Consider the following 57,671-nt stretch of genomic DNA (forward strand, 5'->3'; position numbering starts at 1 on the left):
TCGAGCGGAGTCCGTACGGCTTCCCGGAGCAGGGCATGCACCTGGTCGTGCGTGCCGCCCAGGACATGGACCAGCCCGTACTCGATGACCAGTTCGGTGGCCTCGGCCGGCAGCGGATCGGGCAGGGGCCTGGGCAGCAGTCCGAGGGCGGAACCCGCGATGGCCGCCGCCTCCGCGTACCGGCCGAGCTGCCGCTCGACGGCGGCGCAGACGGCGTGCGCCTGGAGCAGCTGTCTCGTGCCGAGAGCCGCGTGCCGGCGTCCGAGCAGTTCGTGCGCGCGGGTGCGGGCCTCGGCGAACTGGCCGGAGGCGATCAGCGCGCGACAGCAGGCGAGTTCCGTCTCGACGCGCGCGGGGGAGTCCGTCCCCCCGTCGGGCAGGGCCTGCAGTGCCAGCCGGAGCCAGTGCGCCGCGGTCGCCGGGTCCCGCGCGAGGATCTCCGCGGCGCCGTCGGTGAGGGTGCGTGTGGCGAGAGCGGCGTCGGTGCCCAGCAGATGCTCGGCGTGCCGGGCCCGTTCACGCGCCCGGCCGCCACGGGCGTCGATCAGGTCGAGGGCACGGCGGTGGCCCCGCAGCCGGAAGGACACGCCCGCCCTCTCGTGCGCGACATGGCCGACCACGGCATGACGGAAGGCCAGGCTGCCTTTCCAGTCGGCCGGGCGGACCAGGTCGGCCAGCTCGAGTTCCGCGAGCGCGTCGAGAGTTCGGTCCAGCCCCAGCCCGGACACCCGGGCGGTGTCCTCGGGCCGGAACGGGCTGCCGATCACCGCCGCCGCCGACGCCGTGATCGACGCCTGCGGGGACAGCGCGTCGAACTCGGCGATCAGCGGCTTCGCCTCACGGAGCAGCCCGGCGGTGTCGGTGCCCGGGCGGTCGGGCCAGTGCTCGGGCTGCCAGTCCGCCGCGACGAGCAGACGCACGTACCGGGGGTTGCCCTCCGCCGCCGCGCAGACCAGGCGCGCGAAATCCTGGGAGGTGACAGTGGGGCGGTTGTGGGGGTCGCCCGGCGCGCCCCGGCCGGTGAGCAACTCGGCCACGGCTGCCGGATCGAGCGGGCCCGGCTCGATACGCGTCACCGTGCCCGCCTGGACTCCGTACTCCAGGGCTTCCAGCAGCTCGGGGGCCGTCTGTCCGGGGCGGTGGGCCAGGGCGAGCAGGAACGGGCCCGGCGGCTGGGCACGGACCAGCCGGACGATCTCCGCCGCCGAGTCCGCATCGCACCACTGGACGTCGTCCAGGACCAGGGCGCAGCCCGCCGCCCACTCCGCGGGCCGGCCGCCGCACTCCTCGAACGTCCTCGCGCCCGAGGTCGCCCGTGAATCGGCCTGCCGTGCCTCCCAGGCGTCGCGGAACACCTGCAAGGAGGTGGTGTTTCCCCGTACGGCGCGGGCGCGGACGACCGGGATTCCCCGCCGCGCGGCCATGTCCATGAGTGCCGTGGCCAGGCGGGTCTTCCCGATGCCCGGCTCACCGGTGATCTCCACTACGGAGCCCTGGCCGTGGCCCAGAGCGTTCACGATCCTTGTGAGTACGGCGAGTTCGGTCTCCCGCCCGACAGGGCGCTCTCCGTCAGCCGGTACGTCCACTGCGGTCATGAGCGCCGTTCTCTCTAGCCGGTGAGGTCGGGCGCGCATGCGGGGCGGCCTGGGCCTCGGGGCGCCGTCACAGCAACCATACAGAGGCAAACGATGTTGCTCGAACGACGGATACGTACGGTGATTACGTATTTCCCCCGACGTGATCCCATTTGAGTTCGACCATGCTTGGTCCCGCAGCTGACCACTGTTGTGAGGGGGAACACAGTTGGACACGCCCATGGACCAGGCACGGGCATTCGGCTCGCACGAGCCCCTGATCGGCCGCGAGCAGGAGGCCGGGCGGCTGCGGCGCATCATGACCGGACGGCCCTACGAGGGTCCGTGGTTGCTGGAGATCACCGGAGAACCCGGCATCGGCAAGACCCGTCTGCTGGCGGAATGGAACACGCTGGCCGAGCGGGCCGGGCTGACCGTGCTGGCGGGCAGAGTGTCCCGGGCGGATCGGAGGCGCCCCTTCGCGCTCTTCCGAAGTCCGGTCCTGCGGTCCCTCGAACTGCCCGCAGCGGCCACCTCACTCACGCGCGAGGACCAGGCCTTCCTGCTGCGGTACTTCGAGGAAGCTGACGCGGAGCCGCGAACCGGTGGGAACGAAACGGCAACCGGACCCGAGACCACGGACGGGGAACAGGGGCCCCGTCTGCGCCGCTGCGTCACGGGTCTGCTGTGGTCGGTGGCCGAGGACCAGCGAAGCGTGACCCTCTGCCTCGACGACCTCCAGTGGGCCGACCACGCGTCCATCGACCTGCTGGGCAACCTCCTGCGCCGTCCCCGGCCCCGGACACCGCTCATCCTCGTGTGTTCCGTACGCTCCGGACAGCGGCCGACGTCACTGACGGCGAGCCTCGCCGAACCGGACGACGTCTACCGGGTGGAACGGTTCCACCTCGGGCCGCTGCCGCGCGGCACGGTCGCCGAGTTCCTCGCCGGCGAACCGACGGCCGAACGGCAGCGGTTACTCCATGAAGCCGGCCACGGAAACCCCTTCTATCTGCGGGCGCTGGCACAGTCGCCGGGGACGTTCATGCCCCCCGACGGGACCAGCCCATGGGCGCTGTCGGCCGAGACGGTGATGACGGCGAGCGCCGCGCTGGCCCGTGAACTCGGTCCGCTGGACGCCGTGGAACTCGACGTCCTGAGGGCCGCCGCCGTACTCGGCGAGGAGTTCGACCCCACGTACCTCGCCGAACTCGCCGACCGGGACGCGCCGAGCGTCGCGCGGGCTGTCGACCGGCTGATCGCGGCGGACCTGGTCCGGACCGATCTCGCCCTGGGGCGGAACTGCCGCCTGCGCCATCCGGTGCTGCGCGCCGTCGTGTACCAGGCCGCCCCGCACGGCTGGCGCCGGGCCGCCCACGCGCGTGCCGACCGCGTTCTACGGGAGTGGGGTGCCTGCCCCGCGCTCCGGGCACCGCACGTGGCCCGCAGCGCGGAGCCGGGCGACCGGGACGCGGTCCGACTGCTGACGGAGGCTGCCGAACAGGTGCGGGAGACGAATCCGGCGGCTGCCGTGTCCTGGCTGCGCACGGCGCTGACCCTGGCTCCCGGGGGAGAGGGCGGGGACGGGCTGCGCGCGGGGCTGATGACACCCCTGGCCCGCTCGCTCGGGGCCATCGGGCACCTGCGCGAATCCCGGGAACTGCTGAGACGGCTCACCGCGCCGGCCGACGCGCCCCCCACCAGGTCGGACACGGAACTCGTGGCGCTGCACGCCATGGTCGAACGTCATCTCGGCAACTACGGTCAGGCGGAATCCCTGCTGACGGCGGCACTCGCCCAGCTGCCGGAGACCTCCCTCGACCCCGCCGACGCCGCCGAACTGAGCGCTCCGCTGCGGCTGGAGCTCGCGACGGTCAGTCTCCTGCGCCGGACGTACCCCCGCGCACAGGTTCTGGCCACGGAGGTGCTGCGACACGCGACGGGCAGCGGGAGCAGGCACCTCCGGATGGCCGCCACCGTGCGTCTCGCGCACAGCAGCGCGTTCGCGGGAGACGTCCCCGCTCTGCTGCGCCGGGCCCGGGAAGCCAGTGCGCTGGTGGACTCGACGGGAGACACCGAACTCGCCCCGCACCTGGACACCGTGTCCCAACTCGGCTGGGCCGAGGCACTCGCCGAGCGGCATCACGACGCGCTGCGTCACACGGCCCGCGGCATCAGACTCGCCCAGGACTCCGGGCAGTTGTTCGTCCTGCCGTACCTGCGGCTCGCCCATGCCTACGCCGGTGTCAGCGTCGGCCGGCTCGCGGACGCCCTGCGCTCGGCCGAGGACGCCGAGGAGGACGCCCGTCGGATGAAGCGGCCGGCGCTGCTCGGATTCGCCCTGGCACTGCGCGCCTGGGCGACCTCGACACTGGACGGCCCCGACGCCGCCGCGCCGATCGCGGAACGCGCGGTGCAGGAGGTCGGTGCGGGAGGCAGACTCTGGGCGGTCACCGCCGGAGTGCTTGCGACGGTCCGGCTCGAGCAGGAGCGGCCCGCCGAGTGCCTGGAGCTGGCGCGGTCGGCCATGGACCACGAACGGCACCCCGGTACCGCCCGGTCCATCAAACCGATCTGGTACGCGGTGGGGGCCCGGGCCGCGGCGGCGCTGGGTGAGCGCGAGGAGTCCGCCGAGTGGGCCCGGCGGGCGTCGCTGGAGGCGGATCTGCTGGGGCTGCCGGGCCAGTGTGGATACGCCGCCCTCGCACGGGCCCACTGCGCCCCGGATCCTGTCGGCTCGCTGGAGGAGGCGGTGTCCGGGTTCCGGACCGGCGGGCTGGTGCTGATGGAGTGCCAGGCGAGGCTGCTACTGGCCCGGGAGCTCATGCCGGCCGGCCCCCGGGACCGGACGCGGATGCTGGAACCAGCGCTGGAGCACTCCAACCGCGCGAAGTCGCTCGCGCAGGCCTCGGGCGCGCGCCATCTCTACCGGCAGGCGGTGGATCTGCAGCGCCGCCTGGGAGCACGCCGGCCCCGCCCGGTGCCGGACATGTCGGAGAGAGAACAGGAGATCGCCCGCATGGTCGCCCTCGGCATGTCCAACAACGACATCGCCCGCGCGCTGGTGATCTCACCCAAGACCGTCGAGGCTCACCTCACCCGCATTTTCCGCAAGGCCGGCGTACGCTCCCGGGTGGCCCTGGCCACCACGCTGCCGCACACCTGCCCGGAGCACGTCGCCTGACCCGGTGGGCGACAACAGCCACGGCCGTCCACCCTCGCCGCCCGAGGCGGCCGGAGAAGCCGCGCGGGGGCGGGTTTGCCCGGGACCACGACCACCTGGGACCACGACCGGCAGGCCAACGTGACCGCCCGGAACCGTGTCCCCCTGGTACCGCGACTGTCCGGGATCGCGATCGGCGGAGCAGCGAGGCCGCTCCGGATCGCGGTCGGCAGGGCAGCGAGGCCGCCCGGGATCGAGGCCGCGGGGCAGCGCGACTGTCCGGGCGTGACCGCCCGGGAAACCGCGACCTCCCGGGATAGTGACCGCCTGGTACCGCGACCGCCGGGGATCGCGGTCGGCACGGCGATGCGCCCGCGTTGCGTCGCGGCGGATTCGCGACCGCTGCCGGTCGCGTCCCGGGCGGTGCGCGAGACGCGCTCGGGTTCCGGCGTGCCCCACGGCCCCGATCGTGACTGTTGGCGTGCCCCACGGCCCCGATTGCGGCCGTTGGCGTGCCCCACGGTTGCGATCGCGGCGTCCCTCTCCGCCCGCGTGCGGGCGTCTTCTCGCACTCCGCGAGATGGTCGGGGCATTCGCCCGGGCCGGTGGAGGCCTCCGGCGGCAGCGGGGGGACCGCCCCCCTGTCATCCCACCGCGGCCGCTCCGGTGCCGAGCAGTCCGAGGGTGGTCGGGTCTTGAGATGTCTCCGTACGGGCCGTGTCTCCGGCGGCCCGTCGGTCGAGTTCGGCCATGAGTCTGGTCTCCTGGTCGCGGTCCACGTCGTCGACCACGTCCCAGGGGAGCGGCTCGTGGGGATCCAGCCGCCGCAGGTAGTGGCGGTGGTCCAGGCCGTGCGCGGCGAGGGCATCACGCAGTCGCGCGGGGGAGAGCGTCGTCGGATCGGCGCCCGCGTCATGCAGTGACTCCAGGACGTGTCCGACTCTCCGGTCCCCGCGCAGGCACACACTTTCGAGGAGGAGCCGGCTCACCTGGTCCCACACCACGCGGTAGTTGCGCTCGTAGGCCTCCGCGCCGACCAGCGCGCGAAGGTGCTCGCGGACCTCCTCCACATGGCCCTCCATGAGCGCGGGGTCGGCCATGGGCAGGCGTTGGCCGACGGTTCCCGGCTCGGGCATGAACTGCTGGAGTTTGAGGATGACCGTGCCGTTCGCACGATTGAAACGCCGGAAGACGTCGACTGCGTAATCGGCGATGGCACGGCGGTCGGCGGCCGTCTCACCGGGGGCGCCCACGATGAAGTACAGCATGACGTGCGCGAAGTGCTCGTTCTCCCGCAGCAGTTCGATCGACCGGTGGACCCGCTCGGGTGTCATCGTCTTGTTGAAGATACGGACGAGATCGGGTGCGGCGAACTCGGGGGCGAGGGTGACGATCCCGCGCGGCCCGCCCAGCTTCAGCTCGGTGAAGAAGTGGCCGGTGTCGCCGAGTTGGGAGACCGCGTCCAGATAGCGGGCGGACAACTCGTCGGCGCGGATCGAGCCGATGATGGTCGTCGCCCTCCCTTCCATGCGACCGGAGTGCTCGCGCAGCCGGTCCAGCAGGGCGTACCGCTTGCCGTACTGGGTGAAGGTCGCCGAACTGATCACGACCTGCGCGATGTCGTGCTTCTCCAGTTCCTCCAGGTAGGCGTCCAGGAGCTCGAAGGGGGCCTGGCGGAAGGGCGGTACGCCCAGGGTGCAGAAGTGGCAGGCCCAGCGGCAGCCGAGGGTCGGGACGACCACACCCCGCTTCCCGTTGGAGATGGGGGCCACGAAATGCGCGGCGTGCAGTTCGTCGAGGCCCAGGTACTGCGGCCGTACCTGCGCCGGTACGCGCGCGGTGCGGGGCCGCACCGAGGTGACACCGCCGCCGGGGCGCAGTTCACAGTCGTACATCGCGGGCACGTAGAGCCCGGGGACGCGCGACAGTTCCTCCAGCACGGATTCCCTGGCCCGTACGGGATCCCCGCCGGCGCCCGTTGCCCTGGCCCGGTGCACGACGCGGATCAGCTCGACCATGGATGCCTCGCCTTCCCCGAGGGCGACGACGTCCACGTAGTCGGCGAGGATCTCGGGGTTGGCGAAGCCGCCGTTGCCGCCGACGACCAGGGGGTGTCTGCCGAACTCCCGGTCCGCGCTGCGCCGCGGGATGCCGGCGAGGTCCAACAGCCGGAAGAACGACGGAAGTTCACCGGAGTTGGCGATGCTCACCCCGACGATGTCGGCCGTCGCCACCGGGGACGCGGACTCGATCGTGCGGTACACCTCGCCCTCGGGCGGCAGGAGCCGGTTGCCGCTCGCCCGCAGGCAGCCGTAGCGGATGGCGCGTTCCGCGACGGCGGGGATGTCCGGGCCCCGGTTGATGAGGTCGTGCAGCGCCAGCGGACCCATGCACATCAGGGACATCTCGTGCATGTAGGGGAGCAGGAAGACGACCCTGAGGGAGTCGGGGGCCTTGCCCTTCGTCCGGTACGGGCCGCAGAGCTGGATCTCGGACTTCCTGATGTCCTCGATCTCACGGAGAAGTCGCGACATGGGTGTGCCTCTCCGTCCGTCTCAGCCGCACATCTCGGGTGACGGGTCGGGGACCGGGTCCGCGGGCGGAGGGTCGACAACGGGGTCACCCGGGTCGCCCGGGTCGCCCGGCGGAGGCTGGTCGCCCGGGGGCGAGCTGATCGGCGGGTCGACCGTGGGCGGGGCGTCGACGGTGGGGAGCGGCTGCGGATCCGGTGCCGGCGGGCCGACGAGGCCCAGGTTGCCGAGGGCGTAAATGACGGCCTGGTTGACCGTCGGGGTCAGCGTGTTGGAGATGAGCGTCTGGCCGAGGTCGTTGGGGTGGTACGAACCCTGGAGGTTGAGGAAGTCGAGGCCGTTGAGCCCCTCCTGCTGGGTGAAGAGCTCGTGGCCGTTGAGCGCGTTGGTCACGTCGCCGTACAGGAAGTTGCGGCCGGTGCTCTGGGCGAGGGTCTCGATGGCCTGCTGGTTGAGACTGCTGATCGTCGAGCCGAACTGATTGGCGAGCTGGGCCTCACGAGTGCTGATCAGCAGCTCGCTCATCGGCGACGACGAACCGCTGGGCACCTGGTCCGGCATGACCTTGGGGTAACCGAGGGCGATCATGGTGCCGTTCGGGCTCATCCGGTCGGCGATGTCCTGGTAGACCGCGAGCTGCGCGTTGAGGTAACTCCCGTTCTGCAGCGGGGCCATGAAGTTCGCGAAGGCCGCCTCCGTCGTCGCCTCCTTGGAGGTCAGCATGGTCTGCGCGAGGTCGCCGAAGTGCGCGTCGTTCCCGCCGATGCCGACGATGACGATGTCGGCGCCGTTGACCGCGTCGATCTGCGGGGAGTGCTCGAACTCCGTTCCCGGCCGGGTCACGTTGTACAGGGAGTCACGGGTCGCGCCGGAGACGGGGACGAAGGTGATCTCGAAGGTGACGTTGGGATTCTGCTGCTGGATCCGGGAGAGGGCCTGCAGCGTCGGCGCCGACGCGGACTCGTGAGCAGGGTCGATGACGCTTTCCAGGTCGCCGGACGGGCCGGTCACCGTCACGGTGCGGTACGTCCCCGCCGACGCTCCTTCACCACTGGTGTAGGAGTCGCCGATGACGGTGACCTTGATGGTGCCGGTACCGCTGTTCCCGTCGGCGTGGGCGGTTCCTGCCAGCGATCCGAGCAGGGCCACCGTACTGACTGCCTGGCCGCCCGCGACCACCACCCGCCGGACGGTGACGGCCCGCCTCGACGGTCGGGCATGCCTCCCCTGACGCTTGCTCACGGAGCTCTCCTCGAAGCCGGTCGGACGCCAACAGTGCGTACGACACCGCTCACCGGGGGTGGGAGCGCGGCACCGTACGGCCGAAGTCGATCGTGCGTTCCGAACCGGATGCCAGCATTGGGGGAACCCCTACATGGCCGGTAAGAATTCGGTTAACCCGTGAGAAGGAGGACAAAGACGCGTCGATGCGTTCCGCACCGCCAAGGGGGTGTTCTACCTGCGCTCCGCCGGCCATGCCCCCCGGCCCACCAGCTCGAGGACGAGCGCGGCGATGTTCCACGCGTCGTCCTCGCCCCGGTGATGGCGTCCATCGAGCGGCAGTCCGGCGATCCGCAGAGCCTGGTCCATGCCGGGCTTCCTGCGCAGTCCGTGGGCCTCGGTGAACACGGCCTTGGCGTTGGTGTGGGTGCGCTCCGTCGGGTAGCCGAACGGGTAGGCCACCCCGTCGGCCTGACTCTGCCGGGCGAACTGCCGACGGTCGTACTCGCCCCAACTCGCCCAGGGGCGCTCCCCGGCCCCGTACTCCTCGACGAGGATCCGGCAGGCCTCGGCGAAGGTGACGCCCCGTTCCACCTCGGCCTGGGTCAGTCCGGTCAGTTCGGTGCAGAACTCGCTCACCGCCGACCGGGCAGGGCGGACCAGGACCCGGTGCCGGGATACCCGGCGCCGTGCCGTCAGATCCACGACGGTGAGGCCGATCTCGATAATCTCGTTCACCGAGCCGGGCGGCGGCTGGCCGTCCCAGCAGGTGGCTTCCACATCGATGACGTTCAGCAGGGCGGATTCGTGGAGCATGGGGCCGAGAGTAGGGATACGGGCCGGGGCCGGCACCCCAATTACTCCCGGCCGGCGGCCAGCCGGACAGCCCACTCGCGTTCGGCGACGGCGAGGCCGTGCTCCAGCGTTCCGACGAGCTCTGTCCGGCTCACCGAGGCCACCGTCGGCTCACGTGTGGCCTCGGTGCCCCAGGCGGCACCGCCGTCATCACGTACCCGGCACGCGAGGTGGACCCGGTCCCCATCAGGGAACGCGAACGCCGTCACCTCGTCGGTGCACTCCCCCCACTCCAGGAACCTGCACTGCGCGAGTGCCGCTTCTTTCCCGGGCGCGGTACCCGTACTGGCGTCGTCGTACATCCAACTCTCGGCAATGCGGAAGGACTCGGACGGCGTCGTGAACCCCGTCGGCCGCGAGGTCGGCGTACGGAAGCGACCGAGCTCGTCCTTGAGCTTCTTGACCAGGAGGGGCGGATAGAAGGCGTTGTCCCACGTGTTCACATGGAGCCCGCCGACGAAGATGTCCACACACAGCAGTTGCGGGTGGTGTTCGACGGGTTCGACGGGTTCGACGTGGAACTCCAAAGCGAATCCGGTCCGGGAACCGAACAACACGGCGACCTCCCCAGCACTGACGTCACGCCCATCACGACGAAACCCTACGGAACCCTACTGATCCCCGGTCAGCACGACCGACCGGCCGACCGTCAGCCCGTCGGCGACGCGCTGCACCGCGTCCGCCGCACCGTCCAGTGGCACGCGTTCACTGACCATCGGCCTGATCGCTCCCCGCGCGGCCAACTCGGTGAGCTGGTCGTGGCAGTGCCGGACCAGTTCGGGGTTCTCGGTCCGGTAGCGGCCGGTGTAGAGGCCGAGGATGGAGTAGTTCTTGACCAGGGCGTGGTTCAGGGCGGGGTGCGGAATGGTTCCGCCGGCGAAGCCCACGATCACGATGCGGCCTTCGAAGGCGACGACCTTGGCGGACTGCGCGTACGCATCGCCGCCGACCGGGTCGTAGATCACGTCCGCGCCCCGGCCGCCCGTGGCCTCCCGGACCGTGGCGACGACGTCCTCCGTCAGCCGGTCGATGACGACATCGCACCCCAGTTCCCGCGCGGCGGCGACCTTCCGTGCCCCGCCCGCGACGCCGATGACCCTGGCACCCGCGGCCTTGCCGAGCTGTACCGCGGCGCTGCCGACCCCTCCGGCGGCGACGTGGACCAGCAGGGTTTCCCCCTGCCGCTCGACGGGCCGTACGAGGACCGCGTCCAGGTCAGCGGTGACGGCCGCCCGGTGAAGCGGCTCCGGTTCCCCGTGACGGTCGAGGAGACCCCGCTGTTCTGGGAGCGGCCGTTCGAAGCGGCGGGCTCTTCCGCTCCCGTGTGGTGCACCACGGGTTGATCCCGGTTCGTTCGTGCTCGCCGGCGGCTGGACGAGCGTGAAAGCGGGCCACGGCGGGCCCGGCGCCGCCGCCTTCACGGCGCTTCGGGCCCGCCGCGGCTTCCGTGCGGAGCGTGGCACGTGCCTCCGGGCGGCCGTCGCCGCGTGCACGCTGTCGCGGAGGCTGTCACGGGCGCGGGTCGCCTCACCGCGTCACGCGGGGGAAGAGACGTTCGACGGCGGCGACCAGGGCGGCGCGGCGAGCGGCGAGGGACGGATCCGCCGCCTGTTCCGCCGCCACGGCGCCGATCTCGGTCTGGGCCGCCCACGTGGTGGCGATCTGGTTGACCAGGGCGAGGACGTCGACCGGGTCCCACTCCGGATCGAGCTGCCCCGCCCGCTGCGCCTCGCGCAACTGGTCGATCTTGCGGGCGACGGTCTCCCGGATGGTGTCGGCGCCGGACGGGGCGTCGGTGTCGGTGAGTTCGAGGCGCCCCCAGGTGACCAGACGGTGGTGGTCGGGGCGGGTGACGGTGAAGTGGTCGAACATGCGACCCGCGTAGCCCGGCAGATCGGCCGGGTCCATGCGGGTGGCCTCCGCGACCCGGATCAGTTCGCGCAGGGAGACATGGGCGTAGAGCGCCTCCTTGCCTCGGAAGTACGCGTAGACGCGTTCCTTGCTGGTATTGGCCTGCTTGGCGATGCGGTCCACCCGGGCACCGGCGATTCCGTGGCGGGCGAACTCGTCCGTGGCGGCGGCGACGATCCGCTCACGGGTGGAGTCGGCACTGTCTGGAGCGGCGGGCTCGGAGGTCGAGTCGGTCGAGGTCGAACGAGGCATACGCCCAGGATAAGGGGCCGAACTGTTTGGTTTGGAATTATGGCGACCGAGGTCTAGGCTCAAACCGAACAGTTCGGTTTGGATCCGCTGCCGGGCTGGCACTCATGTCTGGAGAAAACTCATGCAGCATCGCGACCTCGGCTCCCAGGGCCTGCGCGTCTCCGCGCTCGGCCTCGGCACCATGGGAATGACCGTCGCCTACGGCTCCTCGAACGACGACGAGAGCACCGCCACCATCCGCCGCGCCCGTGAACTCGGCATCGACTTCTTCGACACCGCCGAGCTGTACGGCCTCGGCACCGGCAGCAACGAGATCCTGCTCGGCAACGCCGTGAAGGGCTTCCGCGACGAGGTGGTCCTGGCCACCAAGTTCGGCTTCGACATGACCGCGCAGCAGATCGGCGCCGGCTTCGACAGCCGCCCGGAGAACATCCGCAAGGTCGCCGAGAACAGCCTGCGCTATCTCCGGACCGACTACATCGACCTCTTCTACCAGCACGCGGCCGACCCCGACGTGCCGGCCGACGAGGTCGCGGGCGTGGTCGGCGAGCTGATCGCCGAGGGCAAGGTGAAGTACTTCGGTCTGAGCAACGTCGGCCCGCAGTACATCCGCCGTGCCCACGCCGTCACCCCGGTCACGGCCCTGCAGTCCGAGTACTCGCTCTTCGAGCGGGGAGTGGAGGAGAAGATCCTGCCGGTCGTGCGGGAGCTGGGCATCGGCCTGGTGCCGTACTCCCCGCTGGGCCGCGGCTTCCTGACCGGCGTGGTCAAGCCCGCCGCCGAGTACTCGGCGGACGACATGCGCAGCTGGGACGAGCGCTGGCAGGGCGACAACTTCACGTACAACCTGAACGCCACCGAGCAGCTCCAGAAGTTCGCCGCGGCCAAGGGCATCACCGCCGCCCAGCTCGCGCTGGCCTGGCTGCTCGCCCAGGGCGACGACGTGGTCCCGATCCCCGGCACCCGCAACGCCGACCGCCTGGCGGAGAACGCCGCCGCGGCCGACGTCGAACTCACCGACGCCGACCTCGAGCAGATCAGGCAGATCCTTCCCCAGGGGTCGGCGGGAAGCCGGTACCCGGCCGCCATGCTGGCCACGATGTCGACCGACTGACTCCGAGTCGACCCTGCCGGAGGGGCGTTCGGTCGTCGGTGTTTCCGACGCCCCTCAGTGGATCCCGACACGGCCTCGTCACGGCGGGCAAATCCCGCGTGGACGAGACGATCCGACGGGGAGTCAGCGCACCGTCATGGCTACGGCCGCGGTGAGGCCGACGGTGAGGATGATGACGCGCAGCGCGGTCGGAGGCAGCCTGCGGCCCAGTCGGGCGCCGAGCAGTCCGCCCAGTGTCGAGCCGACGGCGATCAGACCGGCAACGGTCCAGTCGATGTCGGTCGCCGTCAGGAACACGAGGGCCGCGACGCTGTTGACGATCGCCGCGAGCGCGGTCTTGGTGGCGTTGATCCGCCGCAGGCTGTCGTGCAGGAAGCTGCCGAGCAGGCCTATCAGCAGGACACCTTGGGCGGCGCCGAAATAGCCTCCGTAGACGCCCGTCGCCGCCACGCCCAGCCATAGCGCCGGGCCGCCGTTCTCGCGGCCGGAGGGTTTCTCGCGCAGTCGGCGGTTGAGGCGGGGCTGGAGAAGGATCAGCACGCAGGCGGCCAGGATGAGCAGCGGCACCACCGACTCGAAGGCGTCGGCCGGCAGTTCGAGCAGCAACAGCGCCCCCAGCAGTCCGCCGGCGGCCGAGGCGAGACCGAGGCGGACCAGACGGCGCCGTTGGCCCTCGAGCTCACGGCGATAGCCGTAGGCGGCACTCAGGACGCCCGGGATGAGGCCGAGGTTGTTCGACACGTTGGCCAGAACGGGCGGGTATCCGAAGGCGAGCAGGGTGGGGAAGGTGATGAGAGTCCCCGAACCGACCACCGCGTTGAGGGCCCCGGCCGCGATGGCGGCCACCGTGATCGCCACGGCCTGCCAGATGTCCACGCCTCGTCCTTCCTTCCGTACGGCCTGAAGTATGCGCCCCCGGTCAGTCAAAGTGGCTCAACACCCGATGTATTGGGGAGATCCGCGCCCGCCTCTGCTGTCTACTCCGGGGAAATCCACGCGAGTTGGCGATGTAGCCCTATAGACATCCCATCTATGTCGCGGCAAAGATGACGTGTTCCTCGGAGGACCCGAAGAGGTTCCACTTCCCCCTGTGTCGACACCCATGGCTGGGAGATCTTGCCGTGCCCCATGCGTCCCACCCGCAGCGCAGAAGCGTCCTGAAGTTCGGTGGCGCCCTCGCCTTCGCGCCCCTGACCACTCAGCCGGCCGGCGGCACCCCTGCGGGGCCGGCCTTCGCCGCCACTTCGGCCGTGTCGGCGGCAGGCCGGTGGCCGACCCTCTCGCGCAAGGCGCTGAAGTACTCGGTCCCCGCCCTGGACTGGCAGTCCCAGGCCCTGCCGATCGGCAACGGCCGGCTCGGCGCCATGCTGTTCGCCGACCCCGACCAGGAGCGCATCCAGTTCAACGAGCAGAGTCTGTGGGGCGGGGTCAACAACTACGACAACGCACTCGCGGGCAAGCCCGACAGTGAGTTCGACACCGGTATGACCGGCTTCGGCTCCTACCTGAACTTCGGCGACGTCGTCGTCACGTTCGCCGACCGCGCGAAGGTCACGGCCCCCGGTGGGCCGTACCGCACCTCCGGGTCGGAGGGCGTGGAGATGTCGTACGACGGCAGCGCGAGCACCAAGTGGTGCATCGACGGGCCCGGTTCGAGGGTGCAATGGCAGGTCGAGCTTCCCGAGCCCGTCGCGGTCGCCTCCTACCGTCTGACGAGTGCCAACGATGTGCCGCAGCGCGACCCGCAGCAGTGGACCCTGTCCGGTTCCGCCGACGGCGCCGACTGGACCGAGCTGGACAGCCGCACCTTGGCGGCGCCCTTCGAGAGCCGTTTCCAGACGAAGGAGTTCACCTGCGCCATCAGCGGGGCGTACCGCTTCTACCGGTTCGACTTCGTCCCCAAGGCAGGGGTCAGCCACTTCCAGGTGAGCGAGATCGGTCTGACCGGCGTCGACCTCGGCGGCGGCGCGCTGTACCTGTCGTCGCCGAGCGGGCACTCCGAAGGGTCGCGTGCCGCGGACATCTCATCCTCGGTGGACGGCGATCCGGCCACGGTCTGGCGGGTCGCCGACGCCCAACCTGGGGTCGTCTGGCAGGCCGACGTGCCCCGCCCGGTCGCCGTCACCTCGTACACGCTGACGGCCGCCCCGGACCGTCCGCAGGACGACCCACGCCGATGGACGCTCGAGGCGTCGCAGGACGGGCAGGCCTGGGTGACGCTCGACGCCCAGAGCCCCGGCGCGCCCTTCGCCGGCCGTGGTGAGAGCCGGACGTTCCGGATCACCAACGGCACCGCCTACCGCGCCTACCGGATCACCTTCACTCCCGGCGAGGCGTCCACCGGTTTCCAGATCGCCGAAGTCGTATTGGAGGGAAGGGGGTTCGACACGCGCACGCAGCGCACGTTCGTCGACTACCAGCGTGCCCTGGACTTCCTGAACGGCGTCCATGTCACCCGCTTCGGGACGCCGGGGCGGCGCGTCCGGCGGGAGGCATTCGCCAGCCGGTCCGCAGACGTCATGGTCTTCCGGTACACGTCGGACACCGACAAGGGACTCTCCGGCGCCATCTCCCTGACATCCGCACAACAGGGGGCTGCGACCGCCGTCGACGCCGACGCCCGACGGATCGCCTTCAGCGGCGTCATGGGCAACGGTCTCAAGCACGCGTGCACCGTCCAGGTCGTGGACACCGACGGCGACTTCCGCGCCGACGGACCGGCCCTCCGGTTCAGCGGCTGCACAAGCCTGACCCTGCTGCTCGACGCCCGCACCGACTACAAGCTCGACGCCGCCGCCGGATGGCGCGGAACCGATCCCGAACCGGTCATCGCCAGGACACTCGACAAGGCGAGCGCCCAGTCCTATCGGAAACTGCGCGAGAAGCACACCGCCGCGACCCGTGCGCTCATGAATCGCGTCTCCGTCGACTGGGGCACATCCGACGACACCGTCATCGCCCTGCCCACCAACTCCCGGCTCGCGCGCTACGCGTCGGGCGCGGAGGACCCGACCCTCGAACAGACGATGTTCGACTACGGCCGCTACCTGCTGATCAGTTCCTCGCGCCCGGGCGGCCTGCCCGCCAACCTCCAGGGCCTGTGGAACGACACCAACTCACCGGCCTGGGCCTCCGACTACCACACCAACATCAACATCCAGATGAACTACTGGGGCGCCGAGACGACGAACCTGCCGGAGTCCCACGAAGCACTCATCGAGTTCATCAAGCAGGTGGCGGTGCCCAGCCGCGTGGCGACCCGCAACGCCTTCGGACAGGACACACGCGGCTGGACCGCCCGCACCAGCCAGAGCGTCTTCGGCGGCAATGCGTGGGAGTGGAACACCGTCGCGAGCGCCTGGTACGCACAACACCTCTACGAACACTGGGCGTTCACCCAGGACAGGAAATACCTCCGTACCGTCGCGTATCCGATGATCAAGGAGATCTGCGAGTTCTGGGAGGACCACCTCAAGGAGCGCGAGGACGGACTGCTCGTCGCGCCGAACGGCTGGTCCCCCGAGCACGGGCCGCGCGAGGACGGCGTCATGTACGACCAGCAGATCATCTGGGACCTGTTCCAGAACTACCTCGACTGCGAGGCGGTGCTCAAGACCGATCCCGCCTACCGCGCAAGGGTCGCGGACATGCAGGCACGACTCGCGCCGAACAAGATCGGCAAGTGGGGCCAGTTGCAGGAGTGGCAGGAGGACATCGACAGCCCGACCGACATCCACCGCCATACCTCACACCTCTTCGCGGTCTACCCGGGCCGTCAGATCACACCGAGGACACCCGACTTCGCGGCCGCCGCCCTCGTCTCGCTCAAGGCCCGGTGCGGCGAGAAGGAAGGTGTTCCGTTCACGGCCGCGACGGTGTCGGGCGACAGCCGCCGCTCATGGACCTGGCCCTGGCGGGCGGCCCTCTTCGCCCGCCTCGGCGACGGGCAACGCGCCCGGATCATGCTGCGCGGACTGCTGACGTACAACACGCTGCCCAACCTGTTCTGCAACCACCCGCCCTTCCAGATGGACGGCAACTTCGGCATCTCCGGCGCCGTGACCGAGATGCTCCTGCAGAGCCACGACGACGTCGTCCACCTGCTGCCGGCCCTGCCCGACGCCTGGAAGGCCAAGGGTTCCTTCACCGGGCTCCGCGCCCGCGGCGGCTACGAGGTCAGCTGTGCGTGGCGGGACGGGAAGGTCACGTCGTACAGGATTGTCGCCGACCGGGCCCGGAAGCGGGGGAACGTCACCGTGCGGGTGAACGGCGAGGACAGGAAGGTGAAGCCGATCAAGGCCTGAAGGCCGTTCCTGGTCCGCTCGTGGCCTCCGGAGCCGCGTCGAGGGCCCAGGACGGCCGGTCCGCGTCGGGTCTCCCGTCCGCGAGCCGCCGTCCGTCCCGTTCGGGGCGCAGCCGCCATACGGCCAGCAGTCCGGTGACCGCGAGCAGTACCGCCGACAGCAGGAACGCGGCCCGGTACCCGGCCTCCACGGTGGCGGCAGCGTCGACGACCCGGCCGACGGTCAGGGGCGACAGCACTCCGGCGAGGGCGTAGACGAAGGCCAGTGCGCCGAGCACGACGCCGCGCTGCGGTGCGGGCGTGATCCGGGCGCACGCGGTCTGGGCCACGGTGATGACGATGTTGGCCAGCGCCATGGGGCCGAGCATCAGCAGCACCTTCAGCCAGACGGCATCGGTGAGGGCGAACAGGGCCACCGCGCCGGCGGCCAGGCACATCAGCGCTCCGGTGCCCGCGCCGAGCGGTGGCCGGCTCCTGCGGTGGACCAGCAGTCCGTGGCCCACCAGGACGACGCCGTTGGCCAGTGCCGCGAAGGTCACCACGGTCCCGGCCTGGTGCAGGCTCAGGCCGGCGACCTCCTCCAGATAGTCCGGCATCCAGGTCAGGCCGGCGCTGAGCATCCAGTACGCGGCGAACGCGCCGAACGCCGCGCTGAGCCAGGTGCCCGACAGCAGGATGCGCCGATAGGGGACGAGGACCGTGCCCGCGTATTTGCTCTCCGGCGAGTCCGGCGAGTCGGGCGCGTACGGGCCCTCGGCCCCGCGCAGCGCCCAGTACCCGGCCCACACCAGGCCCGCCAGCCCGACCACCCCGAAGGCCCACCGCCAGCCGAAGCGGTCGATGACCAGGGTGAGCGTGGGCGCGGCGACGGCGACCCCGGCGGCCGCGCCGGTCAGCAGCACCGCGGTGGGCAGGGTGCGCTCGCGCTGCCCGAACCAGCCGTGCAGATGATGAGTGGCCAACGGCGTGGCCGGCCCCTCGGCGGCTCCGAGCAGTACGCGGGTGGCCACCAGCGTGCCGAATCCGGCCGCCGACCACAGCATCGGCAGCTGGGCGGCCGCCCACAGCAGCGCCAGGACCAGCAGCAGCACGGTCGTACGGACCTTGCGCGTCAGGTACGACACCGCCAGAGCCGACACGCTGAACAGGGCGAAGAAGGCCGCCGAAGCCGTGCCGAACTCCTCGCGGGTCAGCCCGAGATCGTCCATGATCGGCTGCGCGGCCAGGCCCATCACGGCCTTGTCGGCGAAGTTGACCAGCATGAAGCCGAGCAGGGCCCAGGTCGTGCGCCAGGCCGTGGTGTGCTGTGTCATAGGGGGACGAGGCTCCTTCACGCAGTCGTGTCACCGGCGTGGCGCCGATCCTGCAGGCCGCGGGACCGTGAGGACACCCCTGGGCATCACAGTCGTACGAGCCCGCTACTGTGACGGATCACAATCAGCGGTGAGGTGAGCCATGACGCATGACGAACACTCCGAACCGGCGTTCGGCGACCGTCCGCAGCAGCTGTCCCCCGCGGCGGCGGCGCTCGCCGCCCGCTGCGAGCCGCAGGTCAACGAGCTCGCCCGGCGCATGGCCCGAGGAGTGTTCGAGCAACTGAGCGGCTACGCGGAGCTGCCCGGTGACGTGAAGGACGTGGAGATCGCCGCGACGGCTCGGCACGCCATACGGCTGTTCCTGCGCGGCGCCGCCGACGGTTCCGGGTGGGACGCGCTGGAGTACTTCCAGGAACGCGCCGCCCAGCGCGCCGAGGAGGGCATGCCGCTCCACCTTCTGCTGCGCACCTACACCCTGGGCGCACGGGAACTGTGGCGGGCCCTGCGGGAGGTGGCAGGTCCCGGCGAGCGACAGGCCCTGGCCGAGCTGACCGAGGCGCTGTTCACGGCCGCGGACCGAGTCGTGGGCGCCGTGGCGGAGAGCTACCTCGACGAACAGGTGGCCCTCGCCGCCGAACGCCACGAGCAGCGCCGCACGCTCGCCCGGGCCCTGCTGGACGGCAGGCCGGTCATCGGCGCGCCCGTGCCGGACGGGCCGGTGCTGGTGCTGTGCCTGCGTTTCGGCACGTCGGCGGTCACCGGCGGGCTTTCCCCGGTCACCCTCCGGCGGCTGCTCCGGCGCGTTCAGGGGGCGTTGGACCGCGCCTTCGGCACGGAGGTGCTCGCCGTGCTCGACGGTGACGGCGGGCATGTCGTCGTACCGGGAGTGACCGAACCACCCGGTCGGCTGCGGGAGTTGCTGCGTGAGACGGCAGGACCCGAGCTACGGCTGGCAGCCGCTGCCGCGACGACGGCCGGTGACGTCCCGCGCGCCGCGCGACTGACCTCCGAGGTGGTCCGGGTCGCGGCCGCCTGTGGTGTGCGACCCGGAGTGCACCGGCTCGAGGACGTGCTGCTGGAGTACCACCTCTCCCGCCCGAGCGAGGGCAGCGCCCGCATCGTCGCGATGCTCGCCCCCCTCGCCGACCGCCCCGAGCTCGTCGACACCCTGCGCACCCACCTGGAACAGCGTCAGGACCGCCGGGCCACCGCTCGCCTGCTCAACCTGCACCCCAACTCCGTGGACAACCGGCTCGCCCGGATCCAGGACCTGACCGGGCTGGACCTCGCCGACCCCCGGGATGTGGCGCTGGCGCTCGCGGCCCTGCTGCTGCGCGACGCCGACGCCGGTGTCACGGAGTGACGATGGCGAAGTCCGGGTCGGGTGACTCCAGCAGGGAGCCGAACGCGACCAGGGTGTGGGCGTCGCCGTCGAGAGCCACGGCCCCGCCCATGATCTCCTCGGCGAAGGTCGTCGCCCCGCCGAGGACCGCGTTCAGGGTGGTGCGGGCCAACCGCAGCACCACCCCGGGCCGCTCGCCCTGCGGGGCGTCCCCGCGCATCGGGGTGAGCGCCCCGTTGGACAGCAGCAGCGTCCACACCTCGCCGGTGTCGGTGAACTCCCAGCGCAGCAGCAGGCGTCCGGCCTCGGCCGCGCGCGGGCCGTCGACGCGTACGGCCATGGACTGGAAGATCTGCTCGGCCGTCAGCGCGGCCAGCACATCCGGAGCGGAGGGCGTCGGCGTCCCGAGGATGCCGTCGCGCAGCTCGGCGGCGCCCATCAGGTAGAAGTTGCGCCACGGCCCGGACTCGGAGCCGTGCCCGAGCCGCTCGAAGGTGTCGGCCTGCAAGGCACGAGCCCGGGAATGCCCGGGCTCGGCGAACAGGACATGGGCGAGCACCTCCGCGACCCACCGCAGGTCCCCGGCCTCGTACGACGCGCGCGCCTTGGCCACCACCGCGTCGGCTCCGCCCATGAACTCCACGTACCGTACGGCCGCTTCGGTGGGCGGATGCTGCCACAGGTGGGCCGGGTTGCCGTCGAACCAGCCCATGTAGCGCTGGTAGACGGCCTTGGCGTTGTGGCTGAGCGTGCCGTAGTAACCGCGCGCGTGCCACGCACGGGCGAGCGCGGGCGGGAAGGACAGCTCCTCGGCGATCTCGGCCCCGGTGTACCCGGAGTTGATCAGCCGGACGGACTGGTCGTGCAGATAGGCGTAGGCGTCGCGCTGCTCCTCCAGGAAGCGGATCGCGCGCTCCTGGCCCCAGGTGGGCCAGTGGTGGGAGGCGAAGACGACGTCGGTGTCATCGGCGAACAGCCGTATCGTCTCGGTCAGATACCGCGCCCAGGCGCTGGGGTCGCGCACCAACGCCCCGCGCAGGGTGAGCACGTTGTGCAGCGTGTGGCAGGCGTTCTCCGCGACGCACAGCACCCCCAGCTCGGGGAAGTGGAAGTTCATCTCCGCCGGAGCCTCCGTGCCCGGCGTGAGCTGCAAGACCATCCGTACCCCGTCGACGGTTTCCACCTGCCCGGTACGGCTGATGTCGACGGTCGGTGCGATCAGGCCGACGCTGCCGGTCGACGTCGTCTGCCCGAGCCCGCAGCCGATCTGCCAGGCCGGCCCTTTCGGCAGCGCGGCCCCGTACATGTAGCCCGACCTGCGGGCCATGGCCGTACCCGTGAAGACGTTCTCGCTGGCGGCGTGCTCCAGGAACCCGGCCGGGGCGAGGACCGGCACCCGCCCGGCCGTGACCTCGGCCGGATCGACGACGCCGCGGACACCGCCGAAGTGGTCGACATGCGAGTGGGTGTAGATGACGCCCGTCACGGGCCGCTCGCCCCGGTGCTCCCGGTACAGGGCGAGGGCGGCGGCGGCCACCTCGGCGCTGATCAGCGGGTCGATGACGACGACACCGCGCTCGCCCTCCACGAAGGTCACGTTCGACAGGTCCAGGCCGCGCACCTGGTAGATCCCCGGCACCACCTCGTACAGCCCCTGCCGCGCAACGAGCCCGCTCTGCCGCCACAGCGAGGGGTTCGCGGTCGGCGGACACTCCCCGTCCAGGAAGCCGTACGCGTCCGCGTCCCACACGACCCGGCCGTCCGCGGCTCGCACCACGCCGGGCTCGAGCCGGGCGATGAACCCCCGGTCCGCATCGGCGAAGTCCTGATCGGTCATGGTCGTCTCGCTGCTCGTCATGGTCGTCGATCCTCACACTCCCGGGCCGACGGCGCCTGATGACGCGTCACAGGGGATTCGCTGACGCGTCACAACGAGCAGCGGCACGGCAGACGGCTAAGAGGTCCTATGTGTGAGGGTCCCAGGGGGAGCGAAGGTGATCTCCCGGCTTGGTGTGACTCTTGGAAATGCCCGCTTGTTGTGCTGTTTTGCTTGAATCTCGTCCCAGCTATAGACGTGGCCACCCTAGTGCTCCTATAAATCCATCCGATGTCTTCTTCGGGGCCCCTGTCACCCATCCCCTCGACACCCTCGACACCCTCGACACATGGAGCCGCACCATGTCCTCCGACTCCCTCAGCAGACGCACAGTGATGAAGGCCGCCGCCCTCGCCGGAGGAGTCGCGGCCTTCGGCCTGCCGCAGGTCCTGTGGCCCTCCACCGCCCAGGCGTACACCGTCCCCTCGAAGATGGACTGGTGGTACCAGGCGAGGTTCGGGATGTTCATCCACTTCGGGTCGTACTCCTACCTCGGCCAGGGCGAGTGGGCGTTCGACAACCAGCAGTGGAGCAAGGCGGACTACCAGACCCGGGTCACCCAGAACTTCGCCCCGACCCGGTTCAACGCCGCCACCATCGCCGAACTGGCCAAGAACGCCGGCATGAAGTACCTCGTGATCACCGCGAAGCACCACGAGGGCTTCGCGATGTGGGATTCCAACGTGCCCGGCTTCACCGACACCACGGGCACCAAGCCGTACAACCTGCACGACTACACCGGCGTCCAGAACGACCTGCTCATGGACCTCAAGACAGAGTGCGAGAGCCGTGGCATCAAGTTCTGCCTCTACTACTCGATCCTCGACTGGAACCACCCGTCCCAGACGGACCGTCACGAGGGCGGTCTCACCACGATGTCCTCGCAGACGGCCCGCACCGCCTACATCGCCGACCTGAAGGCACAACTGCAGGAACTGCTGGACCGCTACGACCCGGCACTGCTGTGGTTCGACGGCGACTGGTTCGACGAGCCGGCCGGCCCCACCCTCGAGGACTGGTGGCTTACGTCGGACGGCAAGGACCTCTACGACTGGCTGATCGCCCGCAAGCCCGGCCTCATCGTCAACGAGCGGGTCAAGCGGGACCACGGGCTGGGTGACTACGCGGTCGCGGAGTTCGGGGTGCCCAGCACGCCGATGGGCCGGCCGTGGGAGCGGTGCGCCACCATGAACGGCGCCTGGGGCTACGACGCGTCGAAGGAGAACTCCTACAGATCGGTCACGGACATCGTTCGGGAGCTCGTGACGGTCGTCTCCCGGGACGGCAACCACCTGCTGAACATCGGCCCCAAGGGCGACGGTTCGGTCAGCGCGGGCACCCAGACCGTCCTGACCGGCCTGGCCTCATGGATGTCGACGTACAGCGACAGCATTCACGGCACCAGCGGCAGCCCGTTCGCCGCGGACCCCGCCTGGGGGAGGGTCACCAAGAAGAACGGCAAGCTCTTCGCCCATGTCTTCACCTGGCCCACGAACGGGCAGTTGCGCATCCCGGCGATCGACAACACGGTCAGCCGCGTCTATCTGCTGGACAACCCCTCGGTCTCGCTCCCTTACACGGTCACCGACCAGATCAATGTCACCGTCCCCGCCACCGCGCCGAACGCCATCGATTCCGTGGTGTGCGTCGAGGTGCAGGGCATGCCCGTGCGGGTCTCGGCGACGGTGTTCCAGAACGTCAGCTACGACGGTGCCCGGGCCGTCCTGCAGCTGGGCGGCTACACCTCCTCCCAGCTGTCCGCCGCAGGCCTGGGACCCGCCATGATCTCCTCCCTCCTGGTGCCGGACGGCTACCAGGTGACGGGCTACTCCGGCGACAACTTCACCGGCACCGCCTGGACGTTCACCGCGAACACCCCCGACCTCCGGGTGACCGGCAACAACGACGTCATCGCCTCGCTGAAGGTGACGTTCAGGCCCGACAAATACCTCCGCCTGGCCAACGTCACGAACCACCTGGTGCTGGACAGCGGCGGCAATGTCGCGAGCGGCTCGAACCTGAAGCAGTGGGAGTCGGTGAACAGTAACAATCTCCAGTGGCAGGCCATCGAACTGGGGAACGGCTACTACAGGCTCGTCAACCGCACCAACGGCATGGTCGCCGACGGCTGGGGCGCCACCGCCAACGGCGACCCGGCCCGGCAGAAGGCCTGGGACGGCGGCGACACCCAGCAGTGGCAGATAGTCCACCGGGGCCAAGGCCAGTACTCCATCGCCAACCGCAGCACGGGCCTGGTCCTGGACGGCGGCGGAATGGCCGCCGCAGGGGCCGTGACCAAGCAGTGGACATGGCAGCAGAGCACCAACCTGCTGTGGACGATCAGCCCGGCCAGCTGACTGGCGCCACCCCGCGGGGGCCTGTGCCCCAAGGCGCAGGCCCCCGCGGAGCAGAGCATCAGACTCGGTCGGCGGCGATGAGGAGGTACTGGAAGGAGCCGTCCTTGTACGAGTTGATGAACGCGTCCTCGATTCCCGTGACCAGCGAAGACGTTGCCCGCAGCTCCCAGTAGGGCAGGGTGTCGGGCGTGAGATCGATGACCGCCTGAGGCACCAGACGGTTGTCGGCCATGGCACGCAGGTACTCCCTGCGCGAGTGGATGTTGCACTCGAAGTGCGCGTTGATCTGGGAGACCCACTTCGAAGGCTGGCCGTAACGGGGGTTCCAGCAGCCGGTGATGGTCACATAGCGGCCGCCGACCTCGAGGATGCGGGAGTGTTCCGCGAAGAGGTCGTGCAGGTCGACGTACATGCTGGACTCGTTGTTCCACGAGGCCGCGGCCCGACCGGTCTCGAAGGGCGTGGAGAGCATGTTGCAGACCCGGGCGCGGACATGGTCCTGGATACGGAGTTCCCGGGCACGCCGGTTGGCGAAGTCGGCCTGCTTGGCCGACAGCGTGACACCTTCGACCTTGCATCCGAAGCGTTGGTGCGCCATCACCATCGACCCACCGCGCCCGCAGCCGGCGTCCACAAGGGTGTCGTCGCTCCCGATGTCGCCGAGGTGCCCCAGGAGGAGATCGGCCTGCGCCGACTCCAGGCGGTGGAGTTCGGCGATCAGCTTCTTCTCGCTCTCGCTGTCCTCGGCGTCGCCGAGCGCGGAGTGGTCGACCTCGCCGATGCCGTAGTGGTGGTGGTAGAGACCGTCGACATCGCCGAGACGCAGGTTGACGGGCCTGGCCTCCCCGTCCCAGTAGCGGGCGATGTCTCCCTGGTAGGGAGACGCCGGACCGGGGATACACACAGGGGCGTCGGTGGCGGTGAGTTCGGTGCTGGTCGTGCTGCTCACAGATGAATCCATTCTTGCTACCAGAAATCGGGCAGGCTGTATCGATAGGTGTTGGTCTGGTGCCAGTGGTGGTTGCCGTCGACCCACGCGGCCACGCCTCGCAGGAAGCGCTGCACACTCGGGACGGGACAGTTGGCGGTCAGGGCTTCGGCTTCGGCCTCGAAGGCGTGCATGAGGTCGTTGTGGACCTCGACCGACTTCAGATAGGCGTCCCGGTCGGAGAGGCCCTCACGTTCGGCGATCACGACAGGCAGGTTCAGGTGCCGGCCCGGAGCGTCGAGTTCCTTGGTGTACGAGTACAGGTCGTTCACGATGGTCGTCGCGTTCCCCGCGAGCGCGATGACCTTCTGCATGTCGGCCTGGGCGTGCAGGTCCATCGGCAGTTCGTAGCCGCCGACGGTGTCGGTGATGGTCGGGCAGGGGCGGAAGTTGTTGAACTGGCGCATCGCCAGGTACTCCCACACCTCGGGTACGTGGTCCAGCTGCGCCCAGGCGGCTTCGGCGAGATACCCCAGGTGAAGCCGGGCCATGTCGTGCCGGAACCGGTCGCTCTGGGAAGGGCTGGCCACCTGGGAGAAGTAGCCCATGGCGGAGCGGTAGGCGCGCCGGGGCGCGTCCGCGTCGAGCGACTTCGCCCATTGCCCCTGGTACTCCTCCGTCGTGTACACGGGGTCGAGTGCCGTGTGCGCCAGCAGGAGGCGTTCGCCGAGGCCGACGGGTGAACCCCCGTGGTCCTCGCAGTAGTAGTCGTCCACCGCGTTCTCGGCCACCATCAGACGGGTGGCGATCATCAGGTGGTCGACGGTGGGCGCGTCCGGATGGCAGCCGACCATGTAGCGGCCCACGGAGAAGCCGTCGAACTGCTCCTCCAGATCCTTGGGATACAGGGAGACCTCGTCCAACGCCCAGGACTTGATCCGTCGGCTGACCTCCTCGACCCGCGCCGGGTCGGGCTCGGCCACCTGATGGTGGTAGAGACCGGGGATCGGCCTGCCCTTCGCCGTGGCCGCCGACGGCTCCGCAGGCGTCGGCGGCTGCTCCCGAAGGATCAGGCGCAGGCCCGCCGTGCCCAGGCCGCTGGGGCCGCGCAGGATCCGTTCCAGGCCGGGCATCGGTGGCGGCACCTCGGCTGTCGGAGGCTCGGGGGGCAGCGGCGCCGGCACGGTGAGCGCGGGTGCGGCCGGCGTGGCGGGCAGGGCCGGCGCACCGGGTGACTCGCCGGTGGCTGCCTTGACATCGCAGGCACGGGCCGCGGCTTGAGCGAGGACATGAGCCCCGAAGTCGGCAGCGGCCACCGGCAGGCTCGACTGCGGAGGGGTCGGCTCGGGCGCGGGCATCGATGGCTCCTTGGTGGGGTGGGCGTTCGTCCTGGGATGCCGGGCCCGCTACCTGGGCCGGCGGGCGATCTGCACGTCCTCCAGGACACCGACCGCGTCCGGGACGAGGATGGCGGCGGAGTAGTAGGCGCTGACGAGGTAGGAGGTGATCGCCTGTTCGTTGACGCCCATGAATCGCACCGACAGGCCCGGTTCGTACTCGTCCGGCAGCCCCGTCTGATGAAGCCCGATGACACCCTGGTTGTCCTCGCCGGTACGCATGCAGAGGATTGAGCTCGTCATCTCCCGCGTGATGGGAATCTTGTTGCAGGGAAGGATGGGCACCCCGCGCCAGGCCGGGACCTGCTGACCACCGAGGTCGACGTGGTCCGGATACAGCCCGCGCGCGTTGAACTCACGCCCGATCGCCGCGATGGTCTTGGGGTGCGCGAGGTAGAACTTCGACCCGCGACGGCGGCAGAGCAGCTCGTCCATGTCGTCCGGGGTCGGCGGGCCGGAGCGCGTCTGGATACGCTGCTTGAAGTCGGCGTTGTGGAGCAGGCCGAACTCCCTGTTGTTGATCAGCTCGTGCTCCTGGCGCTCCCGCAACGCCTCGACGGTGAGCCTGAGTTGCTCCTTCGTCTGGTTCATCGGCTCGTTGTAGAGGTCGGAGACCCTCGTGTGGATCCGCAGGACGGTCTGCGCGACCGAGAGTTCGTACTCGCGGGGTTTCACCTCGTAGTCGACGAACGTGCCGGGCAGATCGTGCTCGCCGGTGTGTCCGGCCGACATCGCGATCTCCGCCTCGCCGCGGTGGTTCTGCCGTTGGCGGGGAAGGGACTTGAACCTCTCGATGTGGTCCCGGAGGGCCGGCGCCATGGACAGCACGGCCTCGAAGTCGGCGCGCGACAGGGTGAGCAGGGTGCCCGAGGTCACGGCGGTCGCGGTGTGGTCCCAGGGGGCGTGCCCGTCCAGCAGGGCGTGGTCCCCGAACCGGTCGCCATTGGCGAGTACGTCCAGGGCGACCTCGTCGCCGTACCCACCGACGGAGGTCCGGCTGACGCGGCCGTGGGCGATCAGGTGGAGTCGGTCCGCGGGGGCGCCGCGCTCCACCAGCGTCTCGCCGACCCGGAAGTCCCGTTGGACGCACCGATCGGCGAGAGCGGTCAGTACCTCGACGTCGTCGAAGCCGCGCAGCAGGGCCAGTTCACCGAGTTCACGAGGAATCACCCGGACATCGGCGCCGTCCTGGACGAACTCCACGCTCCCGTCGCCGACGGTGTAGGTCAGACGACGGTTCACCCGGTAGGCCCCGCCCTTGGCCTCCACCCAGGGGAGCATCCGCAGCAGCCAGCGAGAGGTGATCTCCTGCATCTGCGGGGCGGACTTGGTGGTGGTGGCGAGGTTGCGGGCGGCCGCCGTGCCCAGGGATTGCCGGGGCGGCTCCAGTTGCGCTTCCGGGCTCGAGTCAACAGTCATCGGGCGAGCACTCCTTGCTCAGGGCGGTGAGGGCACCTGTATGGGCTCGTCGGACCAACAGGAGAAAAAGGGGGTATTCAAGGGGGAATCCGTCCAGATCCAGGTGAACAGTAGTGGCCACGTCGGCCTGTGGACCAAGGAAAGCGGGCGACGTTAACTCGATACGATGATCGCGCCCCGCACGATGTTTGCCCGGCCGTCGACAGGGTTCGGCCGACGTAACGCGCGGCGCGGCCCGGCGAGCGACCGGTCGGTTTCAACGCCCGAGCGTCTGCCTTCTACCGCTTCCTGTCCGCTCGGTAGTTGGCGTTGGGGATGACCACACCGGTGAGCAGTCGGTCGGGGCCGACCTGCCAGGCTCGGATGATGGCTTCCGGGGGTGCGTGGTCGCCTTTGATCCGTTTCTCGTCGATCTCGTAGACCCAGTCCTCGCCGGGCTTGCCGTGCAGGGCCGCCTTGACCAGTTCGTCAGGCACGTCGATGCCCGCCCGGTCGGCCGCCTCCATCGCGGCGATCCGCCACTGGAGCGCGTCCCGCATCTGCTCCCAGCCCAGACCCGTCGCTATGTCGAGCGAGCGGCGGCAGCACTCCGCGGCCTCGGCGAACCGGTCCTGGGCGCGCAGGACGAATGACATGCCGGACAGGACGCGCATCTCGCCGGGCAGGTCGTCGAGTCGCCGGTAGGCGTCAAGCGCCTCGGTCAGGACGGCGTACGCCTCCTGCAGCCGGTCCGCCGACCGGTAGACGTCCCCGGCGCGCACGAGGACGGCGGCGTGGTCGGCCAGCCGCGCCGGATCCGCCGCGGCGTGGCGCCCGCTGTCCTCGACCAGCTTCTCGATGTCTCTGACTTCCTTGCGCTGTTTCCGGTTCATTCATCCCCCCTGGTCGATCCCTGGCTCTCACGGTCCCCGGTGCACATACGCTGCCCAGTCCACCGGGTGGGCCCGCTCGCGCAGCTCGTCGAGCGTCTCGTGCAGCGCGTGCGCCGCGCGGTCCGCGTCCAGTTCGCCGCTGCGAGAGAGCCGGGAGTAGACCGCCTCGGCCATCCGCGCGGCGTGCCGGTCCTCGATGTGCCACTGGGTCGCGACCACATGCCGGTAGCCGGCGAGTTGGAGGACCGCCGACAGGTGCAGCGCCTCATCGATGAGCCGGCCGCTGCCCAACGTCGTCATGCACGCGGACAGATACGCCAACTGCGCCCCCTCCAGGCGCCGGTCGGCGAGGTCGAGCACGGTCAGCGGCCCGTCCGACAGCACGATCCCGGTGTGCAGGGGCCGCTCGGGATCAGGCTCCGTGTGCCCGGCCAGATGCAGCCACGAGTGCTCGGTCAGCGCCCGCAACACCGCGGTGCGGGTGGCCTGTGACCCGGTCCGGACGGTCAGCCGCTCGGGCGGCACCACGGCGGTGAGCCCGGCGAGCTCCTGGCGCACCTCGGGCAGCGTGGGCTGCCGCCCGTCTCCCTCACCCACCCCTACGGCCAGCACACGGGCGGGTGCCGTGTCCGGGTTGTGGCGGGCACGCAGCAGCGCGCCGAGACCGGAGACATAGGAGGGCACGACGCGTCCGGGCACCGACCGGGTCGGATCCGCGCCGGAGCCGTAATGGCCGGCCGCGTGCACCGGCAGGAAGGTCAGCGGTCCCGTCGGGCACCACCACAGGCGTGGCAGCGGTTCCGCCGGCGTGCCGGTGAACCCGAGTGCGTAGAGTACGGGCTCGGTGACCGTGTCCCACAGCCAGGCCAGCATGTCCACCAGTTCCTCGCGGAAGCGCTCGCGTACGAGGAAGTCCTTCGGACCCCTGAACTGAGCCGCGTAGGACAGGGACTCCAGATAGGTGTTGCACCTCTCCAGCGCGGACTCGTGACTCAGCCCGATCAGGGGCACCAGGGTCACCCGCCCCTCCGCCACCACCAGCGCGTCGCAGCGGTCGTCGGCGACGTTGAGCCACACGACGGGGCCCTCGTCGGCGGCGTGGCGCAGCCGGTCGAAGGGCACGGGGGCCAGGAAGTCCGTCCAGCCGGGGAGGCCGCGCACCTCCCGCACCGTCACGTCCCAGAGCCTGCTCAGCCGCCCTCGCTCCGCGTCGTCCGCGGTGGCGCCGTCCAGTCCCCGGCGCGCGGTGTGCAGTCGGTCCACCAACTCGGGTTTTGTCACGGCCAGTTCCGACAGATCGGACCGCAGACGCAGGCTCTGGCCCCAGAGCACCGAAGTGCCCTGTTCGAGCATTTCGACAGCGCTTTCCGGCCTGCCCAGGCGTACCGCGACGGCCGCCGCCTCGCTCGCCAGGCCACGCACGTCCGCCAGCGCCGATTCGCGGCTTACCCGGTCCAGGCCGTGCCAGGCGATGACCTGGAGCAGGTCGACCGCGGTGTGCAACGCGGTCAGGGCCGCGTCGGCGTCGCCCCGGCGTTCGGCTGTCCCCGCCCAGACGAGCGCCGTCGTCAGCCGCAGCCTCGGCGCCGCCGTCGGCGAGGAGACGACGGAACGGAGCACTTCGAGGGCCTCGGCCAGGTCGGCGTCGGCGCCGTCGCGGTCGTGCCTGCTCAGCAGGATGTTGCTGAGGTTGGTCAGATGCCGTCCCTTCGCCGGATCGTGCGGCGGAGTGAGGTCGACCGCACGGCGCACCAGGGTGATCGCCTCGTCCAGATCGGCGTCGTTCCCGGCGTGTTCGAACCGGTCGTACAGGGCTGACGCGAGGTTGGACAGCATGACGGACCGGCCCAGCGGATCCCCCGCGTCGCGCTCGACGGCCTCTCTGTAGAGCCGGACGGCTCGGTCGAGATCGTCTCGGTCGCCGGACCGTCCGAAGCGGGTGTGCAGGAGGATTCCGAGGTTCGAGCGGACGTGCGCGTATGCGGAGTGGGCAGGGTTCAAGTGCTCGACGGACACTTCGGCGGTGTGGATGGCCAGGTCGAGATCGGCGGCCTTGTCGGTCCGGAGGAAGTGCAGGCGCAGGGCCATGGCGAGGTTCGCCATCCGGCCCGCCCAGTCCGGATCGTGGGTGGGGGTCTTGTTGACCGCCTGGCTGCTCGCCGTCAGTACCTCCTCCAGGTCGGTGATCGCTCCTGCTCGGTCGTACCGCGCGGTCAGCAACCCGCTCAACTCGTCGAGCAGGTCAGCCAGTTCGTCGCGGGCCGGACGGGCGGTGATCAACAGGCGGGTGAGCGCGATCGTCTCGTCGAGGTCCTCGGGCGTGCCGCGCAGCCGGTGTCGGACCGACAGCCACTGCCGCAGTCTGCCGGTGACTTCGGCCCACTGGGGGTGGTCTGCGGGAAAGCCCGGCTGGGCCCGTCGGCCGGCGGCTATCGCGTCGTCGAGGTCCTCGGGCCGCCCGGCGAGTTCGAACCGCGTGAACAGAGCCTCGGCGAGGCGCATCACCTCGGTGGGTTCGGCGGCCGGGCCCGCGCTCAGTGCCCGCTGCCGCGCCACGAGTTCGTCGAGTCGGGCCGGATCCATGACCGGACGCGCTGCCGGAGACGACTCGCGCGCCCCAACTCCCGCGCGTGGCCGCCCAGTCAGTCGTGCCACCCAGTCGCGCACACCGACCATATTGCCATCATCACTTACTACACTGGTGCAGTTCCACGCATGCGGGGGAGGACGAGGTTGATGCCGAGCGAGCCGGCCGCCGCCGAGACAGCCGATGTGCCCTACCAGGTGAGCACGGCCTACCGGTGGACCGAACGTGCTTTCCGCCTGATCGAGTCGGGAGGGATGCGGGCCGGCGTGGTCGTCGGCGAGGGAGTGGTGACGGCGACCGTCGGTGGCCCGTGCCCACGGTGCGGGCATCAGTTCGTCGACCGGCAGGTCGGCCAGGCGGTCACCCCAGTGAGGGGCGGACACGACGCGGAGCCCCTGCCGCCGACCGTGGTCATCGACGTCAGTTGTGGCTGCGGCGAGCCCCACGAAGGCGCCCCCGAGCAGGTCACCGGGTGCGGCGTCGCCTTCCGGGTCCAGTTGGTGCTCGACGAGGACGGTCCGGACGAGGCGGACGAGGCGGCCCGATGAGCGTGCCGCCGCGCTACCGGGCACTGCTGCCCGACCGTCCGCCCACGCCCTCCGATCTGACCGAACGGGCCGAGTTCGAGCGGCTCATCGACGACTCGCTGCCTCGGGTGCAGGACAGCGCGGAGAAGTGGCGCAACGGCCTTGCCGCGTTCATCACCCTGGTGACCACCGGTTTTGTCATCAAGGGACGGGACGTGGTCGGCGACATGCCCGTGGGCTGGGGGATCGCCATCACGACGCTGGTCGCGCTCGGCCTCGCCGCCAGCGTGATCGGGCTGTGGCAGGCGCTGGCCGCCCAGGCCGGCGGTCGTTGGCTGACGCTGACCCTGGCCGACGTCCACGAACGGTACGGATCGGTACGGGCTCTGCGGGTCGCCGCCGCACGCCGCGCCGGGGCCAGGCTCGACGTCGCCCGTGCCGCCGTGGCCGTGGGCCTGGTGTGCCTGTTGGCAGGGGTCGGCCTGACATGGTGGGCCCCCGCCCCCACACCCGCCGCCTCCCCGCCCTCCTACCTGAAGGTCGAACACGGCTCGACGACAACCTGCGGCGTCCTGCGATCGGCCGACGGGGGGATGCTCCGCCTGACGGTGACGGGAAGGCACATCGCCGCCGTCATCCCGATGGCGCAGGTGAGCAACTTGTCGGTGGTGGCTGCTTGCGGCTGAGGAAAGACAAGAGCACGGGGCGCAGCCCCTGCTCTTGGGGGCGCGGGGAACTGCGCGACCAGCCCCCACCGGGCCGCACCGCTGGTTCAAGAGTCGACGGCGTGATCATTGGCCGGTCACATTGGCGGTGACCAGCCGGAGCAGTTGCTTGATGGTGGCGTCCTGCTCCGCGCTCAGGCCCATCGCATCACCGATCGCGACAGGAACCGTACGGGCCCTGTCCCGAAGCCCGGTACCGGCCTCGGTGAGGTGGATGGCGACAGAACGCTCATCATCGGGACGCCGCTCACGTCGCAGCAGTCCCGCCGCCTCCAGGCGCTTCAGAAGCGGTGACAGTGTGCTGGACTCGAGCTGGAGGGCCGCCCCCAGGGCGCTCACCGAGATCGAGTCCTGTTCCCAGAGGACGAGCATCACCAGGTACTGCGGGTAGGTCAGTCCGAGCGTGTCGAGCAGAGGCCGGTAGCGGGCGGTGACCGCCCGGGAGGCGGCGTACAGGGCGAAGCACACCTGGTCGTCCAGGATCAGCGACCCCTCGGGCCGTTCTGCAGTGATTTGTTCCACGATGCGGCTCCTGGTGTCCGTGCTGATCATCGGCGTCGACCACGTTACCGTCCAAGTCTCCTCGATTATATCGAGCCCTAATAAGTTGCGCACGATCTAATAGCTCGCTACTCTTCTGCTCGTGCCACCGCTTCCGACCGGGACTACCGTCGGGAGTGCTCCGCGGCACCCGCACTCCAGGAGGTCGCCATGACCGACACCAACGCACGTCCCGTGCTCGAACCCGCCGCCCAGTCCTTCGCCGAGGCCACCGCGAACCCGCCGTACCTGTTCGACCTCGGTCCGGTCGAGGGACGCAAGACCGTCGACGAGGTCCAGTCCGGTGACATCGCCAAGCCGGACGTCGACGAGGAGTGGGTCACCGTCTCCGGGGGACCGACCGGTCAGGTCCGCGCCCGCGTCGTCCGCCCCGCCGGAGCCGCCGGCACTCTCCCGGTGATCCTCTACATCCATGGCGCGGGCTGGGTCTTCGGCAACGCGCACACCCACGACCGCCTGGTGCGTGAACTCGCCGTCGGCGCGGGCGCGGCCGTGGTCTTCCCCGAGTACGACCTCTCGCCCGAGGCCCGCTACCCGGTCGCCGTCGAGCAGAACTACGCGGTCGCCCGCTGGATCGTCACCGACGGAGCCGCAAAGGGCCTCGACGCCACCCGTATCGCCGTGGCCGGTGACTCGGTCGGCGGCAATATGAGCGCCGCGCTCACGCTCATGGCCAAGGAGCGGGGCGACGTCCCACTGGTTCAGCAGGTGCTGTTCTACCCGGTTACCGACGCGGCCTTCGACACGCCCTCCTACCACCAGTTCGCCGAGGGCTACTTCCTGCGGCGCGACGCCATGCAGTGGTTCTGGGACCAGTACACGTCCGACGAGAAGCAGCGCGACGAGATCACCGCGAGCCCTCTGCGCGCCTCCGTCGAGCAGCTGCGCGAGCTGCCCCCGGCCCTCGTGATCACTGCCGAGGCCGACGTCCTGCGCGACGAGGGCGAGGCCTACGCCAACAAGCTCCGCCAGGCCGGCGTACCCGTCACCGCGGTCCGCTACCAGGGCATCATCCACGACTTCGTGATGCTCAACGCGTTGCGCGAGACCCACGCCGCCGAGGCCGCGATCAACCAGGCGATCCTCACCTTGCGCACGGCCTTCGGGGCCACCGGCCGGATCGCATCAGACCGACCTGCTGGGCGGTGAGGAAGACGTCGGACCCGCTGTCCATGCCCTTCATGATGTGGTGGGCGATGGGGCGGAACTGGGAGGCCTCGGTGATGGCGATGACGAAGCGCAGCATGCCGCGCGCCTGGGTGGTGCGGTCGGTGCGGTCGGTACCGCGGACGCCGAGGTCCCGGAGGCTCTCCTCGAGGCCGGACCCACTCAGGTCGACGGCGGTCAGCGACTGGTTCGCGACGCGGGCGAGAGCGTCGTAGCCCTGCCTGCCGAGAAACCAGTTGTCGTCGGTGGCGTCCTCCTTGCCGGGGACGTCGGAGACGAGGTTCAGGGCGAAGTCGCGCGGGGTGTCGCTGGAGAAGAACCGCACGACGCGGAAGTCGCTGAGCCGGACGATCGCGTGCAGAGTCGGGAAGGTGTCGCCGCCGCTGATCACGATGTCGGCGAAACCGCTCCCGTCGGCCGAGGCCTCGGCGAGGTTCCGCAGGTGGTCGAGCATTGTCCGATAGGTGTCCGAGCCGCGGTTGATGTCCCAGCGGACCTGCGGGAAGTCGACGCGTTTCTCGCCGGCGGCGGTCTCGGCACCCCCGGTCGGCAGCGCCATCACCAGGAATCCGAGCAGGACGGACAAGGTGACCGTGATGAGGACGCTGGTGGGCATGGAGTGCTCCGGGATGTTCGACGCGCTGGGACGTCACGACCGACATTCACCGCCGAAAGGTTGTTCGGCAGGCCCCTGTTGCCGCCGCATGCAAAGACAGAAGCCGGTTTAGAGACTATTTGTCCGAATGTGAGAATGCTGGGTTCTCCCACTCGATGTCGGCCCGCCCTGCGGTCCCGGGGCGCACGGTCGGCTGTCGTGGAACGACGACCGTCCATCCGGGGCTGTAGGAGTTCGGCACCGGGAAACGTTGCCAGTCGCGCGCCCAGCGCGGTGGCTTCCCCATGCGGAGGACCAGCGCACCGGGTCGCGCCGGGGATACCGTCTCCGAGACAGTGCAGCCCGCGGTGTGGGCGATGGGAATCGTCGAGGTGTTCCCTGCGAGGACACATGGCGGGTGTACCCCGTGTTCGCGCAGCACGGCGGCGATCCTCTTCCAGTCGCCGCGGGCCCGCTGCTGGATGCTCGCATGGGTGTGGACGAGATCGATCTGGATGCCCACATGTCCGAGGAGTGCCAGGGTGAGCACCCCGGCTGTCGGCAGCGAGCGGCGGGTGCGGGCCCGGTGGACGACGGCGAGGAGCCCGACAGCGGCGGGGAGCGCCAGCAGGGCGTACGCCGGCAGCAGGAACCGTGGCGCGGCGTAGGGGACGAGGAAGAGATACGGCGCCGCCGCGGCCACCGCGACCGCCACCGCCGGCCACAGGGGTGCGGTGGACCGGCGCGCCCGGCGCTCCGCCCACAGTCCCAGGCCGACCAGCAGTGGCAGCAGCACCCACCACTCCGTCGCGGGCAGCCGTACGCTGTCGCCCGTGCAGGGGCGACACAGCAGCGGTCCGTCCAGCGCGGTGAGATGGGCGCCCAGGGTGAAGACGGCCCGCAGGCCGCCCTGGACCTCGTCGGCCTCCGCGAGCCGGTTCCGCACTCCGTCGAACCGCACCTCCGCCTCGACGATCCATGGCAGCGCACCCGCCACAAGTCCGGCCGCCACGGCCGACAGACGCCCCCGGAGGCGGCCGTGGCCACGCAGGGTGGGCATCAACAGGGCTGCCAGGAGCAGTGGCACGGCGACGGCCACACCGTCATTGGGTCGCATCAGGGTCACCACCGCCAGGCCTGCCGCGACACCCGCGTACCGGGGGCGTGGCACGAGGAAACAGCCCACCGCGGCGGTGGCACCCATCGCGGTGTAGTGGTTGGGCATCGCGGAACCGGCGTAGAACAAGGTGATCCACAGGCTGCCGTACAGCCCGGCCGCCACCCACACCGCCGCCGGGCGACGCACGATCCGCAGCCAGGGCTGGAATCCCAGCCAGAGTGCTCCGCCGGCCAGCACAAGCAGCCACACCCTGAGCAGCACCGTCGAGTTGCTCCACAAGGCGATCGGAGCAAGCAGCAGGGGGACGCCGCGGGTACGCGGGGCGCTGAAAGGGGTCGCGGGAGCGTACGGTCCGAAGCGGCCGGCGTACACGAGCTCGTCCCAGCCGAGCCGCAGCGTGAGCGGCACGAGGACGGCCGACAGCAGACAGAACCCGGCGGCCACGATCCACAGCCTCCGCTGCGCCGAGACCACTGTGCGATCAGTGTTCATCCGACCCGGCCCGTCGGCCTGGCCGGGTGGTGGCTGCTGCGTTTCCGACGCGGAGATCGTCATTGCCTCGGGGGAGGACATACGCTTTTCCTCGGTGACTCAGAGTGCCGAGATCCGGCCTTGTCGCACCGAAACTGGCAACGGGAAAGTTGTTTGGCACCCTCCTTTTACCAGGTCAGGTAATCTTGTGGACGGTTCTCGGTCGGGGGACCCGCCTCTGGCGCTGGTCACACAAAGTGTTCATGTGGCTGACCGGCCCCGATGCGGAAGCGAGGAGCTCCGGTGTCGCTCAGGGGGTGTGCTCACTTGTGCCGTCGTGGCCGAGCTCGGTGAGGGCGCGGTCGAGGGTGTGGGTGAAGAAGTCGACGGCGGTGGGGTCGATGCACAACGGCGGCTTGATCTTGAGGATGTTGAGGTGGTCGCCGGTGGGCTGGACGATGACACCGAGGTCGAGCATGCGGTCGCAGAGTTCGGCGGTTTCTTCGGTGGCGGGTTCCAGAGTGGTGCGGTCGCGGACGAGTTCGAGACCGAGGTAGAGGCCGGAGCCGTGGACGGCGCCGATGATTCCGTGGCGGGGCGCGAGAGCCTGGAGCCCTGCCTTGAGCCGGGCGCCGGTGCGCAGGGCGTTGCCTTGGAGGTCCTCGTCCCGGAGGGTGTCCAGGACGGTGAGGCCGGCGATGCTGGAGACGGGGCTGCCGCCGGTGGAGGAGAAGAAGTAGCCCTGGTCGCGATAGCGGTCGGCGATGGCGCGGGTGGTGATGACGGCACCGAGGGGATGGCCGTTGCCCATGGCCTTGGCGACACAGACGACGTCGGGGACGACCTGCTGCTGCTCGAAGCCCCAGAACCAGTTGCCCAGGCGGCCGTAGCCGACTTGGATCTCGTCGGCGACGGCGAGTCCCCCGTGCCGGCGCACCGCCGCGTACACCTGCTGGAGGTAGCCGTCGGGCAGCGCGACGCCGCCGGCGTTGCCGTAGTAGGACTCACTGAGGAAGGCGCCCGCCGGGTGACCGGAGGCGGCCATCCTGTCGATCACCTGGACGGCCTCGGGGGCGTAGTTGCCGGCCTGTTCGTCGCGCCAACGCCCCCGGTAGGAGTTGGGCGAGTCGACGGTGTGGACCCAGCGCGGGCGGGTGGCGAGTGCGTTGGGGTTGTCCTGGAGGGAGGTGGAGACGGCGTCGGAGGCGTAGGTCCAGCCGTGGTACGCCTCGCGCAGGGCGACGACGTCGTGCTGCCCGGTCGCGCCGATGGCGAGCCGAATCGCCAGGTCGACCGCCTCGGAGCCCGAGTTGACCAGGAACACGGTGTCCAGCGGGTCGGGCAGCAGTGCGGCGAGACGCTCGGTGAATTCCACGACGGCGGCGTAGTGGAAGCGGGAGTTGGTGTTGAGCTTGCGCACTTGCCGCGAGATCGCCTGTTCGATGCGGGGGTGGGCGTGGCCGAGCGGGGTGACGTTGTTGACCATGTCCAGATATGAGCGGCCCTCGGTGGAGACCAGGTGGTGCCGCCAGCCGCGTTCGATGCGCGGCGGGTTGTCGTAGTAGTGCTCCTGGACCGTGGCGAATACGGCGTCGCGCCGCGCGAGCAGGTCGCCGTCCGGTGCGTTGACGGCGGCGGGCAGCCCGATGAGCGGGGTGGGATCGGCGGTGAGCGCGAGCCAGCCGGCGGCGTACTCGGGCCGCACCAGCGCCGGGACCGTGGGCGCGCCGGGCTCCTGGAGCGAGACGTGGACACGGGCGCCTGCGGGCAGGGCGACCAGTGGTTCGCCTGCGCGCAAGGGTGTGCCAATGGGCGGGACGGGGTCGACGGCGTCGACAGTGTCGGGGAAGGACAGGTGCAGTACGTGGGGGCCGAACGTGACGGCCGCGTGGCCGGGAGCTGCCGCGAGCACCTCGCCGTCGCCGGGCGCCTGCAGGACGGCTGGCCCGTTGAGCCACAGGTCGACGCCGGTGGCGATGGTGGCGGGTGAGGTGGTGGACAGGGCCGTGGCCGCGGTGAGCCGCGCCTGGCCGTAGTGGGTGGCGACGGTGGCAGCGCCCTCGGAGAGCAGGGCAGCCGCGAGGTGGTCGTCGGCTGCTTCGGCCAGCCAGGCGCCGTGGTCCGTGGTGTCGGACCCGACGGACAGGTCGAGCACTGCGACACCCGCGGGGTCCAGTCCGGCCAGGACAGGACGTGCGGGCTCTGCCGGGGTGATCCGATGGTGGGTCAGGCCGAGCGTCTCGGCGATCAGGCGGGTCATCACCGCGGTCGGTACGGCGGTGGCCTGCTGGAAGATGCGCCACTCCCGGTCGAGGGCGGCGTGGACGTAGGCGTTGTCGCCGTCGATGGCGGCCTGGTGGCGGCCGCTGACGACCAGGGTGGCCGCCCGGAGTACGACCAGGGGCCACAGAGCGGCGACCTCGGAGGTGGAGAGCGGGCGTATCTCGTGGAAGGCGCGGACTGCGGGCAGGACGTTGTGCGGTTCCACGCCGTCGTGGTGGAGAACCGAGGACAGCGATACAGCCAGCTCGCACACGGCCCAACTGTCCGTCAGGTCACCGAGGTCGATGATCCCGTCGGGCAGCGGCAGGGTGCTGTCGGGTGAGCGGACCAGGTTGTCGTCGGTGAGGTCCAGATGCACGGCCTGGCGAGGGAGCCGGTCGGCGACCTCCACCACCGCGGCCCAGGCATTCGTGGTCGCGGCCAGTACGGCAGACCTGCGCTCGGCCTCTGCGACGTGGCCCAGGAGTCGTGCGACCACTCGGTCGGCGTGGCGGGGGTCCCACTGCAGGACCCGCTCCAGCCCCGGATGCTCGAAGGACCGGAGGGCGGTGCTCACCTGGCCCGCGACGCGGCCCATGGCCGCAACCGTCCGGGGCGACAGATGGCGTGGACCCGAGAGTGTCCCACCGGGCAGGAACCGCAGAAGGCGGGCGGTGACCGGGCCGCCGTCGGTCGGTACGAGTGCGATCCGGCGATGGCCCTCTGGGTCGCGCAGTACGGTCGCCAGGCGCAGGCCGGGCCGGCTGCCGGCGATCAGGTCGGCGGCCATGTCCTGGGCGTCGATCTCGGTCGCGGTGAAAGCGGGGTTCGCGATCTTGAGAACCGCTACCGGCGTCCCCTCCGCGGTCAGCAGGAAGTTGGCGTCCTGCTGGCTGCCCAGTGACTCGGCCCGGACCGTGAGACCGAAGTGCTCGGCGGCGATCCGGCCGGCCTCGTCGGCCGTCAACTGCGGGGACGGCAGGGCCTCGTGGGTGAAGAAATCGACGGTGGGCCACTTGTCGTACGTCATGCCGGATCCTCGGCTGCTGGAAGGGGAGGGGATGAACGTGTGACGGCCGGCCACTCGTGACATCGGGCCGACGTCCTCAGCTGACGTCCCACAGGAAGCGGTGGGTGTGGATCCCGAAGTACGGGAAGCTCTCCACCGCCGCGACGCCCTCGACGGGGCGCACGACGTCGTTGACGAAGTCCAGCAGGTCAGGCGGACGGCGGCACACGACCTCCACGAACAGGTCGAAGGTGCCGGAAGTGAGCACGGCGTAGACGACCTCGTCATGGCGGGAGAGCTCGTCGGCCACCGCACGGGAATCACCGTCCACGCGCAGGCCGAGCAGGGCCATGGCCTGCCCGCCCATGCTCATCGGGTCGGTGACCCCGACGACCTGCACCACCTTGGCGTCGATCATCCGCTGCAGCCGCTGGCGCGCGGCCGAGGGCGACAGCCCGACCTTCGGCCCGAGGTCGGCGTACGGGATCCGCCCGTCCGCCTGCAACTCCCGAAGGATCGCCCCGTCGATTTCGTCCACAGTCCGCACCTCCCGATGTGCGCAAGCAGCAAACCACGCGATGGAATCGTGCGCAATAGCTTCCTGGAACACTCGAAACGCGTGTTCCGAAAGTCGAATCATGCGCGCGGGGGTTGGGGGTGCCTCTATGTCCTTCGTCAAGCACCCCGTTGGCGGGCGAGGCGGAGGAGGGCCTGGGTGTGGGTTTGCCGCGGCTGCGTTGCTTGTCGTAGTAGGTGCGGGAGGCGGGATCGGCGTTCATGCAGGCGAAGGCGGAGAAGAACATGGCGCGTTGGGCTGGCGGTTGCCGCCTCGGGGCGCGTGTTCGCCGTGGATCGAGGTGCCCGACGACTTAGTGGTGGGGCGAGTCCGGCGTGGGGGGCGAGGTGGGCGGCGCTCGGGAAGCCGGTGCCGTCGCCGACGGTGACCAGCAGGACGGCGGCGGTCCCGACGCCAACGCCGGGCATCGACGTCAGGACCGGGGAAAGAGGGTGGGCCTCCAGCAGGGCTTTGATCTGGGCTTCCGTCGCCCGGCGCTGGGTGTGGACGGCGGTGAGCCGGCAGGCCAGGGAAGGGATCACGATGTCCAGGGTGCCGGTGCCGGTGCCGGTGCCGGTGCCGGGGACGACGACGGTCTGCTCGTCGAGGGCGTCGAAGACGTCGTCGATCAGCCGGGTGGCCATGCGCGGGGCCTTCGGGCGGATCAGTTCGACGAGTCTGTGGCGGCCGGCTTTGCGCGGGGCGGCCGGGGATCCGTAGATGGCCTCGGCCGCGAGGTCCTGGTCGAAGTCGGTCAGCACGGTCAGCTCGGCGCGCGCAGGCGCTGCCGATCTCGCGGTGTCCAAGCCGGACTTGAGGATCGTATCGACCAGCGGCAGCGACCCGGCCCGCGAGACCACCCCACGGCCGCCGCCCTCGACACGAACACGCGTCTGATCAAGGCCCGGAGGAGGCCGTTCGCAAGGCCCGGGGTCAGCCGTTTTCCCGGCCCGGCAGGGGCGCGCCGTCCAGGAAGGCTTCATAGCTCGCGACGGCGCCCGGCTCGATTTCAGGGTTGCCCGGGCCGTAGCGGGTGTCGGTGCGGTCCCGTTTCGGCCCGGAGACCCAGAACTCCTGGTCGGTCTGCACGTCGTAGAAGTTCGCATCGGACATCCCCGGTGCCCGACGCAGTGTCCTGCCGTGAAAGTACGCGGTACTCCAGGTCTTCGAGAAGTCCACCCACCCGATCCACGAGGGTCCGCGGTCGGTGTTGTAACCAGTCTTCAACTGCACGAACATCAGACGTCGAGGCATACGCTCAGGGTCCTGCACAGGCCGCACCCGTGACCAGCCATTTTGCGGCCGCCGACAAGTCCCCACACCGCCGAGGGGGTTCGGACAGCTGGGTACGGCCCGATGCGCTCCATCCTGCCGCCGTTCTCAATCCGGCCCAGGTGCTTCGGCTGCTCGAGGCCGTCGCTCGTCAGCTGGGGCGGGGTCCTCATCTCGAAGCGTTCTTCGGCTGCGTGTACTTCGCGGCTATGCGGCCTGCTGAGGTCATCCATCTTCGGGTGAGTAGTAGTCAAGACGTAGTCAAGACCTGTGGATCGGTGAAGTTATCGTCTGATGCTCCGGTGCCATCTGATCTCGCCTTCGTGCCATTCGTCGGTCGGTGTGAGCCCGGCGGCAGTGGCGACGGCAGCGGATGCCCGATGCTTGGGGTGGATGTGGGCGATTACGGTGTGCACCGGCTGCTGGTTGAGCCAGTCGACGAGTCCTTGGGCTGCTTCGGTGGCGATGCCTCGTCCCTGCCACGGGGTTCCCACCACCCAGGCGATCTCGGCGATGGGGCCGTGGCCGGAGAAACTGACCGTCGCCTGGACTGTGCCCGTCAGGCAGGACTCATCACGGAGCCGGATCACCCAGTTCAGCCAGGACACGGCCGGATCGGGAGAGCCTGCCGTCACGCGCTGGTAGCGGGCGCGCAGGGCTTGCGGGGTGTCCGGGGTGCCGCCGATGAAGGTGTGCAGGGCCGGGTCGGACAGCACGGAAGCCATCTCCTCGGCGTGCTCGACGTGCAGCGGCAGCAGGTCCAGCCGCCCGGTGCTGATGGCCTGGGCCGCGACGGGGCTCACGCCGCGGCCGCCTCGGGGCGTTCGACGAGCTGGCCGCGTTCGAAGCGGGCTCCGGCGCGGACGAGGGCGACGAGGTGGGGTGCGTCCACGGCCCGCCACCGTTGCCGGGCGGACTCGACGAGTTTGAAGACCATGGCCAGGGCGGCGGTGCGGGAGCCGGCGCCGCGGGTGACCTTGGTCCGCAGCCGGACGGTGGAGAAGGTCGGCTCAACGGGGTTCGTGGTCCGCAGGTGGATCCAGTGCTCGGCCGGGAAACCAGAGAACGCCGGCAGCTGCTCCTGGCCGTCGGTGATCTTCTTGACCGCCTTGGGGAACTTCGCGCCGTAGAGCTGGGCGAATGTCTTGATCGCCGCCTCGGCGTGGTCGCGGTCCTCGGCGCCTGTGATGTCCTGGATGGCCTTCTTCGCGCCCGGCTGCGCGGACTTCGGCATGGAGTCGAGGACGTTGGCCGTTTTGTGAACCCAGCACCTCTGTTCGTGGGTTTCGGGGAACACCTCCGCAAGGGCCTTCCAGAAGCCCAGGGCGTCGTCGCCGACCGCGAGGACCGGGGCGCGCATGCCCCGGCGGGCGCAGTCCCGCAGCAGGTCAGCCCACGACGCGCCAGATTCTCGGTAGCCGTCCTTGAGGGCGACGAATTCCTTGGAACCGTCGGCGCGGACCCCGATGAGCACCAGGACGCACGCCTTGGCCTCCTCCAGACGGACGTTGAGGTGGATGCCGTCGGCCCACACGTAGACGTAGTCGCCCTCCGACAGGTCGCGGTCCATGAAGGCGGCGTGGTCGGACTGCCACTGCGTCGTCAGCCGGGTGACCGTCGCCGCCGACAGCCCGGCGGAGGAGCCGAGGAACTGCTCCAGGGCGGGCACGAAGTCGCCAGAGGACAGGCCGTGCAAGTAGAGCAGGGCAGCACCTCGCTGATCTTCGGCGACTTGCGGCACCACGGCGGCAGGATCGCGGACGAGAAGCGCCTGCGCTCGCCGGCCTGTTCGTCGACGCGCTTGTCGTTCACCCGCAGGGCCTTTACCCCCACCACGCCGGCAGTAGTGGTGACCTGCCGGGGCTGGTGATAGCCGTCGCGGACCACCAGGTAGCGCCCCCTGGCGTCGCGCTCGTGAGCCAACTCGCCTATGTAGGAGTTGACTTCGGCCTCCAGCGCGGCGGCCGGCATGCGCCGTGCGCCTTCCCGGACAATCTCATCCAACAGCGTAAGCACGGGCGTGCCTTCCCGACCGACGCGGCAACGTCGGCCTAGCTCGATGACCTATCGATCGATCCATCGGGAAGTACGCCTCCTTTCGTCAGGGATGATCCACAGGTATTGAGCATTGCTCTCTTGGGGTCGAGCAGTGCCACTTGCCGAAGACTGGATGAAAGATGCTCAACTCGCGGGCGGGGTTGTCACGTCGGCAAGGAGCGGACCGACGGCGGTGAGGTGCACGAGGTGCACCCGCTCAAGCTTCGCGCGGCAAACGCGACACGGCCGAGGGCTGATCCGGGGGTATGGCCCGTGACTGGTCCGGAAGCTCTGGTCAGGAGGGGTGCAGTAGTGGGAGGAATTGGTAGTGAACACGCAAGCCGGGCTCGCTCGAGAGTAGGTTGAGTAAGAGGGCGCCTGACTGGTGAAAGACCAGGTCAGGCGCCTTTTTTCGTGCCTTTAGAAGAAGCCCAGCTTCTTCGGCGAGTACGACACCAGGAGATTCTTCGTCTGTTGGTGGTACACACTCACCGTCGCCTCTGACCTGCGACAAAGGGTGGAATCGTCTGCTGCTGAGCCGACTTGGTCCGCACCTGGTCCGGATCTTGGTCCGTGATCTGTGATGTTGGCGTGCGAGTCCTGCGGTACGACATGGCACAGGTCGTACCGACGGTCCAGGGGCGTCCAGCGGGTCCAGGGCAAGCGCTTAAGACTGCCTCGTGGATGGCATCGGTGATGGTCATACCGTCCCACCGAGCAGAACAGCCACCGGCCGCGGGCGGACAGCCAGTCGACGAACTCGTGAGTGCCGCCACCCGAGTCGGTGCGGATCAGCGTCTGCCGTCCGCGCCGGCACTTCCCTTCGGCAGCTGCCTCGACGCGAGCCGGGTGGCTTCGATGTCATCGGTGGCATTCTGCTTCCGTTGCCGCGGGCGTTGAGGTTTCGTTGCCGCGCAGAGTTGGGCACGGCCATGACGGATCTCCGGGTTGTGGTGCGGCAACCGCACCACAACCCGGAGACTGTTACCCGAACTGCTTCGTCAGCTCACGGAGAACTGGCTGAACTTCGCGGTGCCGGGTGCTCCGGTGTGAGCGTTGAAGAACACCCCCGCGTCCTCGGTGCTGTTGGCACCGGTCAGCGTCGCCGTACCCACCGTGGTCCAGCTGGTCCCGTTGGCGGAGTAGGAGCCGGTGACCGAGTCGCCGCTCCTGACCAGGCGGAGCCAGACCGGAGCGACGGCGGCGCTGCCGGTCTTGGTGGTGCCGGCGTCGAGGTAGCCGTCACTGTTGGAGTCCCACGACATCGTGACGCCCTTGCTCGGTGTGGCGGCCAGGACGAGGTATCCGGTGGAGGAGGCAGTGCCGGTGATGTCGTTGCGCAGCATCAGGCCGGCCTTGCCCCAGATATTGGTGTTGTCCTGGCTGTCGACATGAACGGTGACGGTCGACGACGTTCCCGCCACGTCGGACTGGTAGGCCGCGGAGTAGTCGTCGTCGTGTTGCGTGCTCGAGGCCCATGTGTCGATGCCCGCACTGGTCAGGGAGGTCACTCCCTGGCTCTGGCCCACCGCGGCCGGGATGGAGCCGTAGGCCTTGAAGGGGGAGGTGACGATCCGTAGGTTGCTGAAGGCCGCGCTGCCGACGGTGGTGCTGTGGGCGCTGTGGATGACACCGGCGTCCTGAGCGGCGGCCATGGACGGCAGGGTGACCGCCGATCCGACCTGCGTGAAGTTGGATCCGTCGGTGGAATAGAAGGCGGACACCTGGGTGGCCGTGCGGGCGAGCCGTACCCACACCGGCGCCTTGACCGTCGAGGACGTGCACGACATCTGGTCCAGGTAGCCGTCCGCGGTGGAGTCCCACTGGAAGCACACGCCGTGGCTCGGGGTCGCCGTGGCGACCGCGTATCCCGGGGAAGAGCCGTTGCCGGTGAGGCTGTTGCGCAGGACGACACCCGCCTTGGCCCAGCCATTGGTGTTGTCGATGTTGTCGACCCGTGCGGTCACCGAGGTGCCGGCGACAGCGGAGTTCGCCAGGTAGGCGGTGCCGTAGGCGTCGTCGTGCTGTCCGCCCGCGCCCCAGATGTCGGCTCCCGCGTCGGTGACGGTGAAGCGACCGCCGCTCTGGCCGGTCATGGCGGGAGTCGAGGAATAGCCGCTGTAGGGGGCCGTGACAGGGTCCGTGGTCAGGGGCCGGTACTGGGGCTGGATGCCCGCGTTGTCCATGACCGTGCGGGCGCCGGAGGGCCAGTTGCCGTCGGAGACGATCACCGTGCCGCTCACCACATAGCCGCGTTGGCCGTTGAAGACGTTGGTCGAGGACGTGGTCGACCAGTTGTCCTGGAAGGTGAGGGCACCGGTGTTGTTGGTGGATGAGCCGTTCTGCTGGGACCACCGGCCCACGTTGCGGAAGACGTTGTTGGTGTCCGTGAAGTTCCTGGATCCCTCGTCGTGGTAAAAGCCGTAGTAGTTGTTGTTGGTGTGGCAGTAGTTGCGTTCGAAGGTGCTGCCGGGCGACGCAGACAGGGTGTACATGCAGCCGCCGTCGTTCATCTGCTGCATGATGTCGTGCAGGTAGTTGTCGGTGATGTGGTTGTTCGCGGCGGTGGTGGGGGTCGTGTAGACGGGCTGGTAGTCGTACAGACCGCGGTTCACGTAGTCCTGGCTGCCGCCCGGGTCGTTGGTGCCCCAGCCGTAACCGATGGTCAGCCCCGAGTAGGGCAGGTTGTACACCTCGTTGTGCGAGATGGTCGCGCCGTTGACGTAGGTGGCCAGGATGGCCGACATGTCCCGGTAGTCGAGGGCCACGTCGTGAATGACGTTGTTGCTCAGGGTGATGTTCTTGTTGGTCATCCGGCTGTCACTGGGGTGATGCGCGTCCGCCCGGAGCCCGCCGACGACGATGCCTCCGCCGGCGTCCTGGGTGAAGACGTTGCCGGTGGCGGTGACGGTGTCGGCACCGAGGCCGACCCCGCTGGCGTGGGCGTTGGCGTCCTGGCCGATGCCGAGGCCCACCTGCCCGAGCTGGGTGAACCGGTTGCCGGTGAAGGTGATGTGGTCGGCGGCCGACACCTGGACGGCGGCCGGCATCTGGTCCCAGTGGGGGCGGGTCGCCTCGAAGAGCGGACAGCCGCCCTGGCAGGAGGTCAGCGCGTCCGACGGACGGTCCCACGTACCTGTGAGGTACGCGCCGGTCTGCTGGCTGGCGTAGCCGTCACTACTGGGGCCCAGCCAGCTGGTGCCCGAGAACTGGAGCCCCGAGAACGTGATGTGGGTGGCGGGAGAGGCATAGCTTCCCCCGACGTCGATGAGCGATGGCAGCTTCGGCACCTCGACGTCCGCGGTGCTCATGTTCTGTCCCGCGAGCGGCTTGTAGTACAGGGTGCCGGAGCTCGTGTCGAGGTACCACTCGCCGGCCGTGTCGAGGAGTTCGTAGGCGTTCTCGATGTACAGCGATGCCGACCGGAAGGGCTTGGTCAGGGTGTCGTAGCCGAAGGTGTTGTCGTCCCAGGCCGGCTGATCCATGGTGATGGTGCCGTTGCTGATGCCGGATACCGGGGAGTAGCGGTCGGTGAAGGATCCGATGCCGTGGATCTCGGTACGGCCCGGGTTCGCAAGGCTGTTGAGGTAGTTCAGCGCGGTGTTGGTGAAGGTGTAGCCGCTGGTGGTCGCGGTCAGGTCGGCGCGGCTGACCGTGGAACGGGCCCTGGTCGCCAGGACGCCGTCGACGTACAGCTGCCGGGTGTCGAACCCGGTGCCGACGCTGGCCTGCCAGATGTTCTTCGCAGAGTCCTTCAGCGTCCAGCCCGTGGCCCGCTGCGCGCCGGTGATGACCGGACGGGCGCCCAGCGCGGCCTTCCAGATCACTGAGTAACCGCCGGTGCCGGAGTCCGCCGCGGTGAAGGTGAGGGGGGCCGTCAGCCGGTACGTACCGTCGGCGACCTCCACGACGATGTCGCCCGTCATGGAGTTGTTCATGGCCCGGACGTTGGTCTGGGCCTGGGCGAGGGAGCACGGCTGGCTGGTCGAGCAGGCGGTGCCGGTGCCGTTGGGGGACACATGGAGCGTCGCGGAGGTGGCGGCGGACGCGGGCACTGCCTGCGCGACAACAGCACCGGCTGAGGCGGTGAGAAGCGCGAGTGCGGCCAGACATGGTCTGAGCCGGTCACGCACTGCGGGGCGGGAGCGGGTGGGGCGCATCTGAGACCTTCCGATGGTGCAAGAGGGCACGCGCGGGACGTCCTCACTCATGGGGAATACGGCCCTGCGGTGATTGCGGAGGTGATACGGCGACGTAACGTTAGTCGTCATACGTATGCTGTCAATATGTGCCGCAGAAATAGATCTGCACTACAAAGAAACCCGCCCCCGGCCTGACGGCTCGGGGGCGGGTTCCGGCCCGCGCAAGGGTGCGGGATGCGCTCAACCGGTGATATCGGGGTGCGGGATGCGGCGGCGGCTCCAGGCCGCTTCGATATGGGCGGTCATGGCCTGCGCTGCACCCTGGGGGTCGCGGACGAGGAGCCGCTCGACGATCCGGCGGTGCTCGGCGTTCGCCTGCTCGCAGGCGTGGCCGTCGGGAGTGCCGGTGTACAGGAACGTACTGCGGGCCTGGGTGTGGACGGTTCGGATGATGGAACGACCCAGCCTGTTCCTGGACGCCTGCATGATCCGGTCATGGAAGAGCACATCGGTCTCGACGAAGCGGGCGGGAGTGGCGATCTCCTCGTCGAGGCGGTCGAGCAGCCCTTCCACCCCCCGGAGATCGTCATCGGTGCCGAGCTCGGCGGCCTGGGCCGCCATCTGCGCCTCAAGGGCCGAACGCACGCCGACAAGCTGGTCCAGCACGACGAGTTCGTCGTCGTGCTGGACGGTGGCCGCCAGTACGACAGGATCCAGGAGATTCCACTCCTCGGACTGGGTGACCGTGGTGCCGGAACCCTGCCGGGCCCGAACCAGCCCCTTGGCCTCCAGCGACTTGACCGCCTCGCGGATCGTGATGCGGCTGACGCCGAACGTCTCGCACAGTTCGGGTTCGACCGGCAAGGTGGAGCCCGACGGGATGGCACCCGAGACGATGCTGTCGGTAAGGGACTCCACCACCGCATGAGCCAGCCGTGCCGGTCGCTTGGGCCAGGGTTTCAGGGCCGACGGATCCTCGACGCCGCTTCGGCCGCTCTTCGCCATATGGCCCCCTCACCGGTGTGGACGATCGCTGAGTCTACTGCTCCGAACACCTTGACAGCATTCGTATGACGACTTACGTTACACGAAAATTTCGCAGCAACAGCTGCCACTGCAAGGGGTAACGACCGTGCGCATTGCCGACGTGGAGAGCTATCCGGTCCGGGTTCCGGGCGCCAGTCCGCCGTTCGTCTGGCGTGACGGGTTGCTGGGCAGCCCACCGGACGGCGAGGCCGCCGTGTTGCGCATCTGCACCGACGAAGGGGCCGAGGGCATCGCGATGGCCCCCCGCCGGGGCAGCGCCGTCATCCTGGCGGACGTGCTGGACCGCTTCCTGCGTAAGGAACTCGTGGGCCAGGACCCGCTGCAGCGGGAGTGGCTGTGGCACCGCATGTGGGAGCTGGACCGCACCGAGGAGCTGCCCCTCTACCTGCTCGGCCTCGTCGACACCGCACTGTGGGACCTGGCCGGCAGGCTCGCGGACCGGCCCACCTGGCAGATGCTGGGCGGTTTCCGCACCTCGATCCCCGCCTACGCCTCGACCGTCACCTACTCCTCGGTGGAGGAGTACCTGGACATCGCCGACCAGGCCCTGGAGCTCGGATACCCTGCCATCAAGCTCCATGCCTGGGGCGACGCACGTCGCGACGCCCGGCTGTCGGTGGCCCTGCGGGAACACGTGGGGGACGCGATTCCCCTGATGTTCGACGGGTCCGCCGGATTCGACCTCCCCGACGCGATCTACCTCGGGCACGCCTTGTCCGACGCGGATTACCTCTGGTACGAGGAGCCGATCCGGGAGTTCAGCATCTCCGCGTACAAGCGTCTCTCCTGCGCGGTTGCGGTGCCCCTGCTGGTGGCCGAGACCTCCGACGGGGCCCACATGAACTCGGCCGACTTCATCCAGGCCGGTGCCGCCACCTTCGGCGTCCGCGCCTCCACCCAACTGCGCGGCGGCTTCACCGGCGCCATGCGCACCGCCCACCTCGCCGACGCCTACCGGCTGCGCGCAGAGGTGCACGGGCCGGAGATCCCCAACCGACACCTGTGCATGGCCATCTCGAACACCACCTACTACGAGTCCCTGGTCATGGGCAATCCCATCAGCCGCGAGAGCGGCATCGACGCCCAAGGGCTCGTCCACGCCCCCACCGGGCCCGGCGTGGCGCTGCCCGCCGGCCTGGACTACCCTCCCGTCCTTCAGCGGTTTGTCGACAAGGAGACTTTGACGCCGCCGAAGGCCTGATCAGCCCAGTCCACCCCAGTCCACCCCACCCCCACCCTGCTCCCGCGATCGCCCCGTACCCGACCCTCCACGCCTTCGGTACCTGATCCCTCCACACCTCCTCTCTCCGGTGCTTGCGCCGACATCCCGCGGATCTCCGCAGAACGCAGACATGAGGTCAGTCATGAACAGCGACGTTCCCGCCACCTCCCGCCGCCAGGTCAGACGCGTTGCCGGCGCGGCTTTGGGAGCCGTCTCCCTTCTCGCGCTCGCCGCCTGCGGCAACGCGGATCCCGCAGCCGCCGGGGCGTCCACCTCCCCCGCGACCTTCAAGCCTGTGAAGCAGGAGGAAGGCAGCCAGATCACGGTCTGGGCGGACGCCGCCCGAGTCCCCGGTGTGCAGGCCTATCAGAAGGCTCACCCCGACGTGAAGATCAAGATCGTCACGTACAGCGGGGACGCCAACGGCGCCAATGACCTGCAGACAAAGGTCCGACTGTTCGACCGGACCGGCAGCGGCTGGCCGGACGTCGCCTTCAGCGCCAACGTCAACGACGGCAGTTGGACCACTCAGGGCAAAACCCCCTTTGCCGCCCCGGTCGACAGGGGCCTGGTTCCCCAGTCCACCCTGAACGGCTTCGCGGACGGCGCGCTGAACCCCTGCAAGGTCAACGGCGCCACCTACTGCCTGCGCAACGACCTGGCCCAGAACGTGCTCTGGTACAACAAGAAGCTCCTGGACAAGTTCGGCTACTCCGTCCCGACCACCTGGGAGGAGTACGAGGCACTCGGCAAGAAGGTCGCCAAGGAGCACCCCGGATACCTGGTCGGAACCGCCGGGGACGCCTGGAGCCCCGAGGTGTACTTCTGGGCGAGCCAGTGCCCTGCCAGCACAGTGGCTGACGCCAATAAGGTCAAGGTCGACCTGCAGGACGCCAAATGCACCCGGATGGCGAAGCTGCTCGACGGGCTGATCGCCAAGGGCTCGGTGTCCAAGGACACCGTCTTCAGCGCCGGCTTCATCAAGAACCAGGCAAGCAAGGTCCTGATGCTCCCCGGCCCTTCCTGGTACGGCCAGGTGCTCTTCAACTCCACCTTCAAGATCCCCAAGGGGCAGATCGCCGCCGCCTCGCCGCTGAAGTTCGAGGGCGACACCAAGAACTACACCGGCAACGTTGGTGGCGGGCTGTGGTTCGTCTCCTCCCACAGCAAGAACCTCAAGGCGTCCGCCGACCTGGTCACCTGGATGACGACCTCCAACGAGTACCAGGCCACCGCGGGCACCTACCCCGCGTACAAGGAGGCAGCCGTCGCCTGGCTCGCCGGCCAGAAGAAGACCGGCTACTTCGCCCAGGACGTCAGCCCAGTCTTCCAGGAGGCAGCGGAACTCATCTGGCCCGGCTGGTCCGCCACCCAGTACAGCCAGGAAGCGATCTACTCCTCCACCGTGGTCCCGGCCCTGAACTCGGGCAAGACCCTCACCGACACCCTGGGCACCTGGCAGACGGCCATCACCGACAAGGCCAAGTCCCTCGGATACACCGTCAACTAGCGAAGCGGACCGATGACCACCCACCTCGCAACGGAGCGGAGCGGCCGCCGCGGCGGCCGCTCGGCCCGCAACCCGGTCGGACGCGCCGGTTACGTCTTCGTCTCCGGCTATGTCCTGTTCCTGCTCGCCTTCGGCGTCCTGCCCACCGGTTACGCGGTGTGGCTGGCGCTGTCCAACTCCCGCAACCAACTCGTCGGCGTCGGCAACTTCACCCGGACGTTCACCGATTACCGCTTCGGGCCGGCCTTCCTCCACATCGGTCTGTACCTGGTGATCTGGCTGGCCAGTCTGATGATCCTTGTGGTGCTGCTCTCCCTGATGCTGCACGGTCGCATGCGCAGGGCCTCCACCACCCTGAGGTTCCTGTTCTACCTGCCGGGTGCCCTCGCCGGGGTGGCGAGCGTACTGCTCTTCCTGATCCTCCTCGACCCGGCCGCCAGTCCGGTCGGCTGGCTGCTGAAGGGCTTCGGCTGGAACACCCTCGCCCAGGTCAACGCCCCCGGGCACCTGCCGGTGCTGTTCACCGTCATCGCCTTCTGGACCGGGGCGGGCGGCTGGATCGTGGTCATGTACGGCGCGCTCAACAGCATCCCGGACGAGATCCTGGAGGCTGCCCGCATCGACGGCGCCAGCACGCTCCAGATCGCCCTGCGCATCCAGATCCCCATGATCACCAAGTGGATCGCGTACATGCTGATCCTGGCCTTCGCGGCCGGCACCCAGCTCTTCGTCGAGCCGCAACTGGTCTCCCTCGCCAGCTGGGGCATGATCCCCGACAGCTGGTCGCCGAACCAGCTGTCCTACCAGTACGCCTTCCAGGCGGGCGACTTCAACGGCGCGGCGGCGCTCTCCGTCGACCTCCTCGTCCTGGGTCTGGCCTGCGCGGCGCTCGTCGTCTTCCGTACCGGCCTGTTCGACAGGGACGAACGATGACGACGGCTCCCACGACCACAGCCCGCCGAACCCAGCCGCCCCGAACCGCCGGCGCCCGCACCAACCCGAGGAAGCCCATGCAGCGGACGCGCCGCCCACGCTCACTGGCCGCCCGGCTGGCCTGGCTCATCGTCATGACCCTGGCGGTGCTGTTCTTCTGTGTGCCAGTGGTGTGGCTCCTGCTGGCCACGACCAAGACCGACGGCCAGATCGTGCGGGACAACCCGTTCTCCTTCGGCTCCCTCACCGCGATCGCCGACGCCTGGCACCATCTCTACGCCTTCCAGGAAGGCGCCATCCTCACTTGGCTGAAGAATTCGGCGCTCTACACGTTCGGCGCACTGGCCATCACGCTGGTGACATCGATCCCCGCCGGGTACGCGCTGGCTCTCACCCAGTTCATCGGGCGCCGGATGCTGTTGACCATCACCATGCTAGTGATGCTCATGCCGACAGCCGCCATGGTGCTTCCCCTGTACCTGGGGATGAACGCCGTGCACCTGGACGGCACGATCTGGTCGGTGATCCTGCCCTTCTCCTTCTTCCCGTTCGGGGTCTACCTCACCTACATCTACTTCTCCTCCAACGTCCCCGCCGACCTGCTGTCCGCCGCGCGGATCGACGGCTGCTCGGAGTGGCAGGTCTTCCGTCTCGTCGCGATGCCGCTGGCCAAGCCGGTGATCGCCCTGGTCGGGTTCTTCAACTTCGTCGGCAACTGGAACAACTTCTTCCTGCCGTTCGTCATGCTCCCCGACAGCTCCCAATATCCGGCGCAGGTGGGGCTGAACAACCTGCTCGCCGCCTCGCCGCTGTTCAACACCTCCAGCGGCACCGGCAACCAGATCATGCGGCCCGAACTGGCCCTGGCCACCCTGGTCACCATCGTCCCCGTGCTGATCGTCTTCCTCTTCTCCCAGCGCGCCCTCGTGGCCGGCATGCTCGCCGGCGCCACCAAGGAGTGAGGACATGGCAGCTCCCCTCCGTGTCGGCTCTGTGATCCGGCTGCGTCCGGACAAGGCCGAGGAGTACCTCGCACTGCACCGCGCCGTCCCGGCCCCCGTACTCGCGGCACTGCGCAGAGCGCACGTCACGAACTACTCGATCTTCCTGCGGGACGGCACTCTGTTCGCGTACTACGAGTACACGGGCGAGGACTACGCCTCGGACATGGCCGCCATCGCCGCGGACCCCGACACCCAGCGGTGGTGGACCCTCACCGACCCCTGCCAGCTCCCCCTTGACAGTGCCGCCGAAGGCGAACGCTGGGTCGAGGCGGGAGAGGTCTTCCACCTTGACTGAGCGGCACGGCACCGACTCGGGCCGCCGCACGGCCCACCCGACGACCGGCCCGAGCCGACCCACGCGATTCCCGAAAGAGGAACTTTCCCCCATGAAGCTGATGAGGCACGGAGACGCCGGACTCGAGGTCCCCGCAGTCCTGGCCCCCGACGCCGACGGCCCAGAGCGGGTGCTCGACCTGTCGCCGGCGACCCGCGACATCGACCGAGGCTTCTGGGAGGCCGGTGGTCCGCTGCTGGTGCGCGACGCCCTGGACCGAGACCTTCTCCAGGAACTACCGGTGTCCGGTCTGCGCGTCGGGGCCCCGGTGGCCCGCCCGGGGAAGGTGGTGTGCATCGGACTGAACCACCGGGACCACGCCGATGAGACGGGTGCCGCCATCCCGGCGCGGCCGATGGTCTTCACGAAGGACCCCGGTACGGTGGTCGGTCGGTCCCCTCGACACGGTGCCGATTCCCCGCGGTTCGACGAAGACCGACTGGGAGGTCGAACTCGCGGGGTCCTGCGAGGGCTTCAATCCTCTGGGACCGGTGCTGGTGTCGGCGGACGACGTGCAGGACCCGCAGTCCCTGGAACTGCGTCTGCACGTGGACGGGGTACAGCGGCAGAACGGTCACACCAAGCACATGATCTTCGACGAGGCCCACGTGATCTGGTATCTGAGCCAGTACTTGGTCCTGGAGCCCGGCGACCTGATCAACGCCGGGACACCCGCAGGCGTCGCTCTGGGGCTGCCCGATGCCCCGTGTCTGCGCCCGGGCCAGGTCGTCGAGCTGGAGATCGACGGCCTGGGCTGCCGACGGCAGATTTTCACCGCGGCGAGCGAGGCGACGGCATGAGCGAGCTGAAGGGCCTGCGGGCCGTCGCCACCGGCGGTGCTTCGGGTATCGGTGCCGCCACCGCCCGGCTCCTCGCCCACCGCGGGGCCGAGGTCTGCGTCCTGGACGTCGACTCCCGAAGCGTCACGGAACCGCTGCACGGCTGCCAGGCCGGCGTCAGCGACGACGCCTCCGTCCGCGCAACGATCCAGGCCGCGGTCACCGCCATGGGAGGCTTGGACATTCTGGTCAACAACGTCGGCGTGGGCGCGGCCGGCACCGTGGAGGACAACCCCGACGAACTGTGGCACCGCGTGCTGGACGTCAACGTCCTGGGCATCGTCCGCACCACCCGGGCCGCCCTGCCCCATCTGCGCGCCTCCCACCGCGCCGCCGTCGTCGACCTCTGCTCCATCGCGGCCACCGCAGGACTGCCTCATCGCGCCCTGTATTCCGCGAGCAAGGGAGCCGTACTCTCCCTCACCCTGGCCATGGCCGCCGACCGCATCCGCGAAGACATCCGCGTCAACTGCGTCAACCCTGGCACCGCCGAGACCCCCTGGGTGACCCGGCTCCTGGACGCAGCCGACGACTCGGAGGCGGAACGCGCCGCCCTCGACGCACGCCAGCCCCTGGGCCGCCTGGTCACCGCTGACGAGGTGCCAGCGGCCGTGGTCTACCTGGCGAGCCCCGCCGCGGCATCCATCACCGGCATCGCCCTCGCCGTCGACGGTGGCGTACAGGGGCTCCGGCCGCGCCCGGGGGCCGGTACATGAGAACGACCACGCTGGGCACCACCGACGTCAGGGTCACCGAGCTGTCGTTCGGGGCCGCCGGCATCGGCAACCTCTTCCGCCCGGTCTCCGACGAGGCCGCGTCCGCCGCGGTGAAGGCGGCCTGGGACGCGGGCGTACGCACCTTCGATACCGCCCCGCACTACGGACTCGGGTTGTCCGAGCGCCGCCTGGGAGCCGCGCTGCGCGGCCGGGACCGCGACGTGTACACCGTCTCCACCAAGGTCGGGCGGCTGCTCGAACCCGACCCGGAGGGCGGCCGCGGGGACGATCTCGCCCATGGTTTCGCCGTGCCCGACACTCACCGCCGCGTCTGGGACTTCAGCTCCGACGGCGTCCTGCGCTCCCTGGAAGCGAGCCTGGACCGCCTCGGCCTGGACCGTGTGGACATTGCCCTGCTGCACGACCCGGACCACCACGCCGAGCAGGCCCTCACCGAGGCGTACCCGGCGCTGGAACGGCTGCGCGGTGAAGGCGTCGTCAAGGCGATCGGCGTCGGAGTGAACCAGTGCGCGCTCCCCGCCCGCTTCCTGCGCGAGACCGACATCGACGTCGTGCTGCTCGCCGGCCGCTACACGCTCCTGGAGCAGGAGGGACTGGCGGAGGTACTGCCGGAGGCCGCCGCCCGTGGCAGGAGTGTCATCGTCGGCGGGGTGTTCAACTCGGGTCTGCTCACCGCCCCCGCATCCGGGGCCATGTACGACTACGCGCCCGCCCCGCCCCATGTACTGGACCGGGCGCTGCGCATGAAAGCGGTCGCCGACCGCCACGGCGTACCGCTGCGCGCAGCCGCTCTGCGCTTCCCGCTCGGCCATCCGGCGGTCGCGAGCGTGCTGTCCGGCGCGCGCTCCGCCACGGAGGTACAGGACACGATCGACCAGATGCAGCGAACGGTACCAACCGCGCTCTGGGACGAACTACGTGCCGAGGAGCTGCTGCCCCCGCACGTCCCCGTCCCCGCCGCCGCACCGGAGTCGTGAGGGTGACCGCCATGGAGTCGAGCACCGCTCAGGGCGTCATCGACGCACACCACCATGTGTGGGACCTCTCTGTCCGCGACCAGGACTGGATCACCGGACAGGAACTCGCCCTGCTGCGCCGCGGCTTCCTGCTCGCCGATCTGGATTTCGAGGCCCGGGCCGCCGGCGTCACGGCGACCGTCCTGGTCCAGACGATCGACGGGCCGGAGGAGACGCCCGAGCTCCTGGTGTTGGCCCAGCGCAGCGACCTGGTGGCCGGCGTCGTGGGCTGGGCCGACCTGACCTTCCCGGATGTCGTCCGTGCGCTCGCGGCGCTGCGGGAGGGGCCGGGAGGTGAGTACCTGGTGGGCATCCGCCACCAGGTACAAGGCGAATCCGATCCTCGCTGGCTGATGCGGCCGGACGTGCTGCGGGGGCTCGCCGCGGTGGCCGAGGCGGGGCTCGTGTACGACCTGGTCGTGAGGCCCCACCAGCTCGCGGCCGCGTATGAGACCGCCTGCCTGCTTCCCGACCTCACGTTCTTACTCGATCACGCGGGCGAGCCCCCTATCGCCTCGGGCGAGCTGCGGCCGTGGGCGGGCGCGGTGCGCCTGCTGGCCGGACTGCCCAACACCGTCTGCAAGCTCTCCGGCCTGGTGACCGAGGCGGACTGGGACCGGTGGAGCGTCGAGGACCTCCGGCCGTACGCGGACACAGTGCTGGATGCCTTCGGCCCGCGGCGGCAGATGTCCGGCTCCGACTGGCCCGTCTGTCGACTGGCCGCCACCTACTGGCGATCCTCGGTATCCGCCGCCATCCACTGAGGTGGCGGCGCACTCCGGCGCCGGCCACAATCGGCGCGATGCCCACCCGGTCGGCTCAGAGCTCCCAGACCACGGGCAGGGGGGGGCGTCGGCGCCGTCGGCGGAGTAGTCGTGGGCCACCTCCAGCAGGCTTGCCATCCGGTTCTGCCACGCGGCGTTGACGGGCAGCCGACCCAACTCGGCGATCATCGCCGCGTAGTCCTCGTCCTCGATGACGTGGAAGAGGTCGGTGCCGCTGCGCCAGATGGTCCACCGAGTGACCCCGGCGGCCCGGATTGCCGCGGTCAGCTCCTCGGGGACCTCGCGGTAGGCGGTCTCATACTCCTCGATGCGGTCGGCGGGGACCTTGGTGTGCAGGGCGATTCTCATGGTCACGGCTGCTCAGGGTTCGATGATCAGGATGTCCAGGGTGCGCGGCCCGTGTACGCCCTCGACCCGTTCCAGCTCGATGTCGCTGGTGGCGGACGGGCCGGAGACGAAGGTCAGCGGGTGGCGCGGACGGAGGCGTTCGAGCGCCTCGGGTACGTTGCCGCTGATGTCGGCCGCCCGTACCACGCACAGGTGGTAGTCGGGCAGCAGGGTCAGGGCGCGACGGCCCTGGCCGGGGCCCGCGTCCAGGACGAGCGTGCCGGTGACGGCGATCGCCAGGGCGCAGGTGGTCAGCACCGCGTCGGCCGCGTCCAGCTCCCGTACGGTCAGCGGTGGGCTGTCGGACAGCAGTCGCCACGGACCGTCGGGGAGCAGGTCGGCGGGGAAGCCCGCGGGGACGACGAGGTTGCGGACGCCGCGCAGATGGAGGGCCG

Annotated in this window: 41 protein-coding genes and 5 pseudogenes (2 of these 46 running past the window's edge); 17 read left to right on the plus strand and 29 right to left on the minus strand. The window is 69.7% G+C overall.

Features of this window, described 5'->3' with window-relative positions:
• Positions 1-1,595, minus strand: partial view of a LuxR C-terminal-related transcriptional regulator gene (locus tag ABZ855_RS12405; RefSeq protein WP_360805167.1) — the 5' portion only. The gene continues 1,264 nt to the left of window position 1, outside the view; 1,595 of the gene's 2,859 nt are visible here — the first part of the coding sequence; the start codon lies at positions 1,593-1,595; the stop codon falls past the left edge of the window.
• A gap of 220 nt (positions 1,596-1,815) precedes the next feature.
• Here ABZ855_RS12405 and ABZ855_RS12410 point away from each other — a divergent pair, with 220 nt between their 5' ends.
• Entirely contained in the window at positions 1,816-4,758 is a 2,943-nt protein-coding gene (locus ABZ855_RS12410; protein ID WP_360805170.1) for an AAA family ATPase, read from the plus strand.
• Positions 4,759-5,381: 623 nt separating this feature from the next.
• Here the strand turns inward: ABZ855_RS12410 and ABZ855_RS12415 are convergent.
• The 6 genes and pseudogenes from ABZ855_RS12415 to ABZ855_RS12440 form a co-directional block, all read right to left on the minus strand.
• Positions 5,382-7,271: a radical SAM protein gene (locus ABZ855_RS12415; RefSeq protein ID WP_360805172.1), complete on the minus strand. Its 1,890-nt coding sequence runs from the start codon at positions 7,269-7,271 to the stop codon at positions 5,382-5,384.
• 21 nt (positions 7,272-7,292) lie between these two features.
• A complete protein-coding gene (locus ABZ855_RS12420; protein ID WP_360805174.1) occupies positions 7,293-8,510 on the minus strand; it encodes an SGNH/GDSL hydrolase family protein in 1,218 nt (405 codons plus the stop codon).
• A gap of 213 nt (positions 8,511-8,723) precedes the next feature.
• Positions 8,724-9,305 carry a 3'-5' exonuclease gene (locus ABZ855_RS12425; RefSeq protein WP_360805177.1) on the minus strand — a complete coding sequence of 194 codons (582 nt, stop codon included), beginning with the start codon at positions 9,303-9,305 and terminating at the stop codon, positions 8,724-8,726.
• Between the two features lie 41 nt (positions 9,306-9,346).
• Positions 9,347-9,901, minus strand: coding sequence for a hypothetical protein (locus ABZ855_RS12430; protein WP_360805180.1), 555 nt, complete (start codon positions 9,899-9,901; stop codon positions 9,347-9,349).
• Between the two features lie 54 nt (positions 9,902-9,955).
• A pseudogene (locus tag ABZ855_RS12435) lies at positions 9,956-10,522 on the minus strand (zinc-binding dehydrogenase); the annotation flags it as partial.
• Between the two features lie 349 nt (positions 10,523-10,871).
• Positions 10,872-11,507: a TetR family transcriptional regulator gene (locus ABZ855_RS12440; RefSeq protein ID WP_360805183.1), complete on the minus strand. Its 636-nt coding sequence runs from the start codon at positions 11,505-11,507 to the stop codon at positions 10,872-10,874.
• A 121-nt stretch (positions 11,508-11,628) separates the two neighbouring features.
• On the opposite strand from ABZ855_RS12440, the gene ABZ855_RS12445 reads away from it, so the two are divergent.
• Positions 11,629-12,621, plus strand: a complete 993-nt coding sequence (locus ABZ855_RS12445; protein WP_360805186.1) for an aldo/keto reductase — start codon at positions 11,629-11,631, stop codon at positions 12,619-12,621.
• 123 nt (positions 12,622-12,744) lie between these two features.
• Here the strand turns inward: ABZ855_RS12445 and ABZ855_RS12450 are convergent, their stop codons facing one another.
• Complete coding sequence (locus ABZ855_RS12450) at positions 12,745-13,497, minus strand: sulfite exporter TauE/SafE family protein (RefSeq protein WP_360805189.1); 753 nt, start codon at positions 13,495-13,497, stop codon at positions 12,745-12,747.
• A gap of 245 nt (positions 13,498-13,742) precedes the next feature.
• Here ABZ855_RS12450 and ABZ855_RS12455 point away from each other — a divergent pair, with 245 nt between their 5' ends.
• Positions 13,743-16,925 (plus strand): glycoside hydrolase N-terminal domain-containing protein, encoded by a 3,183-nt coding sequence (locus ABZ855_RS12455; RefSeq protein WP_360805191.1) that lies wholly within the window; start codon positions 13,743-13,745, stop codon positions 16,923-16,925.
• Here the strand turns inward: ABZ855_RS12455 and ABZ855_RS12460 are convergent.
• Complete coding sequence (locus ABZ855_RS12460; RefSeq protein ID WP_360805194.1) at positions 16,915-18,237, minus strand: MFS transporter; 1,323 nt, start codon at positions 18,235-18,237, stop codon at positions 16,915-16,917. The genes ABZ855_RS12455 and ABZ855_RS12460 overlap by 11 nt on opposite strands.
• A gap of 142 nt (positions 18,238-18,379) precedes the next feature.
• Between ABZ855_RS12460 and ABZ855_RS12465 the strand changes: the two genes are divergently transcribed.
• Positions 18,380-19,603 (plus strand): helix-turn-helix domain-containing protein, encoded by a 1,224-nt coding sequence (locus ABZ855_RS12465; protein WP_360805197.1) that lies wholly within the window; start codon positions 18,380-18,382, stop codon positions 19,601-19,603.
• Here ABZ855_RS12465 and ABZ855_RS12470 read toward each other — a convergent pair.
• Positions 19,593-21,440 (minus strand): alkyl sulfatase dimerization domain-containing protein, encoded by a 1,848-nt coding sequence (locus ABZ855_RS12470; RefSeq protein ID WP_360805200.1) that lies wholly within the window; start codon positions 21,438-21,440, stop codon positions 19,593-19,595. The genes ABZ855_RS12465 and ABZ855_RS12470 overlap by 11 nt on opposite strands.
• A gap of 320 nt (positions 21,441-21,760) precedes the next feature.
• Here ABZ855_RS12470 and ABZ855_RS12475 point away from each other — a divergent pair, with 320 nt between their 5' ends.
• Positions 21,761-23,815, plus strand: coding sequence for an alpha-L-fucosidase (locus ABZ855_RS12475; RefSeq protein WP_360805203.1), 2,055 nt, complete (start codon positions 21,761-21,763; stop codon positions 23,813-23,815).
• 58 nt (positions 23,816-23,873) lie between these two features.
• Here ABZ855_RS12475 and ABZ855_RS12480 read toward each other — a convergent pair whose 3' ends face one another.
• The 5 genes from ABZ855_RS12480 to ABZ855_RS12500 form a co-directional block, all read right to left on the minus strand.
• Entirely contained in the window at positions 23,874-24,776 is a 903-nt protein-coding gene (locus tag ABZ855_RS12480) for a geranyl diphosphate 2-C-methyltransferase (RefSeq protein ID WP_360805206.1), read from the minus strand.
• 5 nt (positions 24,777-24,781) lie between these two features.
• Positions 24,782-26,101 carry a family 2 encapsulin nanocompartment cargo protein terpene cyclase gene (locus ABZ855_RS12485; RefSeq protein WP_360805209.1) on the minus strand — a complete coding sequence of 440 codons (1,320 nt, stop codon included), beginning with the start codon at positions 26,099-26,101 and terminating at the stop codon, positions 24,782-24,784.
• 48 nt (positions 26,102-26,149) lie between these two features.
• Positions 26,150-27,559: a family 2B encapsulin nanocompartment shell protein gene (locus tag ABZ855_RS12490; protein ID WP_360805212.1), complete on the minus strand. Its 1,410-nt coding sequence runs from the start codon at positions 27,557-27,559 to the stop codon at positions 26,150-26,152.
• A 278-nt stretch (positions 27,560-27,837) separates the two neighbouring features.
• Complete coding sequence (locus ABZ855_RS12495; protein WP_360805215.1) at positions 27,838-28,431, minus strand: tetratricopeptide repeat protein; 594 nt, start codon at positions 28,429-28,431, stop codon at positions 27,838-27,840.
• A 27-nt stretch (positions 28,432-28,458) separates the two neighbouring features.
• Complete coding sequence (locus tag ABZ855_RS12500) at positions 28,459-31,014, minus strand: CHAT domain-containing protein (protein WP_360805218.1); 2,556 nt, start codon at positions 31,012-31,014, stop codon at positions 28,459-28,461.
• 153 nt (positions 31,015-31,167) lie between these two features.
• On the opposite strand from ABZ855_RS12500, the gene ABZ855_RS12505 reads away from it, so the two are divergent.
• Both ABZ855_RS12505 and ABZ855_RS12510 read left to right on the plus strand, forming a co-directional pair.
• Complete coding sequence (locus tag ABZ855_RS12505; RefSeq protein WP_360805221.1) at positions 31,168-31,566, plus strand: hypothetical protein; 399 nt, start codon at positions 31,168-31,170, stop codon at positions 31,564-31,566.
• A complete protein-coding gene (locus ABZ855_RS12510) occupies positions 31,563-32,231 on the plus strand; it encodes a hypothetical protein (RefSeq protein WP_360805224.1) in 669 nt (222 codons plus the stop codon). Before ABZ855_RS12505 ends, ABZ855_RS12510 begins: the two co-directional genes overlap by 4 nt.
• Before the next feature lie 105 nt (positions 32,232-32,336).
• On the opposite strand, the gene ABZ855_RS12515 is transcribed toward ABZ855_RS12510, so the two are convergent.
• A complete protein-coding gene (locus tag ABZ855_RS12515) occupies positions 32,337-32,792 on the minus strand; it encodes a MarR family transcriptional regulator (RefSeq protein ID WP_360805227.1) in 456 nt (151 codons plus the stop codon).
• Positions 32,793-32,981: 189 nt separating this feature from the next.
• Here ABZ855_RS12515 and ABZ855_RS12520 point away from each other — a divergent pair, with 189 nt between their 5' ends.
• A complete protein-coding gene (locus tag ABZ855_RS12520; RefSeq protein ID WP_360805230.1) occupies positions 32,982-33,980 on the plus strand; it encodes an alpha/beta hydrolase in 999 nt (332 codons plus the stop codon).
• Here ABZ855_RS12520 and ABZ855_RS12525 read toward each other — a convergent pair.
• From ABZ855_RS12525 to ABZ855_RS12575, 11 genes and pseudogenes are all read right to left on the minus strand, one after another.
• The gene (locus ABZ855_RS12525) at positions 33,916-34,614 is read right to left on the minus strand and encodes a ribosome-inactivating family protein (protein WP_360805233.1); all 699 of its coding nucleotides are present in this window, start codon (positions 34,612-34,614) and stop codon (positions 33,916-33,918) included. The two genes, ABZ855_RS12520 and ABZ855_RS12525, sit on opposite strands and share 65 nt — an antisense overlap.
• 115 nt (positions 34,615-34,729) lie before the next feature.
• Positions 34,730-36,286 (minus strand): hypothetical protein, encoded by a 1,557-nt coding sequence (locus ABZ855_RS12530; RefSeq protein ID WP_360805236.1) that lies wholly within the window; start codon positions 36,284-36,286, stop codon positions 34,730-34,732.
• Between the two features lie 208 nt (positions 36,287-36,494).
• Positions 36,495-39,476 carry an aminotransferase gene (locus ABZ855_RS12535; RefSeq protein ID WP_360805239.1) on the minus strand — a complete coding sequence of 994 codons (2,982 nt, stop codon included), beginning with the start codon at positions 39,474-39,476 and terminating at the stop codon, positions 36,495-36,497.
• Positions 39,477-39,552: 76 nt separating this feature from the next.
• A complete protein-coding gene (locus tag ABZ855_RS12540) occupies positions 39,553-39,993 on the minus strand; it encodes an Lrp/AsnC family transcriptional regulator (protein WP_360805242.1) in 441 nt (146 codons plus the stop codon).
• A 137-nt stretch (positions 39,994-40,130) separates the two neighbouring features.
• On the minus strand, positions 40,131-40,817 hold the full coding sequence (locus ABZ855_RS12545) for a transposase (protein WP_360805245.1): 687 nt from the start codon (positions 40,815-40,817) through the stop codon (positions 40,131-40,133).
• Between the two features lie 127 nt (positions 40,818-40,944).
• Positions 40,945-41,250, minus strand: a complete 306-nt coding sequence (locus tag ABZ855_RS12550; RefSeq protein ID WP_360805248.1) for a hypothetical protein — start codon at positions 41,248-41,250, stop codon at positions 40,945-40,947.
• 317 nt (positions 41,251-41,567) lie between these two features.
• Positions 41,568-42,086, minus strand: coding sequence for a GNAT family N-acetyltransferase (locus ABZ855_RS12555; protein WP_360805251.1), 519 nt, complete (start codon positions 42,084-42,086; stop codon positions 41,568-41,570).
• A pseudogene (locus ABZ855_RS12560) lies at positions 42,083-43,344 on the minus strand (IS256 family transposase). The gene ABZ855_RS12555 and the pseudogene ABZ855_RS12560 overlap by 4 nt, the downstream one beginning before the upstream one ends.
• Before the next feature lie 638 nt (positions 43,345-43,982).
• A pseudogene (locus ABZ855_RS12565) lies at positions 43,983-44,168 on the minus strand (IS1380 family transposase); the annotation flags it as partial.
• A 153-nt stretch (positions 44,169-44,321) separates the two neighbouring features.
• On the minus strand, positions 44,322-47,480 hold the full coding sequence (locus ABZ855_RS12570; RefSeq protein ID WP_360805254.1) for a DUF1349 domain-containing protein: 3,159 nt from the start codon (positions 47,478-47,480) through the stop codon (positions 44,322-44,324).
• Positions 47,481-47,702: 222 nt separating this feature from the next.
• Positions 47,703-48,467 (minus strand): FadR/GntR family transcriptional regulator, encoded by a 765-nt coding sequence (locus tag ABZ855_RS12575; protein WP_360805257.1) that lies wholly within the window; start codon positions 48,465-48,467, stop codon positions 47,703-47,705.
• 127 nt (positions 48,468-48,594) lie between these two features.
• Between ABZ855_RS12575 and ABZ855_RS12580 the strand changes: the two genes are divergently transcribed.
• From ABZ855_RS12580 to ABZ855_RS12620, 9 genes and pseudogenes are all read left to right on the plus strand, one after another.
• On the plus strand, positions 48,595-49,710 hold the full coding sequence (locus tag ABZ855_RS12580; protein WP_360805260.1) for an enolase C-terminal domain-like protein: 1,116 nt from the start codon (positions 48,595-48,597) through the stop codon (positions 49,708-49,710).
• A 163-nt stretch (positions 49,711-49,873) separates the two neighbouring features.
• Positions 49,874-51,241: an extracellular solute-binding protein gene (locus ABZ855_RS12585; RefSeq protein ID WP_360805263.1), complete on the plus strand. Its 1,368-nt coding sequence runs from the start codon at positions 49,874-49,876 to the stop codon at positions 51,239-51,241.
• 12 nt (positions 51,242-51,253) lie between these two features.
• Positions 51,254-52,174 (plus strand): sugar ABC transporter permease, encoded by a 921-nt coding sequence (locus ABZ855_RS12590; protein ID WP_360805266.1) that lies wholly within the window; start codon positions 51,254-51,256, stop codon positions 52,172-52,174.
• A gap of 77 nt (positions 52,175-52,251) precedes the next feature.
• Positions 52,252-53,136, plus strand: coding sequence for a carbohydrate ABC transporter permease (locus tag ABZ855_RS12595; protein WP_360805549.1), 885 nt, complete (start codon positions 52,252-52,254; stop codon positions 53,134-53,136).
• 4 nt (positions 53,137-53,140) lie between these two features.
• On the plus strand, positions 53,141-53,473 hold the full coding sequence (locus ABZ855_RS12600; protein WP_360805269.1) for an L-rhamnose mutarotase: 333 nt from the start codon (positions 53,141-53,143) through the stop codon (positions 53,471-53,473).
• A gap of 91 nt (positions 53,474-53,564) precedes the next feature.
• Positions 53,565-54,312, plus strand: a pseudogene (locus tag ABZ855_RS12605) (fumarylacetoacetate hydrolase family protein).
• Positions 54,309-55,067: an SDR family oxidoreductase gene (locus tag ABZ855_RS12610; RefSeq protein WP_360805272.1), complete on the plus strand. Its 759-nt coding sequence runs from the start codon at positions 54,309-54,311 to the stop codon at positions 55,065-55,067. The pseudogene ABZ855_RS12605 and the gene ABZ855_RS12610 overlap by 4 nt, the downstream one beginning before the upstream one ends.
• Positions 55,064-56,065 (plus strand): aldo/keto reductase, encoded by a 1,002-nt coding sequence (locus ABZ855_RS12615; RefSeq protein WP_360805275.1) that lies wholly within the window; start codon positions 55,064-55,066, stop codon positions 56,063-56,065. The genes ABZ855_RS12610 and ABZ855_RS12615 overlap by 4 nt, the downstream gene beginning before the upstream one ends.
• An 11-nt stretch (positions 56,066-56,076) precedes the next feature.
• Positions 56,077-56,868 carry an amidohydrolase family protein gene (locus tag ABZ855_RS12620; RefSeq protein ID WP_360805278.1) on the plus strand — a complete coding sequence of 264 codons (792 nt, stop codon included), beginning with the start codon at positions 56,077-56,079 and terminating at the stop codon, positions 56,866-56,868.
• Between the two features lie 55 nt (positions 56,869-56,923).
• Here ABZ855_RS12620 and ABZ855_RS12625 read toward each other — a convergent pair.
• Positions 56,924-57,237: pseudogene (locus tag ABZ855_RS12625) on the minus strand (L-rhamnose mutarotase).
• A 12-nt stretch (positions 57,238-57,249) separates the two neighbouring features.
• Positions 57,250-57,671: the 3' portion of an LUD domain-containing protein gene (locus ABZ855_RS12630; protein WP_360805281.1), read on the minus strand. Its footprint extends 85 nt past the window's final position; only the last 422 of its 507 coding nucleotides appear in the window; its start codon lies beyond the right edge, outside the window; its stop codon occupies positions 57,250-57,252.

Origin of the sequence: Streptomyces sp. NPDC047042 (assembly GCF_040644035.1) — a bacterium.
Lineage (GTDB): Bacteria > Actinomycetota > Actinomycetes > Streptomycetales > Streptomycetaceae > Streptomyces.

Coding starts and splice junctions, on each gene's coding strand:
- ABZ855_RS12410 (WP_360805170.1), top strand. CDS start 1,816: ATGGACCAGGCACGGGCATTCGGCTCGCACGAGCCCCTGATCGGCCGC.
- ABZ855_RS12415 (WP_360805172.1), bottom strand. CDS start 7,271: ATGTCGCGACTTCTCCGTGAGATCGAGGACATCAGGAAGTCCGAGATC.
- ABZ855_RS12425 (WP_360805177.1), bottom strand. CDS start 9,305: ATGCTCCACGAATCCGCCCTGCTGAACGTCATCGATGTGGAAGCCACC.
- ABZ855_RS12440 (WP_360805183.1), bottom strand. CDS start 11,507: ATGCCTCGTTCGACCTCGACCGACTCGACCTCCGAGCCCGCCGCTCCA.
- ABZ855_RS12445 (WP_360805186.1), top strand. CDS start 11,629: ATGCAGCATCGCGACCTCGGCTCCCAGGGCCTGCGCGTCTCCGCGCTC.
- ABZ855_RS12460 (WP_360805194.1), bottom strand. CDS start 18,237: ATGACACAGCACACCACGGCCTGGCGCACGACCTGGGCCCTGCTCGGC.
- ABZ855_RS12465 (WP_360805197.1), top strand. CDS start 18,380: ATGACGCATGACGAACACTCCGAACCGGCGTTCGGCGACCGTCCGCAG.
- ABZ855_RS12470 (WP_360805200.1), bottom strand. CDS start 21,440: ATGACGAGCAGCGAGACGACCATGACCGATCAGGACTTCGCCGATGCG.
- ABZ855_RS12475 (WP_360805203.1), top strand. CDS start 21,761: ATGTCCTCCGACTCCCTCAGCAGACGCACAGTGATGAAGGCCGCCGCC.
- ABZ855_RS12480 (WP_360805206.1), bottom strand. CDS start 24,776: ATGGATTCATCTGTGAGCAGCACGACCAGCACCGAACTCACCGCCACC.
- ABZ855_RS12485 (WP_360805209.1), bottom strand. CDS start 26,101: ATGCCCGCGCCCGAGCCGACCCCTCCGCAGTCGAGCCTGCCGGTGGCC.
- ABZ855_RS12490 (WP_360805212.1), bottom strand. CDS start 27,559: ATGACTGTTGACTCGAGCCCGGAAGCGCAACTGGAGCCGCCCCGGCAA.
- ABZ855_RS12495 (WP_360805215.1), bottom strand. CDS start 28,431: ATGAACCGGAAACAGCGCAAGGAAGTCAGAGACATCGAGAAGCTGGTC.
- ABZ855_RS12500 (WP_360805218.1), bottom strand. CDS start 31,014: ATGGATCCGGCCCGACTCGACGAACTCGTGGCGCGGCAGCGGGCACTG.
- ABZ855_RS12505 (WP_360805221.1), top strand. CDS start 31,168: ATGCCGAGCGAGCCGGCCGCCGCCGAGACAGCCGATGTGCCCTACCAG.
- ABZ855_RS12510 (WP_360805224.1), top strand. CDS start 31,563: ATGAGCGTGCCGCCGCGCTACCGGGCACTGCTGCCCGACCGTCCGCCC.
- ABZ855_RS12520 (WP_360805230.1), top strand. CDS start 32,982: ATGACCGACACCAACGCACGTCCCGTGCTCGAACCCGCCGCCCAGTCC.
- ABZ855_RS12525 (WP_360805233.1), bottom strand. CDS start 34,614: ATGCCCACCAGCGTCCTCATCACGGTCACCTTGTCCGTCCTGCTCGGA.
- ABZ855_RS12530 (WP_360805236.1), bottom strand. CDS start 36,286: ATGTCCTCCCCCGAGGCAATGACGATCTCCGCGTCGGAAACGCAGCAG.
- ABZ855_RS12535 (WP_360805239.1), bottom strand. CDS start 39,476: ATGACGTACGACAAGTGGCCCACCGTCGATTTCTTCACCCACGAGGCC.
- ABZ855_RS12550 (WP_360805248.1), bottom strand. CDS start 41,250: ATGTTCGTGCAGTTGAAGACTGGTTACAACACCGACCGCGGACCCTCG.
- ABZ855_RS12570 (WP_360805254.1), bottom strand. CDS start 47,480: ATGCGCCCCACCCGCTCCCGCCCCGCAGTGCGTGACCGGCTCAGACCA.
- ABZ855_RS12575 (WP_360805257.1), bottom strand. CDS start 48,467: ATGGCGAAGAGCGGCCGAAGCGGCGTCGAGGATCCGTCGGCCCTGAAA.
- ABZ855_RS12585 (WP_360805263.1), top strand. CDS start 49,874: ATGAACAGCGACGTTCCCGCCACCTCCCGCCGCCAGGTCAGACGCGTT.
- ABZ855_RS12590 (WP_360805266.1), top strand. CDS start 51,254: ATGACCACCCACCTCGCAACGGAGCGGAGCGGCCGCCGCGGCGGCCGC.
- ABZ855_RS12595 (WP_360805549.1), top strand. CDS start 52,252: ATGCAGCGGACGCGCCGCCCACGCTCACTGGCCGCCCGGCTGGCCTGG.
- ABZ855_RS12600 (WP_360805269.1), top strand. CDS start 53,141: ATGGCAGCTCCCCTCCGTGTCGGCTCTGTGATCCGGCTGCGTCCGGAC.
- ABZ855_RS12610 (WP_360805272.1), top strand. CDS start 54,309: ATGAGCGAGCTGAAGGGCCTGCGGGCCGTCGCCACCGGCGGTGCTTCG.
- ABZ855_RS12615 (WP_360805275.1), top strand. CDS start 55,064: ATGAGAACGACCACGCTGGGCACCACCGACGTCAGGGTCACCGAGCTG.
- ABZ855_RS12620 (WP_360805278.1), top strand. CDS start 56,077: ATGGAGTCGAGCACCGCTCAGGGCGTCATCGACGCACACCACCATGTG.